This window comes from Enterobacter cloacae complex sp. 2024EL-00711 (assembly GCF_047529885.1).
GTDB lineage: Bacteria > Pseudomonadota > Gammaproteobacteria > Enterobacterales > Enterobacteriaceae > Enterobacter > Enterobacter ludwigii.
Window position 1 is genome coordinate 55759 of record NZ_JBLIZC010000010.1, and the last position, 50172, is coordinate 105930.

General features: G+C 55.0%; 44 protein-coding genes (1 of these 44 only partly in view). 12 read left to right on the forward strand and 32 right to left on the reverse strand.

The window, feature by feature from the left end; all coding sequences use genetic code 11:
* The 7 genes from ispD to cysG form a co-directional block, all read right to left on the reverse strand.
* Positions 1 to 529, reverse strand: the 5' portion of a protein-coding gene (gene ispD / locus ACMVME_RS20720) for a 2-C-methyl-D-erythritol 4-phosphate cytidylyltransferase (protein WP_032680391.1). 182 nt of this gene lie to the left of the window's left edge; the window shows 529 of its 711 coding nt (coding positions 1–529); it begins with the start codon at positions 527 to 529; its stop codon lies off the left edge, out of view.
* A 19-nt stretch (positions 530 to 548) separates the two neighbouring features.
* Positions 549 to 860: a cell division protein FtsB gene (gene ftsB, locus ACMVME_RS20725; RefSeq protein ID WP_008499609.1), complete on the reverse strand. Its 312-nt coding sequence runs from the start codon at positions 858 to 860 to the stop codon at positions 549 to 551.
* Between the two features lie 166 nt (positions 861 to 1026).
* A complete protein-coding gene (locus ACMVME_RS20730) occupies positions 1027 to 1353 on the reverse strand; it encodes a DUF3561 family protein (RefSeq protein ID WP_014171396.1) in 327 nt (108 codons plus the stop codon).
* Between the two features lie 58 nt (positions 1354 to 1411).
* The gene (cysC, locus tag ACMVME_RS20735; RefSeq protein WP_014171397.1) at positions 1412 to 2017 is read right to left on the reverse strand and encodes an adenylyl-sulfate kinase; all 606 of its coding nucleotides are present in this window, start codon (positions 2015 to 2017) and stop codon (positions 1412 to 1414) included.
* Entirely contained in the window at positions 2017 to 3441 is a 1425-nt protein-coding gene (gene cysN / locus ACMVME_RS20740) for a sulfate adenylyltransferase subunit CysN (RefSeq protein WP_014171398.1), read from the reverse strand. Before cysN ends, cysC begins: the two co-directional genes overlap by 1 nt.
* A 9-nt stretch (positions 3442 to 3450) precedes the next feature.
* Positions 3451 to 4359 carry a sulfate adenylyltransferase subunit CysD gene (gene cysD / locus ACMVME_RS20745; protein WP_022649190.1) on the reverse strand — a complete coding sequence of 303 codons (909 nt, stop codon included), beginning with the start codon at positions 4357 to 4359 and terminating at the stop codon, positions 3451 to 3453.
* A gap of 9 nt (positions 4360 to 4368) precedes the next feature.
* On the reverse strand, positions 4369 to 5718 hold the full coding sequence (cysG, locus tag ACMVME_RS20750; protein ID WP_217493744.1) for a siroheme synthase CysG: 1350 nt from the start codon (positions 5716 to 5718) through the stop codon (positions 4369 to 4371).
* Positions 5719 to 5964: 246 nt separating this feature from the next.
* Here cysG and ACMVME_RS20755 point away from each other — a divergent pair, with 246 nt between their 5' ends.
* Positions 5965 to 7008 (forward strand): aminopeptidase, encoded by a 1044-nt coding sequence (locus ACMVME_RS20755; protein WP_032678868.1) that lies wholly within the window; start codon positions 5965 to 5967, stop codon positions 7006 to 7008.
* Positions 7009 to 7062: 54 nt separating this feature from the next.
* Here ACMVME_RS20755 and cysH read toward each other — a convergent pair whose 3' ends face one another.
* Genes cysH through cysJ form a run of 3 tightly spaced genes read right to left on the reverse strand, consistent with a single transcriptional unit; the run spans position 7063 to position 11330 of the window.
* The gene (gene cysH / locus ACMVME_RS20760) at positions 7063 to 7797 is read right to left on the reverse strand and encodes a phosphoadenosine phosphosulfate reductase (RefSeq protein ID WP_014171401.1); all 735 of its coding nucleotides are present in this window, start codon (positions 7795 to 7797) and stop codon (positions 7063 to 7065) included.
* A 15-nt stretch (positions 7798 to 7812) separates the two neighbouring features.
* Entirely contained in the window at positions 7813 to 9525 is a 1713-nt protein-coding gene (cysI, locus tag ACMVME_RS20765) for an assimilatory sulfite reductase (NADPH) hemoprotein subunit (RefSeq protein WP_014171402.1), read from the reverse strand.
* Positions 9525 to 11330 carry an NADPH-dependent assimilatory sulfite reductase flavoprotein subunit gene (gene cysJ / locus ACMVME_RS20770; RefSeq protein ID WP_032678869.1) on the reverse strand — a complete coding sequence of 602 codons (1806 nt, stop codon included), beginning with the start codon at positions 11328 to 11330 and terminating at the stop codon, positions 9525 to 9527. The genes cysI and cysJ overlap by 1 nt, the downstream gene beginning before the upstream one ends.
* A 306-nt stretch (positions 11331 to 11636) precedes the next feature.
* On the opposite strand from cysJ, the gene queD reads away from it, so the two are divergent.
* Positions 11637 to 11999 carry a 6-carboxytetrahydropterin synthase QueD gene (gene queD, locus ACMVME_RS20775; protein ID WP_014171404.1) on the forward strand — a complete coding sequence of 121 codons (363 nt, stop codon included), beginning with the start codon at positions 11637 to 11639 and terminating at the stop codon, positions 11997 to 11999.
* Positions 12000 to 12027: 28 nt separating this feature from the next.
* On the opposite strand, the gene queE is transcribed toward queD, so the two are convergent.
* From queE to ACMVME_RS20790, 3 genes are read right to left on the reverse strand one after another with little or no spacing between them, the layout of a single operon-like run.
* Entirely contained in the window at positions 12028 to 12699 is a 672-nt protein-coding gene (gene queE / locus ACMVME_RS20780) for a 7-carboxy-7-deazaguanine synthase QueE (protein WP_020883810.1), read from the reverse strand.
* A 54-nt stretch (positions 12700 to 12753) separates the two neighbouring features.
* Positions 12754 to 13461 carry an N-acetylmannosamine-6-phosphate 2-epimerase gene (locus ACMVME_RS20785; protein ID WP_049022837.1) on the reverse strand — a complete coding sequence of 236 codons (708 nt, stop codon included), beginning with the start codon at positions 13459 to 13461 and terminating at the stop codon, positions 12754 to 12756.
* Positions 13461 to 15020, reverse strand: a complete 1560-nt coding sequence (locus ACMVME_RS20790; RefSeq protein WP_020883808.1) for a maltose/glucose-specific PTS transporter subunit IIC — start codon at positions 15018 to 15020, stop codon at positions 13461 to 13463. Before ACMVME_RS20790 ends, ACMVME_RS20785 begins: the two co-directional genes overlap by 1 nt.
* A gap of 166 nt (positions 15021 to 15186) precedes the next feature.
* Between ACMVME_RS20790 and ACMVME_RS20795 the strand changes: the two genes are divergently transcribed.
* Complete coding sequence (locus ACMVME_RS20795; protein ID WP_020883807.1) at positions 15187 to 16011, forward strand: MurR/RpiR family transcriptional regulator; 825 nt, start codon at positions 15187 to 15189, stop codon at positions 16009 to 16011.
* Between the two features lie 359 nt (positions 16012 to 16370).
* On the forward strand, positions 16371 to 17480 hold the full coding sequence (locus ACMVME_RS20800) for an SDR family oxidoreductase (RefSeq protein ID WP_020883806.1): 1110 nt from the start codon (positions 16371 to 16373) through the stop codon (positions 17478 to 17480).
* Between the two features lie 51 nt (positions 17481 to 17531).
* Here ACMVME_RS20800 and eno read toward each other — a convergent pair whose 3' ends face one another.
* The 5 genes from eno to rlmD all read right to left on the reverse strand — a co-directional run bounded on the left by eno (position 17532) and on the right by rlmD (position 25216).
* A complete protein-coding gene (gene eno, locus ACMVME_RS20805) occupies positions 17532 to 18830 on the reverse strand; it encodes a phosphopyruvate hydratase (RefSeq protein ID WP_014885045.1) in 1299 nt (432 codons plus the stop codon).
* Between the two features lie 82 nt (positions 18831 to 18912).
* Entirely contained in the window at positions 18913 to 20550 is a 1638-nt protein-coding gene (pyrG, locus tag ACMVME_RS20810) for a glutamine hydrolyzing CTP synthase (RefSeq protein WP_014171412.1), read from the reverse strand.
* Positions 20551 to 20773: 223 nt separating this feature from the next.
* Positions 20774 to 21565 carry a nucleoside triphosphate pyrophosphohydrolase gene (gene mazG, locus ACMVME_RS20815; RefSeq protein ID WP_068794969.1) on the reverse strand — a complete coding sequence of 264 codons (792 nt, stop codon included), beginning with the start codon at positions 21563 to 21565 and terminating at the stop codon, positions 20774 to 20776.
* A 69-nt stretch (positions 21566 to 21634) separates the two neighbouring features.
* Positions 21635 to 23866, reverse strand: coding sequence for a GTP diphosphokinase (gene relA, locus ACMVME_RS20820; RefSeq protein ID WP_014171414.1), 2232 nt, complete (start codon positions 23864 to 23866; stop codon positions 21635 to 21637).
* 51 nt (positions 23867 to 23917) lie between these two features.
* Positions 23918 to 25216, reverse strand: coding sequence for a 23S rRNA (uracil(1939)-C(5))-methyltransferase RlmD (gene rlmD / locus ACMVME_RS20825; protein WP_068794970.1), 1299 nt, complete (start codon positions 25214 to 25216; stop codon positions 23918 to 23920).
* Between the two features lie 57 nt (positions 25217 to 25273).
* On the opposite strand from rlmD, the gene barA reads away from it, so the two are divergent.
* Positions 25274 to 28033 carry a two-component sensor histidine kinase BarA gene (barA, locus tag ACMVME_RS20830; RefSeq protein WP_068794971.1) on the forward strand — a complete coding sequence of 920 codons (2760 nt, stop codon included), beginning with the start codon at positions 25274 to 25276 and terminating at the stop codon, positions 28031 to 28033.
* A gap of 46 nt (positions 28034 to 28079) precedes the next feature.
* On the opposite strand, the gene ACMVME_RS20835 is transcribed toward barA, so the two are convergent.
* From ACMVME_RS20835 to syd, 8 genes are all read right to left on the reverse strand, one after another.
* Positions 28080 to 29225: a glycerate kinase gene (locus ACMVME_RS20835; protein WP_068794972.1), complete on the reverse strand. Its 1146-nt coding sequence runs from the start codon at positions 29223 to 29225 to the stop codon at positions 28080 to 28082.
* Positions 29226 to 29302: 77 nt separating this feature from the next.
* Positions 29303 to 30640, reverse strand: a complete 1338-nt coding sequence (gene gudD / locus ACMVME_RS20840; protein ID WP_020883801.1) for a glucarate dehydratase — start codon at positions 30638 to 30640, stop codon at positions 29303 to 29305.
* Positions 30641 to 30655: 15 nt separating this feature from the next.
* Positions 30656 to 31996 (reverse strand): enolase C-terminal domain-like protein, encoded by a 1341-nt coding sequence (locus ACMVME_RS20845; RefSeq protein ID WP_068794973.1) that lies wholly within the window; start codon positions 31994 to 31996, stop codon positions 30656 to 30658.
* On the reverse strand, positions 31996 to 33351 hold the full coding sequence (locus ACMVME_RS20850; RefSeq protein WP_020883799.1) for an MFS transporter: 1356 nt from the start codon (positions 33349 to 33351) through the stop codon (positions 31996 to 31998). Before ACMVME_RS20850 ends, ACMVME_RS20845 begins: the two co-directional genes overlap by 1 nt.
* Before the next feature lie 378 nt (positions 33352 to 33729).
* Positions 33730 to 34179 carry a flavodoxin gene (locus ACMVME_RS20855; protein ID WP_068794974.1) on the reverse strand — a complete coding sequence of 150 codons (450 nt, stop codon included), beginning with the start codon at positions 34177 to 34179 and terminating at the stop codon, positions 33730 to 33732.
* A gap of 15 nt (positions 34180 to 34194) precedes the next feature.
* Positions 34195 to 34980 carry a tRNA pseudouridine(65) synthase TruC gene (gene truC, locus ACMVME_RS20860; protein ID WP_014171422.1) on the reverse strand — a complete coding sequence of 262 codons (786 nt, stop codon included), beginning with the start codon at positions 34978 to 34980 and terminating at the stop codon, positions 34195 to 34197.
* Positions 34977 to 35306, reverse strand: a complete 330-nt coding sequence (locus ACMVME_RS20865; protein WP_032678877.1) for a YqcC family protein — start codon at positions 35304 to 35306, stop codon at positions 34977 to 34979. The genes truC and ACMVME_RS20865 overlap by 4 nt, the downstream gene beginning before the upstream one ends.
* Before the next feature lie 630 nt (positions 35307 to 35936).
* Positions 35937 to 36482, reverse strand: a complete 546-nt coding sequence (gene syd, locus ACMVME_RS20870) for a SecY-interacting protein (RefSeq protein ID WP_032680381.1) — start codon at positions 36480 to 36482, stop codon at positions 35937 to 35939.
* Between the two features lie 69 nt (positions 36483 to 36551).
* Between syd and queF the strand changes: the two genes are divergently transcribed.
* From queF to xni, 5 genes are all read left to right on the forward strand, one after another.
* Positions 36552 to 37394, forward strand: coding sequence for an NADPH-dependent 7-cyano-7-deazaguanine reductase QueF (gene queF, locus ACMVME_RS20875; protein WP_032680380.1), 843 nt, complete (start codon positions 36552 to 36554; stop codon positions 37392 to 37394).
* A gap of 116 nt (positions 37395 to 37510) precedes the next feature.
* Positions 37511 to 38875: a nucleotide 5'-monophosphate nucleosidase PpnN gene (gene ppnN, locus ACMVME_RS20880; protein ID WP_032680379.1), complete on the forward strand. Its 1365-nt coding sequence runs from the start codon at positions 37511 to 37513 to the stop codon at positions 38873 to 38875.
* Positions 38876 to 39389: 514 nt separating this feature from the next.
* On the forward strand, positions 39390 to 40685 hold the full coding sequence (locus ACMVME_RS20885) for an HAAAP family serine/threonine permease (RefSeq protein WP_020883794.1): 1296 nt from the start codon (positions 39390 to 39392) through the stop codon (positions 40683 to 40685).
* A 65-nt stretch (positions 40686 to 40750) separates the two neighbouring features.
* Positions 40751 to 42118, forward strand: a complete 1368-nt coding sequence (locus tag ACMVME_RS20890) for an L-serine ammonia-lyase (protein ID WP_032680378.1) — start codon at positions 40751 to 40753, stop codon at positions 42116 to 42118.
* A gap of 112 nt (positions 42119 to 42230) precedes the next feature.
* Positions 42231 to 42986, forward strand: a complete 756-nt coding sequence (gene xni, locus ACMVME_RS20895; protein WP_014171431.1) for a flap endonuclease Xni — start codon at positions 42231 to 42233, stop codon at positions 42984 to 42986.
* A 57-nt stretch (positions 42987 to 43043) separates the two neighbouring features.
* Here xni and rlmM read toward each other — a convergent pair whose 3' ends face one another.
* The 4 genes from rlmM to ACMVME_RS20915 all read right to left on the reverse strand — a co-directional run bounded on the left by rlmM (position 43044) and on the right by ACMVME_RS20915 (position 46066).
* Positions 43044 to 44144: a 23S rRNA (cytidine(2498)-2'-O)-methyltransferase RlmM gene (rlmM, locus tag ACMVME_RS20900; RefSeq protein ID WP_025203351.1), complete on the reverse strand. Its 1101-nt coding sequence runs from the start codon at positions 44142 to 44144 to the stop codon at positions 43044 to 43046.
* Positions 44137 to 44532: a DUF423 domain-containing protein gene (locus ACMVME_RS20905; protein ID WP_008499646.1), complete on the reverse strand. Its 396-nt coding sequence runs from the start codon at positions 44530 to 44532 to the stop codon at positions 44137 to 44139. The genes rlmM and ACMVME_RS20905 overlap by 8 nt, the downstream gene beginning before the upstream one ends.
* Before the next feature lie 39 nt (positions 44533 to 44571).
* Positions 44572 to 45489, reverse strand: coding sequence for a glycine cleavage system transcriptional regulator GcvA (gene gcvA, locus ACMVME_RS20910; protein ID WP_014171433.1), 918 nt, complete (start codon positions 45487 to 45489; stop codon positions 44572 to 44574).
* Positions 45490 to 45838: 349 nt separating this feature from the next.
* A complete protein-coding gene (locus ACMVME_RS20915) occupies positions 45839 to 46066 on the reverse strand; it encodes a YgdI/YgdR family lipoprotein (RefSeq protein ID WP_003862759.1) in 228 nt (75 codons plus the stop codon).
* Positions 46067 to 46268: 202 nt separating this feature from the next.
* Between ACMVME_RS20915 and csdA the strand changes: the two genes are divergently transcribed.
* Both csdA and csdE read left to right on the forward strand, forming a co-directional pair.
* Positions 46269 to 47474 carry a cysteine desulfurase CsdA gene (csdA, locus tag ACMVME_RS20920; protein WP_020883790.1) on the forward strand — a complete coding sequence of 402 codons (1206 nt, stop codon included), beginning with the start codon at positions 46269 to 46271 and terminating at the stop codon, positions 47472 to 47474.
* Entirely contained in the window at positions 47474 to 47920 is a 447-nt protein-coding gene (gene csdE / locus ACMVME_RS20925) for a cysteine desulfurase sulfur acceptor subunit CsdE (RefSeq protein ID WP_014171435.1), read from the forward strand. Before csdA ends, csdE begins: the two co-directional genes overlap by 1 nt.
* Here csdE and tcdA read toward each other — a convergent pair.
* Positions 47911 to 48717: a tRNA cyclic N6-threonylcarbamoyladenosine(37) synthase TcdA gene (gene tcdA, locus ACMVME_RS20930; RefSeq protein WP_006811804.1), complete on the reverse strand. Its 807-nt coding sequence runs from the start codon at positions 48715 to 48717 to the stop codon at positions 47911 to 47913. The two genes, csdE and tcdA, sit on opposite strands and share 10 nt — an antisense overlap.
* Positions 48718 to 48793: 76 nt before the next feature.
* Positions 48794 to 49891 (reverse strand): murein transglycosylase A, encoded by a 1098-nt coding sequence (gene mltA, locus ACMVME_RS20935; protein WP_025203349.1) that lies wholly within the window; start codon positions 49889 to 49891, stop codon positions 48794 to 48796.
* Positions 49892 to 50172 lie beyond the last annotated feature (281 nt).

Sequence of the window (50172 nt, forward strand, 5' to 3'; positions counted from 1 at the left end):
AGTCGTGGAGTAATTCTCGGGGGAAAAATTGGGGGGTCAGCGCGTGCCATAAATCGACGCGCTCAACGGTGTGCGCGATAGCCTGCTTGCCCGGCTCAGCGCGCTTCATGGTGTCGCGTACCGGGGCGGCAAGAATACCACCTACCCGGCTGGTTTCGCTAAGCGCCAGCAGGCGCGCAAGGTCATCCTGATGCAGGCACGGACGGGCAGCGTCATGGACCAGAACCCATGGTGCCTCACCGGCGGCCTGAATGCCCGCCAGCACGGAATCGGCACGCTCGGCGCCGCCGTCAACAACGGTAATCTGCGGATGATTTGCCAGCGGTAACTGCGCGAAACGCGCATCACCCGGGCTGATAGCGATAATCACGCGCGTCACCCGCGGATGCGCCAGCAGCGCCGCCACGGAGTGTTCGAGGATCGTTTTATCGCCAATAGAGAGGTATTGCTTGGGACATTCTGTCTGCATGCGCCGGCCAAAACCCGCAGCCGGCACCACGGCGCATACGTCCGAAAAAGTTACTGCCATGTCGTAATCCTGGGCCTGATTATCGATTGTTTTGTGCTGAGCCCTGATTGCGTTTAGACGCATCCGGAACCAGACGATAAAAAGTTTCGCCCGGCTTAGTCATACTGAGTTCATTGCGTGCGCGTTCCTCAATCGCCTCTTGCCCGCCATTGAGGTCATCAATTTCAGCAAAGAGTTGATCGTTTCGCGCCTTAAGTTTGGCGTTTGTTGCCTGCTGAGCCGCGACGTCATCGCTTACCCGGCTATAGTCGTGCAGTCCGTTTTTACCGAACCACAGCGAATATTGCAGCCAGATCAGCAAAGCCAGCAACAGCAGCGTTAGTTTACCCATCCTGCCCCCTGAAAAACGGCATCATCATCCCAAAACGCCCCCAGATCTCTTTGCCGGGGTAACAGAGATGCCGCAACATCGCGGGCAAATGTACCACATTTTTTCCGCAGAATCGCCTTGCTCAATATCGTCACACAGTTGTTTACGGTTTGAATTATGGCTGAAGTTAGCCCATGAGCCACAAAAATAACAGACCAAACATCAGAACCACCGTCACAATCGTGACCACGGTACTGTAAAGAAGTTTGCCGTTAAGCAGCGAGTGCAGCGCAATACCGACGACAACTGCCACAGGCATCAGCGCCAGGAAGAAAGGCCAGGTATAGAGAAAGAAGAACAGCGTATTACCGCCGTAGATAAGAAAAGGGATGCCCAGGGCCAACAACCACGAGACGAAGCCGACTATGGCCCCAGGAAAGGACCAGGTCGTCTCGTCGTCGGTCGCTAACGGCTCCGACCCGGTGGTAATAATGTAGTTCTCACTGTTGCGCATAGCTGATCCTGTGACCGTGACTCATCGTTCGGGAAGACAGCTCCCGAACGATACCGTCTCAGGATCTGATAATATCGTCCCGTCTGAGCAGGTCTAATAATTGGCTTACTAAATTTGTTACCAATTGTTGACCTTCCAGGTGAATTTCAGGCGATTCAGGCGCTTCGTACACCGAGTCAATGCCGGTGAAGTTTCGCAGCTCTCCCGCACGCGCTTTCTTATACAGCCCTTTGGGATCGCGCGCTTCGCAAATTTCCAGCGGCGTATCGACAAACACTTCGATAAAGCGATCCTGCCCGACGCGCTCGCGCACCATCTGGCGTTCGGCACGATGCGGTGAGATAAACGCGGTCAGTACCACTAACCCGGCATCCGCCATCAGGCTGGCCACTTCCCCCACCCTGCGAATATTCTCTTTACGATCGTCGTCGCTGAAGCCCAAATCGCTGCACAGGCCGTGGCGCACATTGTCGCCATCCAGCAGGTAGGTACTAACCCCCTGCTGGTGTAGCGCCTCTTCCAGCGCGCCCGCTACTGTGGATTTACCAGAGCCGGATAGCCCGGTAAACCACAGTACCACACCACGATGACCGTGAAGTTTCTCGCGCTGCGCGACGGTGACCGGATGAGGATGCCAGACGACGTTCTCATCATGGGCGGCCATTACTTGCCTCCCAGCAGATCGCGCGCACCCCAGTGCGGGAAGTGCTTACGCACCAGCGCATTCAGCTCCAGCTCAAAAGCGCTGAACTCAGAGGCTACCGTAGCCTGTTCATTTGGCTCACGCACCATACCGGCACCCACGGTCACGTTGGAGAGGCGATCGATAAAGATCAGCCCACCCGTTACCGGGTTCTGCTGGTAGGGATCCAGCACCAGCGGCTCGTCAAAGGTCACGTCGACCAGACCAATGCCATTCAGCGGCAGTTCGGTGACGTCGCGCTGGGTCAGGTTATTGATGTCCACCTGGAACTGGATACCGTCCACGCGGGCTCGGGTTTTCTTACCCGCGATTTTAATGTCGTAGCTCTGACCGGCGGTCAGCGGTTGTTCAGCCATCCACACCACATCAACGGAAGCCCCCTGCACCGCTGCCAGCGTCTCCTGAGCGTCCACCAGCAGATCGCCGCGGCTGATATCAATTTCATCTTTCAATACCAGCGTGACCGCTTCACCCGCGCCGGCTTGCGGCAGATCGCCATCAAAGGTGACGATACGGCTGATGGTGGATTCCACACCAGACGGCAGAACTTTAACGCGCTGCCCGACCGCCACGGTGCCCGACGCGAGAGTGCCGGAGAAACCGCGGAAATCAAGGTTAGGACGGTTAACGTACTGAACCGGGAAGCGCATCGGCTGGGTGTCGACCACGCGCTGGATCTCCACGGTTTCCAGCACTTCGAGCAGCGTCGGGCCGCTATACCACGGCATGTTGGCGCTCTGGGAAGCCACGTTGTCGCCTTCCAGCGCAGAGAGCGGCACAAAGCGAATATCCAGGTTACCCGGCAGCTGTTCAGCAAACGTCAGGTAACTCTGGCGGATCTCATCAAACTTCTCTTCGCTGAAGTTCACCAGATCCATTTTGTTGACCGCCACCACCAGGTGTTTGATCCCCAGCAACGTGGAGATAAAGCTGTGGCGACGAGTCTGATCCAGTACCCCTTTACGGGCGTCAATCAGCAGGATCGCCAGTTCACAGGTAGACGCACCGGTCGCCATGTTACGGGTGTACTGCTCGTGCCCCGGGGTGTCGGCAATAATAAATTTGCGCTTCTCGGTGGAGAAATAGCGATACGCCACATCAATGGTGATGCCCTGCTCGCGCTCGGCCTGCAGGCCGTCCACCAGCAGCGCCAGGTCGAGTTTCTCGCCCTGGGTACCATGACGTTTACTGTCATTGTGCAGGGAAGAGAGCTGATCTTCGTAAATCTGTCGCGTATCGTGCAGCAGACGGCCGATCAGCGTGCTTTTCCCGTCATCGACGCTGCCGCAGGTCAGAAAGCGCAGCAGGCTTTTGTGTTGTTGCGCGTGCAGATAAGCTTCTACGCCGCCTTCATTGGCAATTTGTTGAGCAATGGTCGTGTTCATGGCGGCTCCTTAGAAATAACCCTGACGTTTCTTCAGCTCCATGGAGCCTGCCTGGTCGCGGTCAATCACGCGGCCCTGTCGCTCACTGGTGGTCGACACCAGCATCTCTTCAATGATCTCCGGCAGCGTCTGCGCACTGGACTCCACGGCACCGGTCAATGGCCAGCAGCCGAGGGTACGGAAACGCACCATCTGTTTTTTGATCACTTCGCCTGGCTGCAGGTTGATGCGATCGTCATCGATCATCATCAGCATGCCGTCACGCTCCAGCACCGGACGTTCAGCGGCCAGGTACAGCGGCACGATCTCGATATTTTCCAGATAGATGTACTGCCAGATATCCAGCTCGGTCCAGTTGGAGAGCGGGAACACGCGAATGCTTTCGCCCTTGTTGATCTGGCCGTTGTAGTTATGCCACAGCTCCGGACGCTGGTTTTTTGGATCCCAGCGGTGGAAGCGGTCGCGGAAAGAGTAGATACGCTCTTTCGCACGGGATTTTTCTTCATCACGGCGTGCGCCGCCGAAGGCCGCGTCAAAACCGTATTTGTTCAGCGCCTGCTTCAGCCCTTCGGTTTTCATGATGTCCGTGTGTTTGGCACTACCGTGCACGAACGGGTTAATGCCCATCGCCACCCCTTCCGGGTTTTTATGCACCAGCAGTTCGCAGCCGTAGGCTTTTGCCGTACGGTCGCGGAATTCATACATTTCACGGAATTTCCAGCCGGTATCAACGTGCAGCAGCGGGAACGGCAGCGTACCCGGGTAAAACGCTTTACGCGCCAGGTGTAGCATCACGCTGGAATCTTTACCGATGGAATACATCATCACCGGGTTAGAGAATTCGGCTGCCACTTCGCGGATAATATGGATACTTTCCGCTTCGAGCTGCCGCAGGTGAGTAAGTCGTTTTTGGTCCATAACCGTTCCTTAAGCCAGATTCACCACAGAGGAGCCAAACCCCTCTGAGTCTGTTGTATGTTGAAACCAGGCGAGTGTGCTGTGCAGGTGCACCACTTCCCCTACCACGATAAGCGCGGGCATAGGGGCCTCTTTCGCCAGGGTGGCAAGATCCTGTAGCGTACCGATAGCCACATGCTGATCGACGCGCGTGCCGCGAGAAATTACGGCGACCGGCGTGGTTGCCTCTCGACCGTGTTGAATAAGTTGTTCACTGATGTCCGCCGCCTTCATCGTGCCCATATAGATAGCCAGCGTCTGACGACTCTGGGCCAGATGCGACCAGTCAAACGGGGTGCTGTCCGCCTTGTAATGGCCCGTGACAAAGGTCACGCTCTGGGCATAATCGCGGTGAGTAAGCGGTATACCGGCGTAGGCCGTCACTGCGGAAGCCGCCGTGATACCCGGGACGACCTGGAACGGCACGCCCGCTTCAGCCGCCGCCTGCAGCTCTTCCCCGCCGCGACCAAAGATAAACGGGTCGCCACCTTTAAGCCGCACCACCGTTTTGCCCGCTTTTGCCGCCGCCACCAGCATCTGGTTGGTGTCATGCTGCGGTACAGAGTGCTCGCCCGCCCGTTTGCCAACGCAGATTTGTTCTGCGTCACGGCGAATCAATTCGCGCACCCCGTCGGTGACCAGATGGTCGTAGAACACCACATCGGCATCCTGAAGCACCTGCAGGCCGCGCAGGGTCAGCAGCCCGGCATCACCCGGCCCCGCACCGACCAGAATGATCTCGCCGCCGCTACTGCCAGGGTTATCCAGCTCATCTTCGAGGATCTGCTGCGCCGCCGTTTCATTTCCGGCATGCATCAGGCTGGCAAATCGGCCGCGGAACACGCGCTCCCAGAAGCGACGGCGTTCCGTCACGCTGTTCAGGCGCGTTTTCAGATGGTTGCGCCAGAAGCTCGCTTTCTCCGCCATCCGCCCAAGGCTGGTAGGCAAAAGCGCTTCGATTTTTTCCCGCAGCACGCGTGCCAGCACCGGCGCGGTCCCGCCGGAGGAGATGGCCACCAGCAATGGCGAACGGTCAACAATCGACGGGAAGATAAACGAACACAGCGGCCGATCGTCCACCACGTTCACCAGACGGTGACGGGCCTGAGCCGCCTCTGAAATACGGCGGTTGAGCTCGCGGTTGTCGGTTGCCGCAATCACCAGCACCACGGTGTCGATTTGCGACTCGTCGAAATCCGCCTCGTCGACTATCCGTACCTGCGCCCCCGCTCGCTGCAGAAACACGATTTTGCGATCGGCAACCTCACCGGTGCCGACTACCAGCACAGGTCTGTCTTTTATCGCGGCAAAAAGGGGCAGATAGTCCACAAGCTACAACTCACTAACAACAAGGAATAGTGGGACTATAGGGGGCGGCTTAGATCGAATGAAATTACGAATTGGAATGAGTAGTTACTCAATGGAATAACGCCGTGGAAAAGCAAAGATCAAAAAGTGCTTAACACGCGAATTTTCGGGCATTTAAGAGCAATTCAAATTGTGTATGGTCGATCACAGTTTCATACTAGGCGGGTTAAAATTTTGCTCTGTTTTTAAGGACTCACTATGTTTTCCGCAACGCGCCACCGTATCGCTGCCCTGGCGCTCGGCGTTTGCTTTATCCTTCCGGCCCAGGCAAAAAATCAGCCCTATGGTGAAATCGCGAATATGCAGGCGCGGCATATTGCGACCGTCTTTCCGGGTCGTATGACCGGCACGCCAGCGGAAATGCTTTCCGCCGATTATATTCGCCAGCAATTTGCTGACATGGGTTACCAGAGCGATATTCGATCGTTTCACAGCCGCTACGTCTATACCTCGCGCAATAAAACAAAAAACTGGCACAACGTGACCGGCAGTACGGTCATTGCGGCGCATGAAGGTAGCGCGGCGGAACAGATCATTATCATGGCGCACCTGGACACCTACGCGCCAATGAGCGACGCCGATACCGACAATAATCTCGGCGGGCTGACGTTACAGGGGCTGGACGATAACGCGGCGGGTCTGGGTGTGATGCTCGAACTGGCAGAGCGAATGAAAGACATTCCAACCCAATACGGGATCCGTTTCGTTGCCACCAGCGGTGAAGAAGAGGGAAAACTTGGCGCGGAGAATCTCCTGAAACGCATGAGTGCCGAGGAGAGGAAAAATACGCTGCTGGTGATTAACCTCGATAACCTGATCGTCGGCGATAAGCTCTATTTCAACAGCGGACAGAGTACGCCGGGTACCGTGCGTAAACTGACGCGCGACCGCGCGCTGGCGATTGCCCGCAGCCATGGGGTGTATGCCACCAGCAACCCGGGCGGGAATCCCGACTATCCTCGCGGAACCGGCTGCTGTAACGATGGTGAAGTGTTCGATAAAGCGGGCATTCCTGTTCTGTACGTGGAAGCCACTAACTGGATGCTGGGTAAGAAAGACGGTTATCAGCAGCGGGTGAAATCGAAGGCTTTCCCGGACGGGACGAGCTGGCATAACGTGCTGCTGGATAATCAGCAGCATATTGATAGCGCACTGCCGCAGCGGATTGAACACCGCAGTCGGGATGTGGTTAAAGTGATGCTGCCGCTGGTGAAAGAGCTGGCAAAAGCAGGGAAAGCGTAGAACAGAACATGTCCCTCACCCTTTGTAAGAGGGTGAGGGAAAAGGGAACAGAATTTACCCTTCGTGCAATCCGCACTCGCGCTTGAGTCCAAAGAATCGCGTCTCTTCTTCCGCCATGCCCGGTTCCCATTTACGCGTGGTATGGGTATCGCCCACTGACAGATAACCCTGGTCCCAGAGCGGGTGGTATTTCAGTCCGTGTTTTTGCAGGTACTGGTAAACCGTACGGTTATCCCAGTCGATGATCGGCAGCACTTTAAACACCCCGCGCTGAACCGCCAGCACCGGGAGCGTGGCGCGGCTTCCGGACTGCTCGCGGCGTAACCCCGCAAACCAGGTCTGCGCGTTAAGCTCTTTCAGCGCCCGGTTCATCGGCTCGACCTTGTTGATCTCATTGTATTTCTCAATGCCCTCAACACCCTGTTCCCACAGCTTGCCATACCGCGCCTCCTGCCAGGCCGCGCTTTGCTCCGCGCGGTAGACTTTCAGGTTCAGCCCGAGCTTGTCCGTCAGCTCATCGATAAACTGGTAGGTTTCCGGGAACAGGTAGCCGGTATCGGTCAGGATCACCGGAATGTCCGGACGAATCTGGTTCACCAGATGCAAACTCACCGCAGCCTGAATACCAAAACTTGACGAGAGCACATAATCACCCGGCAGGTTTTCCAGGGCCCATGCCACGCGGCCTTCGGCGTCGAGCTTTTCAAGCTGCGCATTGGTTTCTGCCAGCGCCAGAATGCGATCGACTTTTGGCAGTTCATTTAGGGCGTTTAGATCGAGTACGGACATAATTACCTCTCGTGTTTACTCCCAGAAATCCCTTGCGGGATCGAGCACCGGGCGAATAATGCCCGCACGCACCGTAAAGTCGCCGAAGCCTTCACCCGCTTCGCGCTCTTTCGCCCAGCGCCCGACAAGCTCGTCGATAGAATCAAGAATTTCCGGCTCGGTGATGTTCTCACGGAACATGCGCGGAATACGCGTTCCGATACGGTTGCCGCCGAGGTGCAGGTTATAGCGACCCGGCGCTTTACCCACCAGACCCAGCTCGGCCAGCATCGCACGGCCACAGCCGTTCGGGCAGCCGGTGACACGCATAACAATATGCTCGTCCGGAATACCGTGTTTTTCCAGAATCGCTTCCACCTTATCGGTGAATGACGGCAGGAAACGCTCTGCTTCCGCCATCGCCAGCGGGCAGGTCGGGAACGACACGCAGGCCATGGAGTTTTCACGCTGAGGCTTCACCGCGTCCATCAACCCATGGTCGCGCGCCAGTTTCTCAATCTTCGCTTTCTGGCTTTCCGGCACGCCGGCAACGATCAGGTTCTGGTTAGCGGTGATACGGAATTCACCTTTATGGATCTTCGCAATTTCCAGCAGACCGGTTTTCAGCGGGCGGCCCGGATAATCAAGAATACGGCCGTTTTCAATAAACAGCGTCAGGTGCCATTTATTGTCGATGCCTTTAACCCAGCCAATACGATCGCCACGTCCCGTAAATTCATACGGACGGATCGGCTCAAACTTAATCCCCGCGCGACGCTCCACTTCCGCTTTGAACGTCTCTACGCCCACGCGCTCCAGGGTGTATTTGGTTTTCGCGTTTTTACGATCCGTACGGTTACCCCAGTCGCGCTGCGTGGTGACTACCGCTTCAGCCACGGCCAGCGTGTGCTCCAGCGGCAGGAAACCAAACTCGCTTGCGGTGCGGGCATAGGTTTTCTTGTTACCGTGTTCGATGGAGAGACCGCCGCCCACCAGCAGGTTAAAGCCCACCAGCTTGCCATTTTCGGCAATCGCCACGAAGTTCATGTCGTTGGCGTGCAGATCGATATCGTTCTGCGGCGGGATCACCACGGTGGTTTTGAACTTACGTGGCAGATAGGTCTGGCCGAGGATCGGTTCTTCGTCGGTGGTGGCCACTTTTTCCTGATCGAGCCAGATCTCCGCATAGGCACGAGTGCGTGGCAGCAGGTGCTCAGAGATCTTCTTCGCCCATTCATAGGCTTCGGCGTGCAGCTCGGACTCGTACGGGTTCGAGGTGCAGAGCACGTTACGGTTCATGTCGTTGGCCGTGGCCAGCGCGTCCAGCCCGACAGAGTGCAGCATCTGGTGTACCGGCTTCACGTTCTTCTTCAGAATGCCGTGGAACTGGAAGGTCTGACGGTTGGTCAGACGGATGCTGCCATAAAGGGTATTTTCACCCGCAAACTTATCGATCGCCTGCCACTGTTTCGTGGTGATCACCCCGCCCGGAAGACGGCAGCGCAGCAGCATCGCATGACGCGGCTCCAGCTTCTGTTCTGCACGTTCGGCGCGGATATCACGGTCGTCCTGCTGATACATACCGTGGAAACGGATCAGCAGAAAGTTGTCGCCTTTAAAGCCGCCGGTGAGACCGTCATTCAGATCTTCAGCAATGGTGCCGCGCAGATAGTTGCTTTCCAGCTTCATGCGCTCGGCGTCTGTCAGTTTACCTTCGACCACCAGTGGCCCTGGATGTTTTTCGCTCATTAGTAGACATCTCGCTGATAACGGCGCTCAACGCGCAGCTCACTTAAAAATTCATCCGCCGTTTCGGCATCCATACCGCCGAATTCGGCAATCACTTCCAGCAATGCCTGCTCAACGTCTTTCGCCATGCGATTGGCGTCGCCGCAGACATAAATGTGGGCACCGTCATTGATCCAGCGCCACAGCTCTGCGCCCTGTTCGCGCAGTTTGTCTTGTACATATACTTTTTCTTGCTGATCGCGGGACCAGGCCAGGTCGATGCGCGTCAGGACGCCTTCTTTGACATAACGCTGCCACTCAACCTGGTAGAGGAAATCTTCCGTAAAGTGCGGGTTGCCGAAGAACAACCAGTTTTTACCCGGCGCCTCATCTGCAGCGCGCTGCTGCATAAAGGCGCGGAATGGCGCAATACCGGTACCCGGCCCAATCATGATGACCGGTGTTTCCGGGTTCGCAGGCAGACGGAAGTTGTCGTTGTGCTCGATAAACACGCGCACTTCACCGTCTTCCTCCACGCGATCGGCCAGGAAGCTTGATGCCCCGCCCGCACGGGCACGGCCTTCGATGTCATAACGCACCACGCCCACGGTGATATGCACTTCGCTCTCCACTTCGGCCTGGGAAGAGGCAATGGAGTAGAGGCGCGGCGTCAGCGGACGCAGCAGGCCAATTAGCGCATCCGCATCCAGCTGTGCCGGAGAGAAACGCACCATATCGACAATCGGCGTCGTCGCGGCGTAATGCTGCAGCTTCGCCTTATCCCCCACCAGAGGCAGCAGCGATTCACTGCGCGTTAAGGTGGCGTAATTTTCAACGATGTTTGGCGTGTTGACCGTCAGCTCGAAATGCCACTGCAGCGCCTCAGAGAGCGGCTGCGTTTTACCGTCGACGGTGACAGGCTCATCGCCTTTCAGCCACAGCAGTTCGACCAGCTCTTTAACCAGCGTCGGATCGTTCTGGTACCAGATCCCAAGTGCATCGCCCGGCTGGTAACGCAGACCGGAATCACCGAGATCGATTTCAATATGCCGCACGTCTTTCTCAGAGTCGCGGCCGGTAATTTTCTGATTAACCGCCAGGCTCGCTGCCAGCGGTGCCTCTTTGGTATACGGGCTGGTGTGAATATCATTGACTGCGCCCGCCGCGGTGACGGCAGCCTGCGCTGGCGTCTCTTTCGGCACGCGCGCTTTCAGCACGTCAACGATGCGCGCACGCCATTCAGCGGCTGCGGTCTGGTATTCCACATCCGCATCAACGCGGTCCAGCAGGCGCTCAGCGCCCAGTTCCGCCAGTTTGCTGTCGAAATCTTTACCGGACTGGCAGAAAAATTCGTAGGAGGTGTCGCCCAGGCCAAACACGGCGAACGCCGTCCCGTTCAGTTTTGGGGCTTTTTTCGAGAACAGGAACTTATGCAGGGCCACCGCTTCTTCTGCCGGCTCACCCTCACCCTGGGTTGAAGCAACCACCACCAGCAGTTTTTCGGACGCGATCTGTTTGAATTTATAGTCCCCGGCGTTCACCAGGTTCACGTTCAGTTTGGCGGCCAGCAGGTCGTCGCGCAGTGCTTCGGCCACACGGCGAGCATTGCCCGTCTGCGAGGCAGAAATCAGGGTAATCGCCGGAATTTCTACCGCAGTTGCCGGTGCAGCAGCCACAGCGCCCGGTTGCTGGTTAAGCATTCCCCAGAAATAGCCGGAGACCCAGGCAAGCTGGGTGGGAGAAAAATCAGAGGTGGCAGCCTGAAGGCGCGCCAGTTGCTCCGGGTTCAGGGGAAGCAAATTTGAAGGTGGGGCCTGTGTTGTCATGCGTCGTTATGTTCCAGTAGCCAAGCGGACTTTAAGCGAATAAATCCAAACTGAAGATAAGGTTAACGGCGAGGATAATAACAATTAAAGAAGGGATGGAAATAATAAATAACCAAATGGACTAACCTGTTTTAGTTATCGTTCTTAACGATAAAAACGATTAACTAACCCATTGAAATTTATTAATAAAACAGTAGTCCTTTCTCGTATGCACCACGTTGCGGCAACAGAGCCGTTTTAGTTAATGATAAAAATTGTGCTTTCCGGTACTATGCGGCGGTTTTTTCCGCATTACTGAGAGCAATAATGTCCACCACACTGTTTAAAGATTTCACCTTCGAAGCCGCCCACCACCTTCCGCATGTTCCTGAAGGGCATAAATGTGGCCGTCTGCACGGGCACTCGTTTATGGTGCGTCTTGAGATAACCGGTGACGTCGATCCGCATACCGGTTGGATCATGGACTTTGCCGAGCTGAAGGCGGCATTCAAGCCGACCTACGATCGTCTGGATCACTACTATCTGAATGATATCCCGGGCCTTGAAAATCCGACCAGTGAAGTGCTGGCTAAATGGATTTGGGATCAGATGAAACCGCAGGTGCCTCTGCTGAGCGCGGTGATGATCAAAGAGACCTGCACCGCGGGCTGTATCTATCGCGGTGAGTAAAAAAAGCCCGGAATATCCGGGCTTTTTTTTAGGCGATGTTCAGGTACTTGTGCGTCTGCATCGACAGCCGCCAGTTGCGGGCAATACAGGTTTCAATACACAGGCGCGTGGCATCCTCTTTCTGGCTGATAGGCTGCAGCGCGATGATCCGCTGCTTTTCATCCGTCAGCGTGGCGAGCAGTTCATCCAGCGCTTCGATATCACGCACGCGGCCAACCGGGTGTTTAATCTCATCAGCACGCTCCAGCGCCTGAGAGAGAACATCGTAGCCGCCGCGCATGTTAACTTTCGGCGAAACCGTCACCCAGGTGGTGTGAGAACAGCGCACTTCATGCGTGCCGCTGGTTTCAATCTGACAGCTGTAGCCGTTCTTTTCGAGCAGCTCGGTCAGTGGCGTCAGGTCGTGGATGCAGGGTTCACCCCCGGTAATCACCACGTGGCGCGCCGTCCAGCCCTGACGGCCAATGATCGCCAGCAGATCTTCTGCACTTCCCGCGCCCCACTTATCGCTCTCTTTGGTTTTAGCCAGAATGCTAAACAGCGACACTTCCCGATCTGCGAGTTTATCCCACGTATGTTTGGTATCACACCAGGCACAGCCAACCGGGCATCCCTGTAATCGAATAAAGATGGCGGGAACGCCGGTAAAGTAACCCTCGCCTTGCAGGGTCTGGAACATCTCGTTAATCGGGTACTGCATAGTCATCTCAGTTAAGGGGATAAACGATAAGTATCGCAGATCCCCGTCAGATGGTCATGCTCCATCGGTGCTTTGAGCGCCAATCGCTGCCATAAACCGCGCAGTAATTTGCTGTGGGCGGGTGATGGCCCCGCCGACAACGACCATAAAGGCACCAAGTTCCAGGCACCTCGCCGCCCGTTCAGGTGTGTCAACGTTGCCTTCGGCCACCACGGGAATGTCGACGGCAGCCAGTACCTCTTTCAGAAATGCGCAGTCATTGTCCGGTAGCGCATGGCCTGCGGTTTCTGTCGTATAACCGTAAAGCGTGGTCCCCACACAATCAAAACCCAGCGCCTGCGCCGTCACGGCCTCTTCTGTTGTGGAAATATCCGCCATCAGGCGTACCGACGGGTACCGCGTGCGGATATGCGCGACCAGCGTCGCCAGGTCTTCGCCGCCAGGGCGCTGTCGCGCAGTCGCATCCAGGGCAATGATTTCCGGAGAAACCGTCATCAGCTCATCCACCTCTTTCATCGTGGCGGTGATAAACACCTCACTATCCGGATAATCGCGTTTGATGATGCCAATAACCGGCAGCGCTACCTGCTGCCTGATGGCTTCGATATCCACCACGCTATTGGCACGGATCGCTGCCGCCCCACCCTGCGCGGCGGCCAGCGCCATTCGTGACATAATAAACGCGCTATGCAGAGGTTCATTCTCCAGCGCCTGGCAGGAGACGACCAGTTTTCCCTTCAGGTTATCCAGTACAGTTTTCATTACGATAAGATCTCTTCCACTTCGTTTTTAATAATCGTGACATGCGGCCCATAAATGACCTGAACACCGTTGCCGCGGACGATAACGCCACGCGCGCCGGTCGCTTTCAGCGCCGATTCATTCACTTTGCTGCCATCCTTCACCGTGACGCGAAGACGCGTCGCGCAGCAGTCCACCTCTTCGAGATTGTCTTTGCCACCTAACCCGGCGATCACCGCAACAGCACGCTCGCTCTGCGAAAAGGTCACTTCATCCGCCATCGCCTCTTTCTCACGCCCCGGCGTGGCAAAATCAAAGCGATTAATCAGATAGCGGAACGTAAAGTAGTAGAGGAAGAACCACGGCACCCCTACCAGCGGCACGAACATCCAGTGGGTTTTGGCCTCGCCCTGGAGAATGCCGAACAGCACGAAGTCGATAAAACCGCCTGAGAAGGTTTGCCCGATAGTGATGTGTAAAATATGGGCGAGCATAAACGCCAGCCCGTCAAACAGGGCGTGAATGACGTACAGCACAGGTGCAACAAAAAGGAATGAGAACTCAATAGGTTCAGTAATTCCCGTCAGGAACGAGGTCAATGCCGCCGAAAGTAACAGCCCCGCGACGCGTTTTTTGTTCTCCGGCTTTGCCGTGTGGTACATCGCGAGGCAGGCACCCAGCAGACCAAACATCATCGTGATGAAACGTCCGGACATGAAACGCGACGTGCCTTCATAAAACTGGCGTGTAGTCGGGTCAGCAAGCTGGGCGAAGAAGATCCGCTGCGTACCTTCTACCAGCTGACCGTTAACGATCTCGCTGCCGCCAAGCGCGGTCGTCCAGAAGGGAAGATAGAAGATGTGGTGTAAACCAAACGGCCCGAGCATGCGCAAAATGAAACCGTACAGCATAGTCCCCAGATAACCGGTGGCATCCACAAGCCCGCCCAGACCGAAGATCAGCTTCTGGAAATGCGGCCAGATGACGGTCATTAATGCCCCGACAAGTATTGCCGCCAGCGAGCTGACGATCGGTACAAAACGTGAACCGCCAAAGAAACCCAGGAACTGCGGAAGCGCAATCTTATTGAACCGATGATGTAACGCGCAGGTCACAAGCCCGATGACGACCCCACCAAATACGCCGGTTTCCAGCGTCTGGATCCCCAGCGTCATTCCCTGCCCTACGGCACCCGGGTTCTCAAGCGCCAGTTTTCCGGTCAGGATCAGCAGCGCATTGATGGTGGCATTCATCACCAGAAAAGCGAGCAATGCCGCCAGCCCCGCGGTTCCTTTATCATTTTTTGCCAGCCCGACGGCGACCCCGACAGCAAACAGCACCGAGAGGTTGGCGAACACAATCGAACCGGCACTGCTCATAATGGTAAAGATGGCCTGCAGCCACGCAACATCTAAAAACGGGTAGGCCGTGAGGGTATTGGGGTTTGATAACGCGCCTCCAATCCCCAGCAACAAACCCGCCGCGGGCAAGACGGCGATGGGCAACATAAATGATTTGCCAAAGCGCTGCGCTTTCTCAAACCATCCGCCAGAAGAAGCCCCACTGAACATTTGCATCATTTTTTCATCCCCTCGTGTATAGATGAAAATTTTTACCACATTAATTATTAATAGTGAAAATTATCATCAATAACCAGGAGGACGATCATACTTTTTCGAAATGACTGGCATCTTTCCCCCGCTTTCCGCCACACTAGTCGACAGAAGAATGCATTAAGGATCTCGCATGTCAGACCATGAAAACCTGCTGCTGAAGCTACGCCAGGAGGCTTCCGGGTACAGCCCAACACAACGAAAACTGGGTGAGTTTGTCCTCAACGATCCTGCCCGGGTGCTTTACCTGACGATCACTGAGCTGGCGCGCGAAAGTCATACCAGCGAGGCCAGCGTGACGCGTCTTTGCCGCACGCTGGGCTGTAAGGGGTACACGGAATTCAAAATGGCACTTGCGCTGGACATTCAGCAGGGTCAGCCAGAGCGTCAGGCCGGGGATGAAATTGATAGCGTAGTGGAAGAGTCTGTACAGGCTCTGCAGGATACCGCCAGACTGCTCGACAGAGCGCTGCTGGAAAAGGCGGCGCAGGCACTGCATCAGGCGCAGTCAGTCCAGATTTATGGGGTCGCTGCCAGTGCGATCCTCGGCGAGTATCTGCATTATAAGCTGTTGCGCCTGGGCAAACCTGTGCAGCTCTTCAGCGATATGCACCGTGCAGCCATGAATGCGACCACCCTCTCTAAAGCGTCGCTGGTGGTAGCCATCTCCAGTTCAGGCTCAACGCGGGATTTACTTCACGTCGTAAAACTTGCGCGCAAACGTGGCGTCCCCGTGCTGGCGCTCAGCAATACGCCGCGTAGCCCGCTGGCGTCCCTGAGCGATATGCTACTGGTTGCAGCCAAACCCGAGGGGCCTCTTAGCGCAGGCGCACTCAATGCCAAAGTGGGCGTTATGTTGCTGGTCGAGTTGCTTACCCACTCCCTTATTGCAATAGACGGTCATTACGGCGAGGTCAGCCAACAAACCGCCAGCGCAACGCTTCCGCTGTTGCTGTAAAAAACCTTCGCAGGCTATATATCAATAGCCTGCGAGTTCGTTATTTTAAGTGTACTTAAGCATCCGTTAAATTATTTACCGCATCAATGAATGATGTTACAAAGTATTTTTATAATTACATTTTGACTTAATATTCCCACGACACAGGAAGCACATTAATAATATATAAATCAGTAATTTAAAATAAATATCTTTATAAATTGAATTTTCTTCCCTCCTGCAATGTCCAATCTCACCCCCTGAATTCCTTACCTTAAAATAAGCTTAAGAAACGGTAAGGCTGCCCATTTTTTTATTTAAACGCCGTTTACTTTCGCCCGCCTACAATCCGCCTCATCAATCATAATGAGACGGTATCAATGAAAACCTTACTGATTACAGGCGTGACCGGATTTCTGGGTGGTGCAGTACTTGAAAAAATCCTGACCGGCGAAAGCGCCGTAAATTTACTTCTGCTTGCGCGCGCCAGTGACCCGCAAGGTGGGCTGGCGCGAGTGCAGGAGAATATGCGTAAGTTCAACGTGCCTGAGCATGCACTGGCCTCGCTGAGCGTGGAGAATATCCTCATTGGTGATCTCAGCCAGCCGGAAGCCTTCCTGAACGATCCGCGCCTTGAACAGGTGACGCATGTCGTTAACTGCGCGGCCGTCGCGTCATTTGGCAACAACCCGCTTATCTGGAAGGTGAACGTCGAGGGAACCCTGGCGCTGGCGCGCCGCATGGAACGGGTGTCGACCCTACAGCGCTTCCTGCACGTTGGCACGGCGATGTCCTGCACGCCGGAGCAGGATTCGCTGGTCGCCGAAAGTGCAGAATTCAGAGAGAACGCCGAGCATCTGGTGGAATATACCTATTCGAAATCCACCATTGAACAGCTGATGCGCCAGCACTGTCCTGACCTGCCGCTGCTCATCGCCCGCCCGTCTATCGTCGTCGGCCATACCCGTCACGGCTGCACACCTTCAAGCAGTATTTTCTGGGTCTTTAGCATGGGGTTAATGCTGCAAAAATTCATGTGTTCGATGGAAGACAAAATCGATGTCGTTCCGGTGGACTATTGTGCCGACGCGCTGTTAATGCTGCTTACCAGTAATGCACGTTCAGGGGAAGTGGTACATATTTCTGCCGGGGAAGAGAACAGCGTTCGCTTTGCTGATATTGATAAGGCAATGGCGCAGGCGCTGGAGAAAGCCCCTGTCGGAGATCGATACGCCCAGGTGAGTTACGAAACGCTGGTCAGAATGCGCCGCGAACTGAAGGATATTTTTGGGCCGTGCAACGAGCGCCTGATGCTGAAAGCAATGCGTTTATACGGTGCTTTTGCCACACTCAACGTGCGCTTCAGCAATGATAAGCTGCTTAGCATGGGCATGCCTAAGCCACCCCGCTTTACGGACTATATTGCCCGCTGCGTGCAAACCACTCAGGGGCTGACCATTCCGGAACAAATGGCGGTCGATTTTAAATAGCCTAAAAAATGCCAGTCTTGCGACTGGCATTTTCATTTTAAGGCTTAGCGATTATGCCTGGCCTTTGATCTCTTTACGACCGTTGTATGGTGCTTTTTCGCCCAGTGCTTCTTCGATACGAATCAGCTGGTTGTATTTAGCAACACGGTCAGAACGGCTCATAGAACCGGTCTTGATCTGGCCAGCCGCGGTACCAACAGCCAGGTCAGCGATGGTAGCGTCTTCAGTTTCGCCAGAACGGTGAGAGATAACAGCGGTGTAGCCAGCGTCTTTCGCCATTTTGATCGCAGCCAGCGTTTCGGTCAGAGAACCGATCTGGTTGAATTTGATCAGGATGGAGTTAACGATGCCTTTCTCGATGCCTTCTTTCAGGATCTTGGTGTTGGTTACGAACAGGTCGTCACCCACCAGCTGGATTTTGTCGCCCAGTACTTTAGTCTGATATGCGAAGCCATCCCAGTCAGATTCGTCCAGACCGTCTTCGATAGAAACGATTGGGTACTGTTTGGTCAGGTCTTCCAGGAAGTGAGTGAACTCTTCAGAGGTGAACGCTTTGTTGCCTTCGCCAGCCAGAACGTATTTACCGTCTTTGTAGAATTCAGACGCTGCACAGTCCATCGCCAGAGTGATGTCTTTGCCCAGCTCGTAGCCTGCTGCTTTAACCGCTTCAGCGATAACAGCCAGTGCTTCTGCGTTAGAACCCAGGTTTGGCGCATAGCCACCTTCGTCACCAACAGCAGTGTTCATACCTTTAGCTTTCAGAACTTTAGCCAGGTTGTGGAACACTTCAGAACCCATACGTACTGCTTCTTTCAGGGATTTCGCGCCAACTGGCTGAATCATAAATTCCTGAATATCAACGTTGTTGTCTGCGTGCTCACCACCGTTGATGATGTTCATCATCGGTACAGGCATGGAGTATTTGCCTGGAGTGCCGTTCAGTTCAGCGATGTGTTCGAACAGTGGCATACCTTTAGCAGCCGCTGCAGCTTTGGCGTTCGCCAGGGAAACGGCCAGGATTGCGTTAGCACCGAAGTTAGATTTGTTTTCAGTACCGTCCAGATCGATCATGATCTTGTCGATGCCAGCCTGGTCTTTAGCGTCTTTGCCAATGATTGCCTGAGCAATAGGGCCGTTTACGGCGCCAACAGCTTTCAGTACGCCTTTGCCCATGAAACGGGATTTGTCGCCATCGCGCAGTTCCAGCGCTTCGCGGGAACCAGTAGAAGCACCTGACGGAGCAGCTGCCATACCGACGAAACCACCTTCCAGGTGAACTTCGGCTTCAACGGTCGGGTTACCACGGGAGTCGATGATTTCACGACCGATGACTTTAACGATTTTGGACATTAGATTTTCCTCAGTACAAGTTAAACTAAAACTCCAGACAAACAACGCGTACCAGAGGTACGCGTTGCCGTTCTAACTTTTTTTACTTCGCCTGACGCTTCTGGTAATCGCTGGCGGCTTTCACAAAGCCTGCAAACAGCGGGTGCCCGTCACGTGGCGTTGAAGTAAATTCCGGGTGGAACTGGCAGGCGACAAACCACGGATGGTTTGGCACTTCGATGATCTCGACTAACTGATCATCCCCGGAGCGGCCCGCAACACGCAGACCCGCAGCTTCAATTTGTTTCAACAACATGTTGTTGACTTCATAGCGGTGACGATGACGTTCGGTGATAACCGGCTCGCCATACAGCTTGCGAACGACGCTATCGTCGGACAGCTGGCAGGCCTGTGCGCCAAGACGCATCGTGCCACCCAGGTCGCTCTTCTCGGTACGGACTTCGACGTTACCTTCTTCGTCGCGCCATTCAGTGATAAGCGCCACGACAGGGTACTTACAGTCTGGCACAAATTCCGTAGAGTTCGCGTTTTCCATTCCCGCTACGTTGCGCGCAAATTCGATCAGCGCAACCTGCATACCCAGGCAGATACCGAGGTATGGAATATTGTTTTCACGCGCATAGCGTGCGGTGGCGATCTTGCCTTCTACACCACGGTAGCCGAAGCCGCCAGGGATAAGGATCGCATCCAGATCTTTCAGAATTTCAACGCCACGCGTTTCAACATCCTGCGAATCAATCAGCTTGATGTTAACGGAGACGCGGTTCTTCAGACCACCGTGTTTCAGCGCTTCGATAACTGACTTATAGGCATCTGGCAGTTCAATGTACTTGCCAACCATGCCGATAGTCACTTCGCCAGCCGGATTCGCTTCTTCGTAAATAACCTGTTCCCATTCAGACAGGTTAGCTTCCGGACAGTTCAAGCTGAATCGTTTACAAATATAATCGTCCAGGCCCTGTGATTTCAACAGGCCCGGGATTTTATAAATGGAATCGACATCTTTCATTGAAATAACGGCTTTTTCCGGCACGTTACAGAACAATGCAATTTTCGCGCGTTCGTTCGCCGGAACCGCGCGATCGGAACGGCAAACCAGGATGTCTGGCTGAATACCGATGGAGAGCAACTCTTTAACGGAGTGCTGAGTAGGTTTGGTTTTCACTTCACCTGCGGCTGCCATGTAAGGCACCAGCGTCAGGTGCATGAACAGCGCGTTTTCACGGCCAATATCAACCGCCAGCTGACGAATCGCTTCCAGGAATGGCAGGGATTCGATATCACCCACGGTACCGCCGATTTCAACCAGCACCACGTCGTGGCCTTCGCCGCCCGCAATAATGCGTTCTTTGATAGCGTTAGTGATGTGTGGGATAACCTGAACGGTAGCACCAAGATAATCACCACGGCGCTCTTTACGCAGAACGTCGGAGTAGATGCGGCCTGTCGTGAAGTTGTTACGACGGGTCATTTTAGTGCGGATGAAACGCTCGTAGTGGCCAAGATCCAGATCGGTTTCAGCGCCGTCTTCAGTAACGAACACTTCCCCGTGTTGGATTGGACTCATGGTACCCGGATCGACGTTGATGTACGGATCCAGTTTCATCATGGTCACATTGAGGCCACGGGCTTCAAGAATGGCTGCGAGGGAGGCTGCGGCAATGCCTTTACCCAGAGAGGATACGACCCCGCCGGTCACAAAAATATAGTTCGTTGTCATGCTGAACCTGAGAAGTTAGGGTGAAACGATGGAATAACCAGGACGGGAAAGTAGTATACCCGAACACGGCGAGCGCCACAAACTTTCATTCTCCGTCTCCTGTCCAGCCAATGACAAACATAAGGAGTGAGAAAATAGCCCCTTTTGGGTAAATGTTTTTGACGCAAATCAAGCGCTTGTCATTTAAAAAATCACACAAATTGCGCTTGATCGCCAAATTTCGTTAGAGATCAGTTTCCTGGCGTTTTACTTCTTGCCAGACTTCTTCCATCGCCTCGAGGTCAATTCCGCTCATTTCCAGGCCGCGCGAGGCCACAATCCGCTCAACTTCGCGAAAGCGTCGTTCGAACTTAATGTTGGCTTTTTGCAGGGCGGTTTCCGCTTTTACACCCAGATGGCGAGAAAGGTTGACGGTCGCGAACAGCAAATCGCCCATCTCTTCTTCAAGCTTTGCTTCATCTACCACGGCCTGTTGCGCTTCGTGCATTACTTCGTCGATCTCTTCATGCACTTTTTCCAGCACCGGGCCAAGAGACGTCCAGTCAAAGCCAACCGCGGAGCAGCGTTTCTGAATTTTATGCGCCCGCATCAGCGCAGGCAGGTTCAGGGGAATGTCATCCAGTGCCGAGTGCTGGGATTTCTCCGCGCGCTCGGCGCTTTTAATCTGTTCCCAGCGCGCCAGCACTTCCGCGCTATCACCTGCGGTGGCATCGCTAAAGATATGCGGATGACGGCGTTCCAGTTTGTCGCTGATGGCAGCGCAGATGTCGTCGAAGTTAAAACGCCCCTCTTCCTGCGCCATTTGCGCATAGAACACCACCTGGAACAGCAGGTCACCCAGTTCACCACGCAGGTCGTCAAAATCCTCGCGTGAAATGGCGTCCAGCACTTCATAGGTCTCTTCGAGGGTGTACGGGGCGATGGTGGCGAAAGTCTGCTCTTTGTCCCACGGGCAGCCGTTTTCCGGATCGCGCAGGCGTTTCATGATGCCAAGCAGGCGGTCGATTTGGGTCATAATTCTGTCCTGATTAAAAATAAATGCCGGGTAAAGGCTACGCCTTACCCGGCTTACAGAAAGGTGGGCTTACCCGCCGTGCAGACGACGTGCGTCAATCACATCCGGGACCTGGTTCAGTTTGCCAAGCACGCGGCCCAGTACCTGCAGGTTGTAGATTTCGATGGTCATATCGATGGTAGCAAGCTGCTCGCGCGTATCGCTGCGGCTGGCCACGCCCAGCACGTTGACCTTCTCGTTCGCGAGAATGGTCGTAATATCACGCAGCAGGCCGCTGCGGTCGTTTGCGGTGACGCGAACCACCAGCGAGTACCCCGCCGAGTAGCTCTCGCCCCAGACCGCTTCCACAATACGTTCCGGTGCATGCGACTGCAGCTCGGCAAGCTGGTCGCAGTCTGAACGGTGAATGGAAATCCCGCGTCCCTGAGTGATAAAGCCAACGATATCATCACCCGGGATTGGCTGGCAGCAGCGGGCAATGTGGTGCATCAGATTACCCACCCCTTCCACCACAACGCGGCCATTGTCTTTGCTGCGCTGTTGTGGCGCATAGGTTTTCTGCTGCAGCTGCTTCAGCGCCGCCGCATCCTGCTCCGCCGCGCTTGGCTTGTTGAACTGCGCCTGCAGGAAGTTCACCATCTGATTAAGACGGATATCACCGCCGCCAATCGCCGCCAGCAGTTCATCCAGCTCGTTGAAGTTGTAGCGCGGCAGCAGGAATTTCTCGGCCTCTTTCAGGCTTATGCCGATATGTTCCAGCTCGTCGTCGAGGATCTGGCGACCGGCCAGAATGTTCTTGTCACGATCCTGCTTACGGAACCAGGCGTGAATTTTTGAGCGCCCGCGGCTGGTGGTGACATAACCCAGGTTCGGGTTAAGCCAGTCACGGCTCGGGTTAGGCTGCTTCTGCGTGATGATTTCAATCTGGTCGCCCATCTGCAGCTGATAGGTAAACGGTACGATACGCCCGCCAATTTTCGCCCCGATGCAGCGGTGCCCCACATCACTGTGGATGTGATAGGCAAAGTCCAGCGGCGTGGAGCCTGCTGGCAGGTCGACCACGTCACCTTTCGGCGTAAAGACGTAGACCCGGTCGTCAAAGACCTGGCTTCGCACTTCATCCAGCATTTCGCCGGAATCCGCCATCTCTTCCTGCCACGCAATCAGCTTACGCAGCCAGGCAATACGGTCTTCATGACCAGAGCGCACGCCACCTGACGTCCCCTCTTTGTATTTCCAGTGCGCCGCGACGCCAAGCTCAGCGTCCTCGTGCATCTGTTTGGTACGAATTTGAATCTCGACCGTTTTGCCGCCAGGCCCCAGCACCACGGTATGAATAGACTGATAGCCGTTAGGTTTCGGGTTCGCGACATAGTCATCAAACTCATCCGGTAGATGGCGGAAGTGAGTATGTACTATCCCTAACGCGGCGTAGCAATCCTGCAGACGCTCCGCAACGATGCGCACGGCGCGCACGTCAAACAGCTCATCAAAGGCGAGATGTTTCTTCTGCATTTTGCGCCAGATGCTGTAGATGTGCTTGGGTCGACCATAGACTTCGGCCCGCACATTCTCTTCTTTCATCGACTGGCGCAATCCGCTGACGAACTCCTCAATATAGTGCTCGCGGTCAATGCGTCGCTCGTGCAGGAGTTTTGCAATCCGCTTATATTCTGCCGGGTGCAGGTAACGGAAGCAGTAATCCTCCAGCTCCCATTTCAGTTGACCAATCCCTAAGCGGTTCGCCAGCGGTGCATAGATGTTCGTACACTCTTTCGCGGCCAGTACGCGCTCGTCTTCCGGCGCATCTTTTACTTCGCGCAGGTGGGCAACGCGCTCAGCGAGCTTGATGACCACGCAGCGGAAATCGTCCACCATGGCCAGCAGCATCCGGCGAACGTTATCAACTTGCTCCGAGGAGACGGAATCGGTATGTGCGGCTTTGAGCTGGCGGATTGCCGCCATATCCCGTACGCCGTGGATCAACGCCACGACGGATTGCCCGACGCTGTCGCGCAGCACGTCTTCAGTGACGACATCCGCATCGGCAAGAGGGAACAAAAGCGCGGCCTGCAGCGTTTCGATATCCATGTTCAGCATGGATAAGATTTCAACCATCTCCACGCCGCGCCACAATAACAGTTCGGCGTCAGGATGCCCCAGAGTGGTGCGCTGACAGTAGGCCCAGGTTTCGGTTAAGCGTTCACACGACTGCTGGCTGGAAATCCCCAGACTTGCTATCCATTTTTGTGGGTCAAACTCCCCAGCTTTATTAAGATGTGCACTTCTTACCGCAACCATTGTCCTCTCCTTTAGGGACCAGGGCCTGTCGAAGTCGACAAGCCAAACTAATTAGATGTGCTCAAACAACACCATCGATTCCAGATGCCCAGTGTGCGGGAACATGTCCAGCATTGCCAGACGCTGAATCTGGTAACCCGCACGGATTAATGCCTCACTGTCTCGGGCAAGCGTTGCCGGGTTACAGGAAACATAGACCACGCGCCTGGGCGCGAGTTTAATTATATGTTGCATTACACCCGGTGCACCTGCGCGCGCCGGGTCGAGAAGAATTTTGTCAAACCCCTGCATCGCCCACGGCTGCTGTGTCACATCTTCCTCAAGATTTTGGTGAAAGAATGTCACATTTTGCAAGCCGTTCTGTCGTGCGTTCTCCTGCCCTTTAGCCACCAGCGCCTCAACGCCTTCGACGCCCACAACGCTTGCCGCCTGCCGGGCCAAAGGCAGCGTGAAATTGCCCATTCCGCAAAACAGGTCAAGTACCCGATCGCTCTTCTGCACATCGAGCCACATCAGCGCTTTCTCAATCATTTGCTGATTGACGCCATCATTTACCTGAATGAAATCGCGCGGACTGAACGTTAAGCGTAGCCCGTTTGACGCATACCAGGGCGCTTCACCTGTCAGTTGCTCAAGTATCTCGCTTTGGGGGGCAAGGAAAAGCGCCAGCTCGTGGGAATGCGAAAAGCGTTCCAGTTTTTCGCGATCTTTTTTCGACAGCGGCGCGGTGTGGCGCAGCACCATCAGCGGGCCATTGTTGGCCATGACCAGTTCGACGTGCCCGAGGTGGCGAACGCCGTCCAGTCCGCAGAGGCAGGCGTGCACGTCAGGAAGCAATGCCTCAAGACGGGGCACCAAAATGGGGCACTGCCTGATATCGACGATATCGCTGGAGCTGGCTTTGCGAAACCCCATCTCCAGCCGCTCAGTTTTTGGCTGATAGTTCAGGCTCAAACGCGCGCGACGACGATAGCCCCAGGGCTGGTCGGCGATGATCTCGTTGACGTCGTGCTTAAGCAGGCGGGCCAGGGCGCTGCTTTTACTTTTTTGCTGTAATTCTGTGCTGACATGCTGTTGCTGGCAGCCACCGCAGACGCCAAAATGCGGGCAGCGAGGCTTCACGCGGTCCGGGCTATCGTTATGACGCTGCTTAACCTGCCCGCGTGCAAACTGGCGTTTATCTTCCGTCAGCGTAATTTCTGCTCGTTCTGTTGGCAGTAAACCTGTTATAAACAGTGTCTTACCATTATGACGCGCAACCCCCTGGCCAAAGGGATCGAGGTCAGTGGCTTCAACAGTTATGATCTGACGCGTCGTCACGCGTCGCTTTGCAGAGTAGAATTGCGCCATCGCCGAGATTTTTCTCACATAAACATAATTATCCTAATTGTCCCATAACGGAACGCCATGACCAACTACAGCCTGCGCGCGCGCATGATGATTTTGATCCTCGCCCCCACCGTTCTCATCGGTTTGCTGCTGAGTATCTTTTTTGTGGTGCACCGCTATAACGATTTGCAGCGGCAACTGGAAGATGCCGGTGCCAGCATTATCGAACCGCTGGCCGTCTCCAGTGAGTATGGGATGAACCTGCAAAACCGCGAATCGATAGGTCAGTTAATCAGCGTGCTGCACCGCCGTCATTCGGATATCGTGCGTGCCATCTCCGTTTACGACGAGCATAACCGCCTCTTTGTCACCTCGAATTTTCATCTGGATCCAGCGGCCCTGAAAATTCCTGACGGTACGCCCTTCCCGCGCCACCTCACCGTGCTGCGACGCGGCGATATCATGATCCTGCGCACCCCGATTATTTCGGAAAGCTATTCACCCGATGAATCCGCCCAGTCTGATGCCAAATCCAGCGACAATATGCTCGGATATGTGGCGCTGGAGCTGGATCTCAAGTCGGTGCGTCTGCAGCAGTACAAAGAAATTTTCATCTCCGGCGTTATGATGCTGTTCTGTATCGGGATAGCACTTATCTTCGGCTGGCGCCTGATGCGTGACGTGACGGGGCCCATTCGCAACATGGTTAACACCGTCGACCGCATTCGCCGGGGCCAGCTCGACAGCCGGGTGGAAGGGTTTATGCTGGGCGAGCTCGATATGCTCAAAAACGGCATTAACTCGATGGCGATGTCGCTGGCAGCGTATCACGAAGAGATGCAGCACAACGTCGACCAGGCGACCTCTGACCTGCGCGAAACCCTGGAGCAGATGGAGATTCAGAACGTTGAGCTGGATCTGGCGAAAAAACGCGCGCAGGAAGCCGCACGTATCAAATCCGAGTTCCTCGCGAATATGTCCCACGAGCTGCGTACGCCGCTCAATGGCGTGATTGGCTTTACCCGTCTGACGCTAAAAAGCGAGCTGAACCCAACCCAGCGCGATCATCTGCACACCATTGAGCGCTCGGCCAACAACCTGCTGGCGATCATCAACGACGTGCTGGACTTCTCCAAGCTGGAAGCCGGCAAGCTGATCCTGGAGAGCATCCCGTTCCCGCTGCGCAGCACGCTCGATGAAGTGGTGACGCTGCTCGCACACTCGTCGCACGATAAAGGCCTGGAGCTGACGCTCAACATTAAAAATGACGTGCCGGATAACGTCATTGGCGACCCGCTGCGCCTGCAGCAGGTGATTACAAACCTTGTCGGTAACGCCATCAAATTCACCGAAAGCGGCAACATTGATATTCTGGTGGAAAAGCGCTCCATCAGTAATAACAAGGTTCAGATTGAAGTTCAGATCCGCGATACCGGCATCGGTATTCCGGAGCGGGATCAGTCCCGTCTGTTCCAGGCGTTTCGTCAGGCCGATGCAAGTATTTCCAGACGTCATGGCGGCACGGGGCTGGGTCTGGTTATCACACAGAAACTGGTTAAGGAGATGGGGGGAGATATCTCTTTCCACAGCCAGCCAAACCGGGGCTCCACGTTCTGGTTCCATATCAATCTGGACCTTAACCCGAACGTGTTGACCGACGGTCCGGTAACCAATTGCCTGAAAGGAATGCGCCTTGCCTACGTTGAGCCGAACGCCGCAGCGGCGCAGTGTACGCTTGATATCTTAAGCACCACGCCGCTGGAGGTGATCTACAGCCCTACCTTCTCAGCGCTTGCCGTGGAGCATTACGACATCCTGCTGTTGGGGGTCCCGGTCACCTTTACCGGCGAGCTCACCATGCAACAGGAACGGCTGGCGAAAGCCGCATCGATGACCGACTACCTGCTGCTGGCCCTGCCGTGTCATGCCCAGATCAATGCAGAAGAGTTAAAAAATGACGGGGCCGCCGCCTGCCTGCTTAAGCCACTTACCGCGACCCGCCTGCTGCCAGCACTGACGGAATACTGTCGTCTGAGCCAGCACGCCCTGCCGCTGATTGACGATGAACAAAAATTGCCGATGAGCGTAATGGCGGTGGATGATAATCCGGCCAACCTGAAGCTGATTGGCGTGTTGCTTGAAGATCAGGTTCAGCACGTAGAGCTGTGTACCAGCGGTGCGCAGGCGGTTGAGCATGCGAAACAGATGCAGTTCGATTTAATTCTGATGGATATTCAAATGCCCGGCATGGATGGCATTCGTGCCTGCGAGCTGATCCGTCAGCTCCCGCATCAGCAGCAAACGCCGGTGATTGCGGTCACCGCCCACGCGATGGCCGGTCAGAAAGAGAAGCTGCTGAGCGCCGGAATGAATGATTATCTGGCCAAACCTATCGACGAAGAGAAGCTGCACAGCCTGCTGTTACGCTATAAGCCGGGGCATATCGGCGGAACGTACACGGTATCGTCCGAACCGGTGGAAATCAGCGTCAGTCAAAACGCCACCTTTGACTGGCAGCTTGCGCTGCGCCAGGCGGCGGGTAAGCCTGATTTGGCCCGCGATATGCTGCAAATGCTGGTCGCGTTTCTGCCGGAAATTCGTAATAAGGTCGAAGAGCAGCTGGTGGGTGAAAACCCGGAAGATCTGCTGGAAGCCATTCATAAGCTGCACGGTAGCTGCGGCTACAGCGGTGTGCCGCGGCTGAAGAATCTCTGCCAGCTGCTGGAGCAACAGCTTCGCGCGGGCACGCCGGAAACAGAGCTTGAACCGGAATTTCTGGAGCTGCTGGATGAGATGGATAATGTGACGCGGGAAGCCATGAAGGTGTTAGGTAACTAGCGTTGCCCTCTCCCGCCGGGAGAGGGCAAACAGGATTGCCCGCCGTTCAGAGCCTGAACGCCTGCCCCACTTTCAGCACTGCAGCGATATTGCGTGCGGCCATCCGCACATTGTCGCTGGCATTTTCCAGCGCGTCCTCCAGCGAACAGATGGTATAAATCACGCTGAATACCGCGTCGATGCCGTGATTATGTACCACCCCGACATCCGCCGTCAGGCTACCCGCAATACCGATGACCGGTTTATTAAAGCGTTTAGCCACCTTCGCGACGCCCACCGGCACTTTGCCGTGGATCGTCTGGCTGTCGATGCGCCCTTCTCCCGTAATCACCAGATCGGCGTTAGCCACCTGCTCTGCCAGATGCAGCGCATCGGTGACAATCTCAATCCCCTGACGAAGCTGCGCACCGCAGAAAGCGTAGAGTGCCGCCCCCATTCCACCCGCCGCACCGCCGCCGGCAAGGTTGATGACGTCGATATCCAGATCCCGGGCAATGACCTGCGCGTAATGCGCCAGGGCGTTATCCAGGGTCACAATCATCTCCGGCGTGGCGCCTTTTTGCGGGCCAAAGACCGCGGATGCCCCTTCGTCTCCGGTGAGCGGATTAGTGACGTCACAGGCGACTTCAATCCGGCACTCCGCCAGACGGTTATCCAGCCCGCTCAGGTCGATACGGGCCAGTTTTGCCAGCTCGCCGCCTCCCTGTCCAAGGGGCTGCTCGTTGGTATCCAGCAGCTTTACCCCCAGCGCCTGCACCATGCCGGCACCGCCGTCATTGGTGGCACTGCCGCCAATGCCAATAATAATATGCTTAACGCCCGCATCCAGCGCGTGCCGGATAAGCTCGCCGGTCCCCCAGGAGGTGGTAAGAAGGGGATTGCGTTGCGAAGGCGCGACCAGCTCCAGACCGCTTGCCGCCGCCATTTCAATAAACGCGCACTGTTCGTCACCGGAGATGCCATAGAACCCGTCCACAGGCTCACCCAGCGGGCCTGAGACAGAGGCATGGACAATGCGCCCTTGCGTTGCCGCCACCATAGCTTCTACGGTACCTTCTCCACCATCGGCGACCGGCAATTTCACAAAGTCAGCCGCGGGGAAAATCTCGCGAAAACCCTGCTCAATCGCGGTGGCTACCTCAAGGGCACTCAGGCTTTCCTTATACGAATCCGGTGCGATAACAATCTTCATAAGCCATCCTTACGCATAGTCATTACGTTAAGCATACACCACGTAAACGACCGCTCATGGGAGCGGTCCCAATGCGTTTATCGTACCATGCACGGACGTTTATTGTCGAATTTCCAGTCAGGTATCAAATATTGCATGGCCATCGCATCATCGCGTGCCCCCAGACCATGTTTTTGATACAGCTCGTGGGCTTTCATCACCTGATCCATATCCAGCTCAATGCCCAGACCCGGCGTGGTTGGCACCTGCACCATGCCTCCTTTGATCTCAAACGGCTCTCTGGTCAGACGCTGATTACCTTCCTGCCAGATCCAGTGGGTATCGATAGCAGTGATCGTGCCCGGTGCGGCAGCGGCCACGTGGGTGAACATCGCCAGCGAGACATCAAAGTGGTTATTGGAGTGCGAGCCCCAGGTCAGGCCAAATTCATGGCACATCTGTGCCACACGCACCGACCCCTGCATCGTCCAGAAGTGGGGGTCTGCCAGCGGAATATCGACAGACTGTAACGACAGGGTGTGCCCCATCTGACGCCAGTCTGTGGCAATCATATTGGTCGCGGTGGGTAAACCGGTGGCGCGACGGAATTCCGCCATCACTTCACGGCCCGAGAAGCCCTGCTCAGCCCCGCACGGATCTTCCGCGTACGCCAGCACGCCTTTCAGTTGTTTACCAATGCGGATAGCTTCATCCAGAGACCAGGCACCGTTCGGGTCGAGCGTGACGCGCGCCTGCGGGAAACGTTTTGCCAGTGCGGTAATGGCTTCCGCCTCCTGTTCACCCGCAAGCACGCCGCCCTTCAGTTTGAAATCGTTAAAGCCATATTTTTCGTACGCGGCTTCCGCCAGGCGCACCACCGCATCCGGGGTCATCGCGTCTTCGTGGCGGAGTCGGTACCAGTCACATTTTTCATCCGCCTGGTTCTGGTACGGCAGCGGCGTCAGCGTGCGGTCGCCAACGAAGAACAGATAGCCCAGCATTTCCACTTCACTGCGCTGCTGGCCTTCGCCCAGCAGCGACGCAACGTTAACGCCCAGGTGTTGGCCCAGCAGATCCAGCATCGCGGCTTCGATACCGGTGACCACGTGAATGGTGGTTCGCAGGTCGAAGGTTTGCAGGCCACGACCGCCGGCATCACGGTCAGCGAAGGTGCTTCGCACGGTATTGAGGATATTTTTATATTCGCCCAGCGTTTTTCCCACCACCAGCGGAGCGGCCTCTTCCAGCGTTTTGCGGATCTTCTCACCACCGGGGATTTCACCCACGCCGGTATGCCCGGAGTTATCGTTGATAATGACAATATTGCGGGTGAAAAACGGCGCATGCGCTCCGCTCAGGTTCATCAACATGCTGTCATGGCCGGCGACCGGAATGATCTGCATGGAAGTGACTACAGGGGTAGTAAAAGTACTCATCGTTCAATCCTTTTATCAGTGACGTCCAAAAACAGGGCGCTTACGATCAAATGTCCAGCCGGGGATCAGGTACTGCATCGGCCCCGCGTCGTTACGCGCGCCGCCTGGCAGTTTTTTATACGCCTCATGCGCGTGATGAACCTGATCCCAGTCAAGCTCAACGCCCAGCCCCGGTGCATCTGGTACGGCAATCTTGCCATGTTTGATTACCAGCGGTTCTTTCGTCAGGCGGGCTTCTCCCTCCTGCCAAATCCAGTGGGTATCAATGGCGGTCGGGTTGCCCGGAGCCGCCGCGCCAACGTGTGTAAACATCGCCAGCGAGATGTCGAAATGGTTGTTGGAGTGACAACCCCAGGTCAGTCCCCAGTCGTCGCAGAGTTGTGCGACGCGAACGGCACCTGAGAGTGTCCAGAAATGCGGGTCCGCCAGCGGAATATCGACCGCGTTCAGCATCACCGCGTGGCCCATTTCACGCCAGTTGGTGGCGATCATATTGGTGGCCACCGGCAGACCGGTGGCACGCCGGAATTCCGCCATCACTTCACGACCGGAGAAGCCCTGCTCGGCCCCGCACGGATCCTCCGCGTAGGTCAACACGTCGTCCAGCCCTTTGCATAAGGCAATGGCCTCATCCAGCAGCCATGCACCGTTCGGATCCACCGTAATGCGCGCATCCGGGAAACGTTTTTTGAGCGCGCGGGCAGTTTCAATCTCCTGCTCGCCGGGCAATACGCCGCCTTTCAGCTTGAAATCTTTAAATCCGTAGCGATCCTGCGCGGCTTCCGCCAGCCGAACCACCGCCTCACCGGAAAGCGCCTCCTGGTGACGCAGGTGATACCACTCGTGGTCGCCAGGGGAATGCGCCAGATAAGGCAGGTCGGTTTTATTGCGATCGCCAACGTAAAACAAATAACCGAGCACCGTCACCGCGTCGCGCTGTTTTCCTGGCCCCAGCAGTTCGCAGACCGGGACCTTCAGCGCCTTACCCAGTAAATCAAGCAGCGCAGCCTCTAGCGCGGCGACAGCGTTGACGCGCAGTTCGAACGTCCAGGCGCCTTTGCCGAACGTGTCAAAGTCTGCCGACTGATTGCCCTTGTGCACCCGCTGCACCACGTTATTGAGGCGAGCTACCTCCTTCCCGACGACCAGCGGAATGGCGTCTACCAGCGTCTGGTGGATAACCTCGCCACCCGGCGCTTCCCCAACGCCGGTGTGGCCCGCGGAATCCGTCAGCACCACGATATTACGGGTAAACCAGGCGTTATGTGCGCCGCCGATGTTGAGCAGCATACTGTCCTGTCCGGCTACCGGTATGACCTTCATGTCGGTAATCACCGGGCTTGATTGAGTCGTCATCAGCCGCGCTCCACTACAGGTTTAAGTTCCACGCGCTTGATATCACCCACCAGAACCAGGTAGCTCAGGACCGCCACCAGCGCGTGTACGCCAACGTAAATCAGCGCGCCGTTGAAGGAGCCAGTGGTTCCCACGATGTAGCCGATGGCAATGGGGGTCACAATCCCGGAGATGTTGCCAAACATATTGAACAGTCCACCGCTCAGGCCGCTGATCTCTTTCGGTGCGGTATCCGCCATGACCGCCCAGCCGAGGGCACCGATCCCTTTACCGAAGAAGGCCATCGCCATAAAGCCAATAATCATCCACTCAGCGCTGACGTAGTTACAGAACACCATGGTCATGGAGAGCAGCATGCCGAGCACAATCGGCGTTTTACGCGCGATATTCAAAGAGCCTGTACGACGCATCAGCCAGTCGGAAATCACACCCCCCAGCACCCCCCCTACAAAACCGCAGATAGCCGGGACTGACGCCACAAAGCCCGCTTTCAGGATCGACATCCCGCGCGCCTGCACCAGGTAAACCGGAAACCAGGTGATGAAGAAGTAAGTTAAGGCGTTAATGCAATACTGGCCCAGATAGATGCCGATCATCATGCGCGAACCGACGAGCTGTTTGATCTGCGCCCATTTCTGGCTGAACGGCACTTTTGCTTTTGCCGATTTCTGATCCATGTTGATCAGCGCCCCGCCTTCAGCAATGTACTCCAGCTCTTTTTTATTCACGCCGGGATGCTGGTTCGGTTCGTGGATCACTTTCAGCCAGACGAAGCTAATGATGATCCCAAGCCCCCCCATAAAGAAGAAGACATGTGACCAGCCCACTTCATGCGTCAGCCAGCCCATAATGGGTGCAAAGATCACCGTCGCAAAGTATTGCGCAGAGTTAAAAATTGCTACCGCCGTTCCCCTCTCCTGCGCCGGGAACCACGCCGCCACAATACGGCTGTTACCGGGGAAGGAAGGTGCTTCGGCTAAGCCCACCAGGAAGCGCAGGGTGAAGAGCGCAACGATGATGCCAAATCCGTTGAACACATCGACGAAGCCCTGCAACAGGGTAAATGCCGACCAGATGAAGATGGACCAGAAATAGACGCGTTTGGAGCCAAAACGATCAAGCAGCCAGCCGCCAGGAATTTGGCCGATAACGTAGGCCCATGAAAATGCGGAGAAAACGTAGCCCATGCCAACCGGATCAAGACCAATGTCTTTTGCCATTTCAGAACCGGCAATCGACAGCGTGGCACGGTCACCATAGTTAAAGGATGTGACGATAAACAGCATCACCACTATCCAGTAGCGCGCATTTGTGCGCTTCTCAGCGCTGCTCGCCGCGTGGCTTAATGTACTCATTGTTGCACTCCTGAATCCAGGCTCTCGCCAGTTCATTCTGTACAGCACCGGTAGGGTAACCAGAATGAGGGTTAGTATTTGGCAGTTTTGGTACGGCTTGATGCCGTTTTATAGTGCGCACTGCCTTTTTGATGACTGACCGGAAAAGTATAGGGAGAAGTGCCTCTGTCCCTCACCGTGCATGAACACAACATTGAGGGGTCAATGAGAAGTTGTTTGGGGCATAAGCCCAAAGCAGTGGAAGGTAGTTCACGGAATTCGCCGGAAGGCGGGAGAAAAGCAAAACGGTAACCGACGTTACCGTTTTGTGTTTGCGCTCGCGCCACGTGGGCCCGGGGCCCGGGGCCCGGGTATGCGAAGGGCTGCCCGGCCAGAGGGTTATTTAAGCAGCGTTGCCCAGTGTTCAACCCACGGGTTCGATTCACTCTCTGGCTCAGGGTGTTCACCTGCATCAATCAGCAACATCTCACCGACGCGTTGCGCTCTCTGTTCCTGCAAAAGCGCATCGAACTGCTTACCACCGCCACAGAAATTGGCGTAAGAACTGTCGCCCAGAGCAATGATGCCGTAGTGAACATCCGGCTGATAGCCAAGCTGATCCTTGATTGCCTGGAAAAGCGGCACGATGCTGTCCGGCAGATCGCCCTGCCCGGTAGTGGAGGTAACCACCAGAATGTATTTATCTTTGTACTTTTCCCAGTCTGCCAGCTCCGGGTCTTCATAGACCGTGGCTTTATGGCCCTGACCTGCGAGTATCGCCTCAGCCTCTTCTGCTACCAGCAGCGAGTTGCCGTACATTGTGCCGACAAAAATGCCCACTTCAGCCATGATGTATTTCCTTGATTATTGCGCTTGCTGTTCATCCTGAACGTTGCCCGATACAAACTCAACCCTTTCATTTTCGGGGAGTTGCCCCAGCCAGCCAAACTGTGACAGGGCCTGCATCCAGACGTTGTCCAGCCCCGCATGGAGAGTCAGCGGTTCGCCGGTAAACGGGTGCGTCAGGCTCAGTTCACTGGCATGCAGCATCAGACGGTCGCAGCCAAAATGTTCGGCAGCACTGCGGTTCTGGCGCAAATCGCCGTGCTTGCTGTCACCAATAATCGGATGACGCAGATGTTTCAGGTGACGGCGGAGCTGGTGTTTGCGCCCGGTTTTGGGCAACAGCTCAACCAGACTGTAGCGGGTGGTCGGAAACTTGCTGGTTGCCACCGGCATTTCCGTGGTCGCCATGCCGCGGTAATCCGTCACGGCAGGCTGCGGGCCTTTGTCATCGCGGGCAAATTTATCGGCAATCTTGTCCAGCTCTTCCACCAGCGGATAATCGAGCGTGGCGCTCTCCGTCAGCCAGCCACGAACGATCGCGTGGTAGCGTTTCTGGATCTGGTGCTGTTCAAACTGCTGCGACAGCAGGCGGCCCGCTTCGCTGGAAAGCCCCATCAGCAATACACCGGAGGTTGGCCTGTCGAGACGATGAGCCGTAAAGACGTGCTGACCAATCTGGTCGCGCACGGTTTGCATCACCACCACTTTTTCATCGCGGTCCAGCCAGCTTCGGTGCACCAGCCAGCCAGACGGTTTGTTTACCGCGACCAGCCACTCATCCTGATAGAGGATCTCAAGCGTCATGCATCTTCACCGGCAAACACAGCATCCAGCTTTTCCAGCTCAATCAGCATGACATCGCGCGCAGGGTGGGTCGCGTCCAGCGCCATTTCATAATAAGGCGCAACAGCGAACGCCTGCGGCAGCGGGTGGCCACCGTCGAGCAGCGCGTGCATGCGCGGAATTAATACCCACTGGAGCCATTCGAACGGTGCCAGCGTATCCAGACAGAACGGCTGAGTGCTTGCGAAGGCTTCTGGCTGCGGCGCGGTCTCCTGCCACAGCTGATGTTGGCGCAATAATGCCTCGATGGCGTGCAACCGGGCACGAACGCTATCGTGTTGCGTCATAGTAACCTCAACTGAAAAAGTGAACGGCGCGCAGCATAGCATTGCAGGAGACAGAAATAAAAAAAGGGAGCACTGTAAAAACAGTGCTCCCGGTTCGTTCCGCAGCAATCCAGCTACAATTCGTGCTCCCTGCTCATCCGTGACAACTTTTCCTGAAGCCCGAAGGCCTGGTCATCCTTCACCTTGTGCATCCTGCTCACATCGTCCTGATGTGTTTGTTTCATCCTGAAACGTCCTGGCCATCCTGACCCACCGACCATCCTGACCGGCTCTCATTCTCCCTTCCTGGAGGTGTCCCTTACGCATCCTGCGCGATCCTTTTGCTTCATCCTGAAGCCTTCCTGCAGCGTCATCCTGACGTGTTCCTGGTGAGAAACGCCATCATCCTGATGTTCGTTTCTCGTGTCGGCGTCCTGTCGACACAACTAGAATCCGCTATTCTGCTTCGTCTTACAACCCATGCTGGCAGCGCTGTAAGCCGTCCCGTGCCCCCCTGGACGCGGCGATAGCTCATTAACATATTGAAAAATAGAGTAATGTTAATCTTAATTAATTAAGGCAATACTGAATGATCCAGCGATCTCTCACAACTCTGTAAGAGATCTCTCACACGCGCGATGGCATCGTGGATTACAGAAGTGGCTCAAGTCGGGTGAGGAATTCCGCAAGTGAGGGGGAGAGAGTCTCGCGATTGCGGGTACCGATGGTCTCTTTAACCACTTCACCAGACAGGTTGCAGACTGAGACAACGTCCAGTTCACTGTCCAGCGTGGCAATAAAGAGCGTCGGAGAAAGCTTAAGGCGTTTTTGCGTGACCAGATGACCAATCAGGTTTTCCTGAACACGCTGCAGATCGTCTTCACTCCAGGTCTGCAACAGCGTCAGCGTGATACCAGCAAATCGCGCAGGCATATCCCCTGCAAATTGCGTGGTATAAAACGCGTGAACCGCTGGTTGTACCACAATGTCCATTGCACGTTCAACCGCATTTACATTTTGCTCACCCGTCGGGGGTTGCGGTTGCCAGATAACGTAATCATCCGGAGAAGAGATAATACATGGCGAAGGTACACCATATAAGTCAGTGCTTTGCGGCCATGTGCCGTGCGTTTCATGCCATGCATCGCAATAGCGGGTCGTGAAGGCAGTGAGGGCATTTGCAGTTTCGATGTCCACCGATTTCTCTCTTCTTGTAAGACAGGATAAACTCAGCCCATAAGTGTACCTGTAAAGTGGCTATGAAACATGTCTTACGAAAATCATCAGGCGTTAACGGGCTTAACGCTGGGTAAATCGACCGATTACCGCGACACCTACGATGCAAGCCTGCTGCAGGGCGTACCGCGCAGTTTGAATCGCGATCCTCTGGGCCTGCGCGCTGACGCGCTGCCGTTTGTTGGCGGTGATATCTGGACGCTCTACGAGCTTTCCTGGCTCAACGCCCGCGGTCTGCCGCAGGTTGCTGTGGGCCATGTTGAACTGGATTATGCCAGCCAAAACCTGGTGGAATCCAAAAGCTTTAAGCTCTATCTCAACAGCTTTAACCAGACCAAATTCGACAGTCAGGAAGAGGTTCAGCATACCCTGGAGCGGGATTTAAGCGCCTGCGCACAGGGTAAGGTGAGCGTGTCACTCTATCGTCTGAATGAGCTGGAAGGGCAGCCGGTTGCCCACTTCAACGGCACCTGCATCGACGATCAGGATATCGCAGTGGATAATTACGAATTTAGTACCGATTACCTCGAAAATGCGGCGAGCGGAAAGATCGTTGAAGAGACGCTGGTAAGTCATTTATTGAAATCCAACTGCCTGATCACCCATCAGCCGGACTGGGGCTCCGTGCAGATCCAGTATCGCGGTCCGAAGATTGACCGGGAAAAACTGCTGCGCTACCTGGTGTCGTTCCGCCATCACAACGAATTCCACGAGCAGTGCGTGGAGCGCATCTTTAATGATATTCAGCGTTTCTGTCATCCCGAAACGTTAAGCGTTTATGCGCGCTACACCCGCCGCGGTGGTCTGGATATCAATCCATGGCGCACCAACACAGACTTTGTGCCTGCCACCGGCCGTCTTGTACGCCAGTAACCTAAATATTTTCGCAATATGCGCGGTCTATTCCGCGCTTTAGGTTGTGAAACGTCGTAAGCCAGGGCTATTGTAATCAACAGGGAAAGACGATAATCGTCCCGTAAGGAGCTCACTTGATTACACATATTAGCCCTCTTGGCTCAATGGATATGTTGTCGCAGCTGGAAGTGGACATGCTTAAACGCACGGCCAGCAGCGATCTTTATCAATTGTTTCGTAACTGTTCACTTGCCGTACTGAACTCCGGAAGCCTGACCGACAACAGTAAAGAGCTGCTGTCCCGCTTCGAAAACTTTGATATCAACGTGCTGCGCCGCGAGCGTGGCGTGAAACTTGAAGTGATCAACCCGCCGGAAGAGGCCTTTGTGGACGGACGCATCATTCGCTCCCTTCAGGCCAACCTGTTTGCCGTGCTGCGTGACATCCTGTTTGTTAACGGGCAGATCCACAACGCAGGCCGCTTCCAGCATCTTGACCTGGAAAGCTCGGTACATATCACCAATCTGGTGTTCTCCATTTTACGTAACGCCCGCGCCCTGCACGTGGGCGAAGCCCCTAATATGGTCGTCTGCTGGGGTGGTCACTCGATTAACGAAACCGAATATCTCTATGCCCGTCGGGTGGGTAACCAACTCGGCCTGCGTGAGCTGAATATCTGTACCGGCTGCGGTCCCGGGGCGATGGAAGCGCCAATGAAAGGCGCGGCAGTGGGACACGCTCAGCAGCGTTACAAAGAAGGGCGCTTTATCGGCATGACCGAGCCGTCGATCATCGCCGCTGAGCCACCTAACCCGCTGGTTAACGAACTGATTATTATGCCGGATATCGAGAAGCGCCTTGAGGCGTTCGTCCGTATCGCCCACGGGATAATCATCTTCCCGGGCGGCGTGGGAACCGCAGAAGAGCTGCTCTACCTGCTGGGTATTCTGATGAACCCGGCTAACAAAGATCAGGTTCTGCCGTTGATCCTGACCGGGCCGAAAGAGAGCGCTGACTACTTCCGCGTACTGGACGAGTTTATCGTGCATACGCTGGGGGAAACCGCGCGTCGTCACTATCGCATCATCATTGACGATGCGGCAGAAGTGGCGCGTCAGATGAAAAAAGCGATGCCGCTGGTTAAAGAGAACCGTCGCGACACCGGAGATGCCTACAGCTTTAACTGGTCAATCCGCATCGCGCCGGACCTGCAGATCCCGTTCGAACCCTCGCACGAAAACATGGCCAACCTGAAACTGTACCCGGACCAGCCGGTAGAAGTCCTGGCTGCCGACCTGCGACGCGCCTTCTCCGGCATCGTGGCGGGTAACGTGAAAGAGATGGGTATCCGTGCTATCGAGAAGTATGGTCCGTATAAGATCCATGGCGATCGCGAAATGATGCGCCGCATGGATGACATGCTGCAGGGCTTTGTTGCCCAGCACCGCATGAAGCTACCCGGGTCAGCGTACATTCCTTGCTACGAAATCTGCACGTAACATTTTCACTCTCCTGATAAAAGCCGGGCCACGATGCTGTGGGGCCCGGCTTTTTTATTACCGAAACAACTCATAGATATTGCTTATACCTTTTACAAACTCTGACACCACGCAAACGATTACCTCGTTTTTACAACCGTAAATTATCAGCCTTAAACTAAATTACCTGCCAGAAAATCCTAAAAACCCATTTCTTTACAGCGTAAGACACCTATCTTCGCGGGTGCTCTTTTAGCTCACATGTTGTTGATGGTAGCCTTCGCGCCCGTAAATCCTATTCGATGTTTTTTTAATAGATAAATGGTCTAAAGATGCCCACATCAAAAGTGGATTATTGCAATTGGGATCGGGATCACTGATAGATTCATAACGAGAATGTATCTTTCCGCCCGCCAATAGTTACGGGCGAAAATTATTAAAAAACCGTCACTGAACGAATTTCATATTACCGTCAGGCATTTTTTCATCGGATTTGACTACAAACCTGACAATTTGCTTCCTCCAGGAGATACAGATGGAAACCACTCAAACCAGCACCGTTGCTTCGATTGAATCCCGAAGTGGTTGGCGCAAATCAGATACCATGTGGATGCTTGGCCTTTACGGCACAGCTATCGGCGCTGGTGTATTGTTCCTTCCTATTAACGCAGGCGTCGGCGGTCTGATTCCGCTGATCATCATGGCTATCATTGCCTTCCCGATGACCTACTTTGCGCACCGCGGCCTGACCCGCTTCGTGCTGTCCGGTAAAAATCCTGGCGAAGACATTACTGAAGTCGTTGAAGAACATTTCGGCGTGGGCGCAGGTAAACTGATTACCCTGCTCTACTTCTTCGCGATTTACCCTATTTTGCTGGTTTACAGCGTTGCAATCACTAACACCGTTGAAAGCTTCATGCTGCACCAGCTGCACATGACGCCACCACCGCGTGCCATTCTGTCTCTGATCCTGATTGTGGGCATGATGACCATTGTCCGTTTCGGTGAGCAGATGATCGTGAAAGCGATGAGCATCCTGGTGTTCCCGTTTGTGGCTGCACTGATGGTACTGGCGCTGTATCTGATTCCACAGTGGCACGGTGCCGCGCTGGAAACGCTCTCCCTGAGCAGCGCATCTGCGACCGGTAACGGCCTGCTGATGACCCTGTGGCTGGCGATCCCGGTGATGGTATTCTCCTTTAACCACTCACCGATCATCTCCTCCTTCGCAGTGGCGAAGCGTGAAGAGTACGGCGACGGTGCAGAGAAGAAGTGCTCCAGCATCCTGGCGCGTGCACACATCATGATGGTGCTGACCGTTATGTTCTTCGTCTTCAGCTGCGTACTGAGCCTCTCCCCGGCGGATCTGGCAGCAGCGAAAGAGCAGAACATCACCATTCTGTCTTACCTGGCGAACCACTTTAACGCACCGGTCATCGCGTGGATGGCACCTATCATCGCGATCATCGCCATTACCAAATCCTTCCTCGGCCACTACCTGGGCGCACGTGAAGGCTTCAACGGTATGGTGATTAAATCTCTGCGCGGTAAAGGCAAGAGCATTGAAGTCAACAAACTGAACAAGATGACCGCGCTGTTCATGCTGGTCACCACCTGGGCAGTTGCCACGCTGAACCCAAGCATCCTGGGCATGATTGAAACCCTGGGCGGCCCGGTTATCGCGATGATTCTGTTCCTGATGCCGATGTACGCGATTCAGAAAGTACCTGCAATGCGCAAGTACAGCGGTCAGATTAGCAATATCTTCGTGGTTATCATGGGGCTTATCGCTATCTCCGCAATCTTCTACTCCCTGTACACCATGTTCTGATTATCACCCGCGCCGTCTCAGGACGGCGCACTCCTCCCCCTCTGACTGAAAGCAATGGACGCATCATGATTAGCGTATTCGATATTTTCAAAATCGGTATTGGTCCTTCCAGCTCTCACACCGTCGGACCAATGAAAGCCGGTAAGCAGTTCACGGATGACTTGATTGCGCGCGGCATTTTGCACGACGTAACCCGCGTGGTTGTCGATGTGTACGGCTCTCTCTCCCTGACAGGTAAGGGCCACCATACTGATATCGCCATTATCATGGGCCTGGCAGGAAACCTGCCGGATACCGTTGATATTGATGCGATCCCTGGTTTCATCCAGGACGTCAATACCCACGGTCGCCTGCTGCTGGCAAATGGCGAACATGAAGTGGAATTCCCGGTTGATCATTGCATGAATTTCCATGCTGACAACCTGTCACTGCACGAAAACGGAATGCGTATTACCGCGCTGGCAGGTGACAAAGCGGTATACAGCCAGACTTACTACTCTATCGGCGGCGGGTTTATCGTCGACGAAGACCACTTTGGTGAAACCAGCACATCCTCCGTTGACGTGCCTTATCCGTACAAAACCGCGGCGGATCTTCAGCGTCACTGCCAGGAAACGGGTCTCTCCCTTTCCGGCCTGATGATGAAAAACGAGCTGGCCCTGCACAGCAAAGCGGAACTGGAACAGCACTTCACCAACGTCTGGGAAGTCATGCGCGGCGGTATCGAACGTGGGATCACTACCGAAGGCGTTCTGCCCGGTAAGCTTCGCGTACCACGCCGTGCGGCAGCGCTGCGTCGTATGCTCGTGAGCACCGACAAAACGACCACGGACCCTATGGCGGTCGTTGACTGGATCAATATGTTCGCGCTGGCGGTAAACGAAGAGAACGCTGCGGGTGGCCGCGTGGTGACAGCACCGACTAACGGCGCCTGCGGTATCGTTCCGGCAGTACTGGCGTACTACGACAAGTTTATCCGCGAAGTGAACGCCAACTCGCTGGCACGCTACCTGCTGGTCGCCAGTGCGATTGGTTCACTGTACAAGATGAACGCCTCCATTTCCGGTGCAGAAGTAGGCTGTCAGGGTGAAGTTGGCGTCGCCTGCTCCATGGCTGCGGCGGGTCTGGCAGAACTGCTGGGCGCAAGCCCGACACAGGTCTGTATTGCGGCTGAAATCGGCATGGAACATAACCTGGGCTTGACCTGCGACCCGGTTGCCGGACAGGTACAGGTGCCTTGCATCGAGCGTAACGCCATCGCCTCCGTGAAGGCGGTCAACGCCGCACGTATGGCGCTGCGTCGTACCAGTGAACCGCGCGTTTGCCTCGATAAAGTTATCGAAACCATGTACGAAACAGGTAAAGATATGAACGCCAAATACCGCGAAACATCTCGCGGCGGCCTGGCGATGAAGATCGTGACCTGCGATTAAGCCTTTCAGGAAGCCTCGTTTTGCGAGGCTTCTTCCTGTTTTCCCCACCGCACATAGTTTCCCACCGCTGACAATGTTACCCTTCCCCCATTAAACAGAAGGGAGATTATCTGTGGCTGTTCATTTGCTTATCGTCGATGCGCTCAACCTCATTCGCCGGATCCATGCGGTGCAAGGTACGCCCTGTAAGGACACGTGTCTGCACGCGCTGGAGCAACTTATCCGCCATAGCGAACCGACCCATGTGGTTGCCGTTTTTGATGACGAAGCGCGTAACAGCGGCTGGCGACACCAGCGCCTTCCCGACTACAAGGCCGGGCGCGCACCAATGCCTGACGATTTGCATGCCGAAATGCCGGCCATTCGCGCCGCCTTTGAACAGCGCGGCGTTCCCTGCTGGGGAGCCCATGGCAATGAAGCCGATGATCTGGCTGCCACGTTAGCCGTCAAGGTCGCGAGCGCCGGACATCAGGCCACCATCGTCTCAACCGATAAAGGCTACTGCCAGCTGCTTTCGCCCACCGTCCGCATTCGCGATTACTTCCAGAAGCGCTGGCTTGATGCCCCCTTTATCGCCAGTGAGTTTGGCGTCTCGCCGGAACAACTTCCTGACTACTGGGGGCTGGCCGGAATAAGCAGCTCGAAGGTTCCGGGAGTGGCAGGCATCGGGCCGAAAAGTGCCGCCCAACTGCTGACAGATTTTCAGAGTCTGGAAGGGATTTACGCCAGGCTGGACGAGGTCCCCGAAAAATGGCGCAAAAAGCTGGAGGCGCATAAAGAGATGGCCTTTATCTGCCGGGATGTGGCGACGTTACAGACGGATTTACAGCTGGACGGGAACTTGCAGCAGTTGCGCTTAGAACGTTAAATCGTTTTCAGATGAATCGCCCGGCAAGCAAAACGCCACCGGGCAATGTAACGCGTATTATCGCTCGTCGCGACGTCCGCCGACAGCAGCCCACCAGCGACGAATGTGCACCGTCACTTCTTCGCGGTCGTGATACAGCTGGCGCGCCTGAATCTCCACGTTAATGCCGTGCTCATCCATTTGCGCCTGGATATAGGCCAGGTTTTGCGAGACTTCCTCATAGCGCTTTTTCATCGGCAGCTTGAGGTTAAAGATAGTCTCACGGCACCAGCCGTTCACCAGCCAGGAGGCCATCAGCGCGGCCACTTTTGCTGGCTTCTCAACCATATCGCACACCATCCAGGAGATGTTGTTGCGGGTGGGACGATAGCGGAAACCATCTTCACGCAGCCAGGTGACCTGTCCGGTATCCATCAGGCTCTGGGCCATCGGGCCGTTATCAACCGAAGAGACCCACATGTTGCGTTTCACCAGTTGATAGGTCCAGCCGCCCGGACACGCGCCGAGATCGACCGCGTACATGCCGTTCGCCAGACGCTCATCCCACTCATCCGCCGGGATAAACACGTGGAACGCCTCTTCCAGCTTCAGGGTAGAACGGCTTGGCGCATCTGAAGGGAATTTCAGACGCGGAATGCCCATGAAGAAGGGAGAGTTGTTATTGGTGTAGGAGTAACCCGTGTAACAGCAGCCGGGGGCGATAAAGAATATATGCACCACCGGACGTTTTGGCGTTTCGTAGTTTGTCAGCACGCCTGCGTCACGCAGTGCAGCGCGCAGCGGTACGGTGAACTTACGGCAGAACTTCATCAGCTCTTTGCTTTCGTTGGTGTCCGCGACTTCAACACGCAGCTCGCCACCCTTTTCCACGACGCCCTGCAGCATACCCACAACCGGCGTGATGCGGTCTTCCGGCGGAAGATCTTTTAACAGTTCACCTGCGACAAACATCTGGCGAGCGAAGATCAGTGAGCTGAACGGCAGCTCACGCGCGAGTTTATCCGCATCCTCAGGCTGATAGCACTCGAATACGACGTAGCCGGCATTATCTTTAACGCGTGCAAAGCCAAAGACTTCGCGCTTCGCCGCTTTATCAGTAATTTCCGCGGCGCACTCTTTCTCAAACCCCGGGCGACAATATAAAACAACCTTATTCATGAACAACGCCCTTGCGTTTCAGACGGATGGCTCCGATAAACATTAATACCCAACCTGCCAGGAAGCTGACGCCGCCGACAGGTGTAACAAACGCCCACAGGCGTAAATGCGAAAGCGCCAGGCAGTACAGACTACCGCTGAACAACACGGTGCCTAACGCCAGGAATACGCTGCTCCAGTAAAACCAGATGCTGATGCGGCGCTGCATTGCCACCGCCAGCCCAAAAATCGCCAGCGTGTGGAATGCCTGGTATTCAAGGCCGGTCTGGATCCAGCCCATTTCTACCGCCCCCAACGACTTGCTTAATACATGTGCGCCAAAGGCGCCCAGTGCAACAAAAATAAAGCCACTCACCGCGGCAAAAATCAGCATGAATCGGCTGGTCATGTTTAAATCCTAAAGTGATGCGTGCCCGGCACACAAAAGTTACTGTTCATACCTGAAGCGGAATTTTTCTTGCTCACTCGCCGCTTTCGCCAGAATCCACTGTCGGAAAGCGGCTATTTTACCCAGTTCTGCCTGACTGTCATGACAAACCAGATAAAACGCGTTCTTGCTGACCAGCACATCATTAAATGGACAAACCAGACGGCCTGCCTCAATTTCGGACTGCGCCATGACGTTATTCGCCAACGCCACGCCTTGCCCGTGAATGGCAGCCTGTAACACCATTGCGCTGTGGCTAAAAATGGGGCCCTGCTGCACGTTTATATGATTAAGACCTAATTGACGGGTATAAGTTTGCCAGTCACGGCGAGAAGCATCATGTAAAAGCGTATGTCGCGCCAGGTCAGCGGGGGTCTTCAGAGCCTTTTCGCCCGTTAAGAGCAGCGGTGAACAGACCGGCAGCAGATATTCTGCGTATAATTTTTCCACACGCAAGCCTGGCCAGTTACCGCGGCCATAAAAAATGGCGACGTCCACATCATCGGCCAGCTTGTCTTCCTGACGGTCCACCGCCTGGATTCGAACGTCGATTCCCGGATAAGCTGAGTTAAAGCTTGTGAGTCTTGGCACCAGCCACTGAATGGCAAAACTGGGTAATAAACTTACCGTCAGCGCGCCTTTTGCACTGCGGGCCTGCAGCTTGCGCGTGGCTTCCGTGAGCTGGGAAAAAATCTCTTTAATATCCTGAAAATAGCTCTGCCCCTCTTCGGTCAACAGTAATGAACGGTTGCGCCGACGGAACAGCTTAAGGCCCAGGAAATCCTCCAGAGACTTGATTTGGTGACTTACTGCGGCCTGTGTCACAAAAAGCTCATCGGCTGCGCGCGTGAAACTCAGGTGACGTGCTGCTGCATCAAAAACACGTAATGCATTTAGGGGTGGCAATCGCTTCGACATGGTTATCTGGCTTAGATGTTAACGAGATTTAACAAACAGGAAACAATGTTTAACCTATTAGTTTTTTTTATCTGAGCCATTATAATTTGTCCGTTGAGGAACTACCAGCAAATACCTATAGTGGCGGCACTTCCTGAGCCGGAACGAAGAGCTTTTTTCGGAATGCGTGTTCTGAAGGGCTTTTGGCTTACGGTTGTGATGTTGTGTTGTTGTGTTTGCAATTGGTCTGCGATTCAGACCACGGTAGCAACGCTACCAATTTTTCACTTCCTGTACATTTACCCTGTCTGTCCATAGTGATTAATGTAGCACCGCCAATTTGCGGTGCTTTTTTTTCGCCTGCGATCGATTAATGCTCGATTTCTTTCATTTCCTTCACGTCAGTGCGATTAATCTGCTGCTTATTCCCGTTCGCATCTTTATACGAAATCATACCGGTGTCGTTATCGGTTGTCGGTTTCCCTTCAGAGACGATAGAACGGCCATCGTTAGTATGCATTACGTAGTTGTTACCGGAACAGGCGCTCAGGGCAAAGGTCAACGCACAGGCAGAGATAATGGCGGCTGTCTTTTTCATGCTTATTCTCCTTTAGCAATTAATGCTATTCAAACATCGATTTATAACAGGCTTAAACATTCACCTAACCTTATTTAGCATAACCTGCTTTTTCAGAGTCGCCAGGATAAGTAAGGATTAGCAGACAAATCTGATAGATATCAACCTCCTTGCCCTGCCGATGAAATTGCGCGACGATCTCACTATTGAGATGAGGAATTCCATGAACGCTTTCAGTCCCGCGCAGTTTCGCGCACAGTTCCCGGCGCTGGCCGATGCCGGTATTTACCTTGATAGCGCTGCCACCGCCCTTAAGCCTCAGGCAGTCATTGAGGCGACGCAGCAGTTCTACAGCCTGAGCGCCGGGAACGTGCACCGTAGCCAGTTTGCCGAAGCACAGCGATTAACCGCGCGCTATGAAGCCGCGCGCGATCAGGTCGCACGCCTGATCAACGCCGAAAGCGGGAAAAACATCGTCTGGACGCGAGGCACAACTGAAGCCATTAACATGGTGGCCCAGTGCTATGCGCGCCCGCGGCTAAAGCCCGGCGATGAAATTATTGTCAGCGAGGCAGAACACCACGCCAACCTGGTTCCGTGGCTGATGGTGGCTGAGCAAACGGGCGCGCGCATTGTGAAACTGCCGCTGGGTGCAGATCTTCTGCCAGACGTAGCGCGCTTATCTGAGTTCATTACCCCCCGCAGCCGCATTCTGGCTCTCGGACAAATGTCGAACGTCACAGGGGGTTGCCCGGATCTGGCTCTGGCCATCGACGTGGCCCACGCCAACGACATGGTGGTGATGGTCGACGGTGCCCAGGGCGTGGTGCATTTCCCCGCTGATGTACAAAAGCTGGATATTGATTTTTATGCCTTCTCAGGACATAAGCTGTACGGCCCAACCGGGATCGGAGTGCTGTACGGAAAACCGGCTCTGCTGGCGCAAATGACGCCGTGGCTTGGGGGAGGCAAAATGATCACCGAGGTGACCTTTGAGGGCTTTAAAACTCAGGATGTCCCTTACCGTCTGGAAGCCGGAACGCCGAACGTCGCAGGCGTCATCGGTCTGAGTGCCGCGCTTGAATGGCTGGCTGAAACGGATATCGCTCAGGCAGAACGCTGGAGCCGGGGTCTGGCGACGCTTGCAGAAGAAGCGCTGCAGAAACGTCCGGGTTTTCGATCGTTCCGCGTGCAGGACTCAAGCCTGCTGGCCTTTGATTTTGCCGGCGTTCATCATAGCGATATGGTTACGCTGCTTGCCGGGTATGGCATTGCCCTGCGTGCCGGCCAGCACTGCGCGCAACCATTACTGGCCGCATTGGGTGTTAGCGGTACGCTGCGTGCGTCGTTTGCGCCGTATAATACGCAAAGCGATGTGGATGCGCTGGTTGATGCCGTTGACCGCGCCCTTGAAATACTGGTGGATTAATGACGAGTTCAGCGTTAGCCGAGCATCCGTTTGGCACGGTCATCACAGAAGAGACCTTAAAACAGACTTTCGCCCCGCTGTTGCAATGGGAAGATAAATATCGCCAGCTGATCCTGCTCGGCAAGCAGTTGCCGGCGCTGTCAGACGAACGCAAAGCGCAGGCGAAAGAGATTTCCGGCTGCGAGAACCGCGTCTGGCTGGGATGCACGGTATCCGGTGAAAAACTGCATTTCTTTGGCGACAGCGAAGGGCGTATCGTTCGCGGGCTGCTGGCGGTACTGTTAACCGCCGTGGAAGGGAAAAGCGCGGCGGAGCTGCTGACGCACTCGCCGCTGGCATTGTTCGATGAACTGGGGCTACGGGCGCAGCTCAGCGCCTCGCGCGGTCAGGGCCTGGTCGCACTCAGTGAGGCGGTACAGGATGCCGCGCGTCAGGCTCAGGCCTGACGTTCCGCCTTCGCCATCATTTTCTTCAGGGCGTGAGAGACGGCTACAAAGCCGAAAGAGGCAGTCACCATGGTGGCCGCACCAAAGCCTGAGGCACAATCCATCCTTTTTGGCCCTTCCGCCGTGCTTTTCATCGCACACACCGAACCGTCAGCCTGCGGGTAGACTAAGGCTTCAGTCGAAAAGACACAGTCAACGCCCAGCTTGCCTTTACTGTTTTTCACGACGTTAAAATCGCTTTTTAAGCGCTCGCGCAGCTTGGCCGCCAGCGGGTCCTGAATCGTCTTTGCCAAATCGGCCACCTGAATCTGCGTGGGATCGATTTGCCCGCCCGCCCCCCCGGTGGTAACCAGAGGAACCTTGTAACGCCGACAGTAGGCAATCAACGCCGCTTTTGGACGCACGCTGTCGATCGCGTCGATGACATAGCTGTAGCCTTTACTCATGTATTCGGCGACGTTATCTGCCGTCACAAAGTCATCGATCACCGTCACGCGGCATTCCGGGTTAATCAGGCGAATACGCTCCGCCATCACCTCAGATTTCGCCAGCCCGACGTTATCGCGCAGGGCATGGATTTGACGGTTGGTGTTGGTGACGCAAACGTCATCCATATCAATCAGCGTGATCGCGCCAATGCCGGTTCTCGCCAGCGCTTCCGCCGCCCAGGAGCCAACACCGCCAATCCCCACGACGCAGACATGCGCATCCGCAAACAGCTGCAGGGCTTTTTCACCATATAGACGTGCCGTGCCGCCAAAACGCTGACGCCAGGCATCGCTGATTACTACAGACATAAAACCTCAGATGTCAAAAGGGTGAGGTTATTCCTCACCCTTCTCTGTTAATTCAGTACGACTCAGAATACCACAATCAGCCGCTGAATACGTTACCGCTGCCAGGGGCTGCCTTGAGCACCCATACGCGCCCATAGTGGTTATACCAGCCTGCACGGTGCCCCGCATCCGGGCCAATGCCCTGATAAATATCGAAGTGCTGACCTTTAATCGCACCGCCGACATCCAGCGCGACCATCAGACGTAGCTCGTACTGACCGTTAAATTTGCCGTTGTTATCCAGCAGAGGCACTTCCGCCAGCAGCGTGGTGCCCGCAGGAATAATAGAACGATCCGAAGCTACCGAGGCGCGGCCAATCAGTGGAACGGCACTCGCCCCTTTCACTGGCGCAAAGTTTTGCGGTTTAAAGAAGACAAACGACGGGTTCTGTTCCAGCAGCTCACGCACTTCGGCTTCGCTGTGTTTTTCACCCCACTCGCGGATCGCCTGCATCGACATGTCTTCTTTTTTCACTTCGCCTCTGTCGATCAGCACTTTACCAATGCTGCGATAGGCATGACCGTTTTTACCGGAATAACTAAAGAAGTTCAGGGGGGAGCCATCGCCAAAGTCGATATAGCCGCTGCCCTGAACATCCATGATGAAGTTGTCCATCAGCGAGTTGCTGTAGGCCAGAACGTAGTTTTCGCTCAGCGCACCGGAGTAGATCTCAGCGCGGGACGGCAGACGACCGCGTTTAGGCGGCATTCGGTAAATGGGATACTGGAACTCGCCCTGACGCGTGTGTCGCGCCTGGATAACCGGGGTGTAGTAACCGGTAAACTGGACGTTGCCATAGTTATCCGCCCCTTCCATCTGCCAGGCGTCGATACCAAACTGGCGCATATTGCGCGTATCACCGCCCGCGCGTAGCCAGTCCTGAACCGCGTTATAAACGCTACTCTGTGAGCCATACAGACGTGGCGACGCGTTGCGGATCTGGTAAACCTGCTCGGAAAAGTCTCCGGCGTTGATCGGTGCGCCAACGGCATCAGGTTGATTAACTAAAGAGAAAGGCTGGGATAGCTTCCCGTCTTTATACTGTTGACCGCGATCGGTCGGTTTAGAAGAGCAGGCCGCAAGAATGGCTACCATTGCCCCTGTCATTAGATACTTCGCCCAACGTCCTTTCATTATATCTCGTCTTAAAGTTGCCCATTACCGCGTGATGAAGATAACAAACCCACTGTTCTAAAGAAACGGAATCACATGCCCTTTGGCAAATTCTGAGCAAAAAATAGTCCAAATATCGCAACGCCGTTCAATTTACATACAAAGTTAATGATTTATGTGAAAAAGGGGTTGCATCACAAACCTAACCGAGTATAGTGCGCTTCCACGGACGCGGGGTGGAGCAGCCTGGTAGCTCGTCGGGCTCATAACCCGAAGGTCGTCGGTTCAAATCCGGCCCCCGC

Coding starts and splice junctions, on each gene's coding strand:
- ACMVME_RS20885 (WP_020883794.1), top strand. CDS start 39,390: ATGGAAACCACTCAAACCAGCACCGTTGCTTCGATTGAATCCCGAAGT.
- ACMVME_RS20800 (WP_020883806.1), top strand. CDS start 16,371: ATGAAAACCTTACTGATTACAGGCGTGACCGGATTTCTGGGTGGTGCA.
- ACMVME_RS20755 (WP_032678868.1), top strand. CDS start 5,965: ATGTTTTCCGCAACGCGCCACCGTATCGCTGCCCTGGCGCTCGGCGTT.
- cysH (WP_014171401.1), bottom strand. CDS start 7,797: ATGTCCGTACTCGATCTAAACGCCCTAAATGAACTGCCAAAAGTCGAT.
- gudD (WP_020883801.1), bottom strand. CDS start 30,640: ATGAGTACTTTTACTACCCCTGTAGTCACTTCCATGCAGATCATTCCG.
- cysI (WP_014171402.1), bottom strand. CDS start 9,525: ATGAGCGAAAAACATCCAGGGCCACTGGTGGTCGAAGGTAAACTGACA.
- barA (WP_068794971.1), top strand. CDS start 25,274: ATGACCAACTACAGCCTGCGCGCGCGCATGATGATTTTGATCCTCGCC.
- pyrG (WP_014171412.1), bottom strand. CDS start 20,550: ATGACAACGAACTATATTTTTGTGACCGGCGGGGTCGTATCCTCTCTG.
- csdE (WP_014171435.1), top strand. CDS start 47,474: ATGACGAGTTCAGCGTTAGCCGAGCATCCGTTTGGCACGGTCATCACA.
- cysJ (WP_032678869.1), bottom strand. CDS start 11,330: ATGACAACACAGGCCCCACCTTCAAATTTGCTTCCCCTGAACCCGGAG.
- csdA (WP_020883790.1), top strand. CDS start 46,269: ATGAACGCTTTCAGTCCCGCGCAGTTTCGCGCACAGTTCCCGGCGCTG.
- relA (WP_014171414.1), bottom strand. CDS start 23,866: ATGGTTGCGGTAAGAAGTGCACATCTTAATAAAGCTGGGGAGTTTGAC.
- ACMVME_RS20835 (WP_068794972.1), bottom strand. CDS start 29,225: ATGAAGATTGTTATCGCACCGGATTCGTATAAGGAAAGCCTGAGTGCC.
- ACMVME_RS20795 (WP_020883807.1), top strand. CDS start 15,187: ATGTCAGACCATGAAAACCTGCTGCTGAAGCTACGCCAGGAGGCTTCC.
- ACMVME_RS20855 (WP_068794974.1), bottom strand. CDS start 34,179: ATGGCTGAAGTGGGCATTTTTGTCGGCACAATGTACGGCAACTCGCTG.
- ACMVME_RS20785 (WP_049022837.1), bottom strand. CDS start 13,461: ATGAAAACTGTACTGGATAACCTGAAGGGAAAACTGGTCGTCTCCTGC.
- tcdA (WP_006811804.1), bottom strand. CDS start 48,717: ATGTCTGTAGTAATCAGCGATGCCTGGCGTCAGCGTTTTGGCGGCACG.
- ACMVME_RS20890 (WP_032680378.1), top strand. CDS start 40,751: ATGATTAGCGTATTCGATATTTTCAAAATCGGTATTGGTCCTTCCAGC.
- ACMVME_RS20905 (WP_008499646.1), bottom strand. CDS start 44,532: ATGACCAGCCGATTCATGCTGATTTTTGCCGCGGTGAGTGGCTTTATT.
- rlmD (WP_068794970.1), bottom strand. CDS start 25,216: ATGGCGCAATTCTACTCTGCAAAGCGACGCGTGACGACGCGTCAGATC.
- cysC (WP_014171397.1), bottom strand. CDS start 2,017: ATGGCCGCCCATGATGAGAACGTCGTCTGGCATCCTCATCCGGTCACC.
- ACMVME_RS20730 (WP_014171396.1), bottom strand. CDS start 1,353: ATGCGCAACAGTGAGAACTACATTATTACCACCGGGTCGGAGCCGTTA.
- mazG (WP_068794969.1), bottom strand. CDS start 21,565: ATGACCCAAATCGACCGCCTGCTTGGCATCATGAAACGCCTGCGCGAT.
- mltA (WP_025203349.1), bottom strand. CDS start 49,891: ATGAAAGGACGTTGGGCGAAGTATCTAATGACAGGGGCAATGGTAGCC.
- ftsB (WP_008499609.1), bottom strand. CDS start 860: ATGGGTAAACTAACGCTGCTGTTGCTGGCTTTGCTGATCTGGCTGCAA.
- queD (WP_014171404.1), top strand. CDS start 11,637: ATGTCCACCACACTGTTTAAAGATTTCACCTTCGAAGCCGCCCACCAC.
- queE (WP_020883810.1), bottom strand. CDS start 12,699: ATGCAGTACCCGATTAACGAGATGTTCCAGACCCTGCAAGGCGAGGGT.
- ACMVME_RS20865 (WP_032678877.1), bottom strand. CDS start 35,306: ATGACGCAACACGATAGCGTTCGTGCCCGGTTGCACGCCATCGAGGCA.
- ACMVME_RS20915 (WP_003862759.1), bottom strand. CDS start 46,066: ATGAAAAAGACAGCCGCCATTATCTCTGCCTGTGCGTTGACCTTTGCC.
- rlmM (WP_025203351.1), bottom strand. CDS start 44,144: ATGAATAAGGTTGTTTTATATTGTCGCCCGGGGTTTGAGAAAGAGTGC.
- cysD (WP_022649190.1), bottom strand. CDS start 4,359: ATGGACCAAAAACGACTTACTCACCTGCGGCAGCTCGAAGCGGAAAGT.
- ACMVME_RS20845 (WP_068794973.1), bottom strand. CDS start 31,996: ATGACGACTCAATCAAGCCCGGTGATTACCGACATGAAGGTCATACCG.
- cysN (WP_014171398.1), bottom strand. CDS start 3,441: ATGAACACGACCATTGCTCAACAAATTGCCAATGAAGGCGGCGTAGAA.
- eno (WP_014885045.1), bottom strand. CDS start 18,830: ATGTCCAAAATCGTTAAAGTCATCGGTCGTGAAATCATCGACTCCCGT.
- ACMVME_RS20790 (WP_020883808.1), bottom strand. CDS start 15,020: ATGATGCAAATGTTCAGTGGGGCTTCTTCTGGCGGATGGTTTGAGAAA.
- ACMVME_RS20850 (WP_020883799.1), bottom strand. CDS start 33,351: ATGAGTACATTAAGCCACGCGGCGAGCAGCGCTGAGAAGCGCACAAAT.
- truC (WP_014171422.1), bottom strand. CDS start 34,980: ATGACGCTTGAGATCCTCTATCAGGATGAGTGGCTGGTCGCGGTAAAC.
- queF (WP_032680380.1), top strand. CDS start 36,552: ATGTCTTACGAAAATCATCAGGCGTTAACGGGCTTAACGCTGGGTAAA.
- gcvA (WP_014171433.1), bottom strand. CDS start 45,489: ATGTCGAAGCGATTGCCACCCCTAAATGCATTACGTGTTTTTGATGCA.